Source organism: Sulfurimonas limnophila, from assembly GCF_059705345.1.
The window spans coordinates 2,071,423-2,129,093 of sequence record NZ_AP046127.1; the positions used below are offsets into that span (position 1 = coordinate 2,071,423).

The following is a 57,671-nucleotide window of genomic DNA, read 5'->3' on the forward strand; positions in this document are numbered from 1 at the left end:
GCAACCACTCATTAAAAATATCATACCAATCATAAAAGCAAAAACTACTCTTTTAAACTTCAATTTAATTCCTTTTCATGGTCAAAGCCATACTATCAATTTTTATAATACTATCATTTTAGATTAAACCTTCTGCCCGTTAAGCAGATTATCTATTTTAATAAATTATAATACTAGCATTTCGCGCTCAAGGATAATCATGATAAAAAATGTTAAATTGATACTTAGCTTGACACTTGTAGTTGTTCTTTTTTCAGGTTTTTGGTCAGGAAAAAGCAAAAAAGAGATAAAAGAGGATAACCGCTTAGAGAGAGTTGAACGCATTAAAACAAATAATGAAACACTAGAACTTCTCTATAAATATGCTCCAGAAGCTAAAGCGATGCTCCTTCGTTCTTACGGATATGCAACCTTTAGCAATATTGGCGTGAACCTTGTTGTGCTATCAGCGGAGGGTGGCAAAGGTATGGCTCACTCTAATAGAACTGGGATAAATACATATATGAATATGGGCTCAGGAGGGCTTGGACTTGGACTAGGCGTTAAAGATTTTAGAGCTGTTTTTCTATTTGAAAATAAAAAAGTTTATGATAAATTTGTAAACTCTGGCTGGGAAGCAAATGCACAAGCTGACGTGGCTGCAAAATATGAAAGTAGTGGTGGTTCTCTAAACGCGGCAGAAACAGTCGCTTCTGGCATCAGGCTATACAAGATTACACAAAACGGTCTTGCACTTCAAGCAACAGTGCAAGGTACAAAATATTGGAAAGATAAAGAGCTTAACAAAAACTAATATTTTGTTAAGCTAATTAATCCTACAATTGTTGCATCTTAATGTTAGAGGATTTTTTATGAAAAAAATTTTAGTAAGTATCGCTGCGGTTATAGCTCTTAGTTCTTCAGCAATGGCTGGTGTTAACTCTCAAACTGGTTGTGGTCTAGGTTCAATCATCATTAAAGATGATTCTACTGCGATTATGTTAGCTCTTCAAGCTACAACAAACGGTACTTCTGGAAACCAAACATTTGGTATCACTTCAGGAACTCTTGGTTGTAAAAAAACTCAATTTGTTATGAACGAAAGAGCTGAAGAGTTCGTTGCTTCAAATATGGACCAACTTGCAAAAGAGATTGCACAAGGTTATGGCGAGAGTGTTGATACTTTAGCAGAACTTTTAGAAGTATCTGACAAAGCAACTTTTTCAGCTTCACTTCAAGCAAACTACAACAGCATTTACACAACTCAAAATGCAAAAATGGCTGATGTTTTAGATAACATCTCTACAACTTCTCTCTAGTTGATAACTAAAACGGATGAATTTTCATCCGTTTTTAGTAAGCTCTCCCTTAGGAATTCCCAATTTTAAATCCTCTTCTTTTTTTAATATTTTTTTTACCTCTTATCTTAGAAGCTTCTTCGGAGTTCTATAAACAAAAAGCAGATGAGTTAAAATTAGCTGATACTAGATACTGGAGAATTCTTCTTCATATGGAAGATGGGATAAGCCAAATCGATGATGAGAGTTTTTTTCTCTCAAAAAATGGTAAAACAGACGCAAAAGATGAGCTTCATGCCACAATAGATGCTCTTTTAAATGAAGTTACTTTTGATGACAATGCAACCGCATGTAGATTCCCAGCAAGAGCTTCTTGGATAAAAGAGGAGCTAAGTGGAATTGAATTTCCAAAAGTTACATGTAACGAATATGATAAAGTACTCTCAAGATTAAACCCAAAATCAGTTACGCTTGTTTTTCCTTCCGCTCATATAAACTCTCCAGCTTCGATGTTTGGACACACTTTTTTACGTATAAATTCTCAGTACGACTCCAAACTGCTCTCTTATGCTGTAAATTACGCAGCAGACGCAAATCCAGATAAAGAAAATGGTGTTCTCTTTGCCATAAAAGGTCTTTTTGGCGGATACTATGGTAAATACTCTTTACTTCCATATTATGAAAAACTAAAAGAGTATAGAGATAGCGAACAAAGAGATATTTGGGAATATGACTTAGACTTAACTCAAGATGAAGTTCTTAGAATGGTTAGGCATATCTGGGAGCTCAACGACACACACTCTTACTACTATTTTTTTACTGAAAACTGCTCTTATAATATGCTCTGGTTCGTAGAAGCTGCCAGACCTTCCATTGATTTGAGAAAATATTTTAGCTATCAAGTTATCCCTCTTGAGACAGTTCATGCAGTAGAGAATGAACATATCATCACAAAAAGCTCATATAGACCCTCAAAAAGAACACTGCTTCTTAGGTATGAGCAGTTGCTTGATGAAAAACATATAGCACTCCCAGCTATGCTAGTAAGTTCAAAAATATCGCCTACTTCCATTACCCAAGATTCAAAGATTGAAATAGAGCAAAAAAGATATATACTAGAAGCCTCCATAGAGCTCTTAGAGTATAACTTTAGTAAAAGCAAAATAACTAAAGAGCGCTACTTGGAGCTTTTTCACGCATTATCTAAAGCAAGAGCTTCTCTTGGCTTAGGAGAAAAAATAGAGATAAAAACTCCTGCAAATCCACTTCAAAGCCATCAAGCCATAAGAACAATGGTTGGTGCTGGAGTTAAAGAGGGCAAGAGTGTAGGATATTTAGGAATTCGCCCTGCTTATCATAGCCTAGAGGATAGCAACTACGGATTTTTAAGAGGAACTCAAATTGAGTTTTTAAATGTTGAGCTCTCTTATCCTGAATATAAAGCAGAAGTTGAAGATGCAACAATTTTGTCTATTGTCTCTATTGCACAACGCTCATATTTTTTTGAAAACTTATCTTGGAGAACTAAATTTGGGTGGGACAAAGATTCACTAGACTCTCATGCAAACTTTATAGGTACAGTAGGAGTTGGGCTTAGCTGGGGGAATGAGTTGGGCTATAGCTACATAATGACAGATCCGCTATTTTACATAGATGATGGTTTTAAATACGCCATAGGAACTTCAGCTGGATTTGTTTTTGATAAATATAGCAATATGAGCACTAAGATAGAGCTAACAAAAAGATTCTATGATACTGGGGATAGACAAAATCTTTTTGAACTCTCACAAGGATTTAGAGTTACTCAAAATACGCAACTTAGATTTGATTATAACTACAAGCAAAGAGATGAGAGAGCAAAAGAGAAGCAAGAGAGAAGTTTAAAGTGCTATTTTAACTACTATTTTTAGAGCTGATTTATTTTAGTTCTAAGAGGTAACCCTCAGATATTTTTTTGAAATTATATTTATAATGTCCATCAAGTTCAACTACAACTCTATAAAATTTATCGTGATTTCCAACTCTAATTTCTGTAAAAATAGAATCAATATTTTTTCTAATATAGTTTTTAACCTCTGCATCACTCTTAAAATCTATAACAATTCTATGTGGATCTGCTAATAAAAAGTTTCTTATTGATTCATGTTTTGTTACGAGTTTCAATGTTTTTCCAGAGACAAATATAGATAGATATTCAAGTGTAACATTGTCGTTAGAAACCTTTACACTCGGCTTCAGTTCCGTTTTTGGTTCAACTTTACTCTTGATTGTCTCTTCACTTTTAGTTTCAATTTGTGTTTGTGGGTAGTTTTGCGATATAAAAATAGGTGAATGCCAATCTATGGAGTTATCTAAATCAATACTTTTTCTCTCAATAGAACCGTCAAGATTTTTATACTCTATCGTTACTTTTTGTAAAATTCTAGCTTGATTAGGAATAGAAATTGAGGCTCTTTTGAGCGGTTCTTTAGAGGTGTCTTCATTTGTAGTTAAGACAATATCCTTTTCGCCATCAGATGGAAAAAAAGGATTTTCACGAGCATTTAGTGTTAAAAATAGTAAAGTAGAAATTAATAAAACTTTAATCAAAACAACCCCTAAATATATTTACATGCATTATAGCAAGTTAAATACTATTTTGCAGAAATCTCTTTTAGTTCAAAGTATTCTCTTTGAAGCTCTGCGTTTTCATTTTTTAGTCTCTCTATCTCTGTTTGCAGATGATTCTGATAATCGCTCAAACCCATATAAACCTGTAACGAATTCTCTCCATAAAGAAGCAATCCGATATAGACACCCATGCCTAAAACTAAAAAAAGAAGTAAAGAGAACTTAGAGAATGATATACCAAGATATTTTTGTGAAAAGCTTGGTCTATCTTCATATTTATCAAAAAGTTCTTCTTTATTCATTATTATTCTTAGTTAAAAAGCTCTGAACCTAAATATTCACCGTAAACAACTTCATTCTCAATCTCCAAGAGGCGATTGTATTTAGCTGTTCTCTCTCCACGTGCAGTTGAACCTGTTTTTATCTCACCACAATTAAGAGCAACAGCAAAATCAGCGATAAATGCATCTTCACTCTCACCTGAACGGTGGCTCATAACACATTTATAACCATTTCTTTGAGCAAGGCGAACTGTTTGCATAGTCTCACTTACTGAACCTATTTGGTTTGGTTTTATAAGGATTGAGTTAGCAATGCCTTTTTTAATACCTTCATTTAAGATACTAGCATTAGTTACAAAAAGGTCATCTCCAACAAGCTGAACTCTATCTCCTAGTTTTTCAGTTAGTAGCTTCCAGCCATCCCAGTCATCTTCACTTAAGCCATCTTCAATAGAGACTATTGGGTATTTGTTGCACAAATCTACATAATAATCAACAAGCTGTGCCGATGTAATAGTTCTGTTTTCGCTATCAAGTCTATATCCGCCATCTACTACAAGTTCAGAAGCAGCAACATCAAGCGCTATAGCCATCTGCTCTCCTGCTTTGTATCCAGCTTTTTCTATTGCTTCCATTACGATTTGGATTGGTTCTTCATTTGAACCTAAATCTGGTGCAAAACCACCCTCATCACCAAGTGCAGTATTGTGTTTTTTAGCTTTTAAAATAGCTTTTAGATTGTGGTAAACTTCAGCGCTTGCACTAAGAGCAGACGCGAAGTCTTCAAACCCGATAGGCATAATCATATATTCTTGAAAATCTACCGAGTTATCTGCATGGCTTCCGCCATTGATAATATTTAACATAGGTGTTGGCATAACCATAGCGTTAGCACCACCTAAATAGCGATAAAGAGGGATTCCCAAACTTTTTGCAGCAGCACGTGCTACTGCCATAGAAGCACCAAGAACAGCATTTGCGCCTAAGTTTCCATAGTTATCAGTTCCATCTAGCTCTTTCATAGTCGCGTCAATTACGGCTTGATTAAAAGGAGATAGACCAATAAGAGCATCAGAGATTTGAGAGTTTACATTTTCAACTGCTTTTAAAACACCTTTGCCCATGTACCTGCTTCCGCCATCACGAAGTTCTAGCGCTTCACGTTTTCCAGTACTTGCACCTGAGGGAACGATAGCACTTGCTCTAGTTCCATCACTTAACTCTACTGTTGTTTTTACTGTTGGGTTTCCGCGAGAATCCATTACTTCAATCGCACTTACATTATCAATAAACATCTTTTAACCACCTCTTTTGTATTAAGTATAATATTTTATCATTTTTTTTATAGAGAACCTAAAGATCTGCCTCAGACATCTCTATACTATCCATTGTCATAAGGTCACTCATACCCATAGCAGATTTAATTTTCTCTTCAATTTCACGAGCCAAAGCTGGTTCTTCTTTGAACTTAGCTTTAACATTTTCGCGCCCTTGCCCTAACTTTATATCTTCATAAGAGAACCAAGCACCACTTTTGTCTATGATGTCAAGTTTAACACCATAATCAACGAGTTCACCCTCTTTTGAAATACCTTCGCCGAACATTATATCAAACTCAGCCTGACGGAAAGGAGGAGCAACTTTGTTTTTTATAACTTTTGCTTTAACACGATTACCTATCTGACTCTCACCCTGTTTAAGCGACGCGATACGTCTTACATCAATACGTACAGAAGCATAAAACTTCAGTGCATTTCCACCTGTTGTTGTCTCAGGAGAACCGTATCCCATCATTCCGATTTTCATACGAATCTGGTTGATAAAGATAACAGTACAGTTCATTTTGTGAAGTATCCCTGTTAGTTTGCGAAGAGCTTTTGACATCAGCCTTGCTTGAACACCAACATTTTGATCAGACATTTCACCTTCTATCTCAGACTTTGGAGTAAGTGCTGCAACAGAGTCAATTACTATAAGGTCGATTGCACCGCTTCTTGCTATTGTCTCGACAATATCTAGTGCTTGTTCGCCATAGTCTGGCTGAGATACAAGAAGGTTTTCAACATCTACACCTAAATTTTTTGCATATCCAACATCAAGGGCATGTTCTGCATCAATAAAAGCACAAACTCCACCTGCCTTTTGGCACTCTGCTGTTATTTGAAGTGCTAGGGTAGTTTTGCCTGAACTCTCAGGTCCATATATCTCAACAACTCTGCCTTGTGGTATTCCGCCTATTCCAAGAGCTAAATCAAGCCCTAGTGAGCCTGTACTTATTGACTCAATTGGCACAATCTCTTTGTCTCCAAGTCTCATAAGAGCACCTTTTCCAAATGCCTTATCAATCTGTTTCATAGCCAAGTCTAGTGATTTTTGTTTATTTGCGTCCATGTTAGGCTCACTTTATAGTAAATTTAGACTTATTATATGCCAATTTATTTTTTATACTCAAAAATATTGCAAATTGTCATATAATTTTTTTTATAAATTAATGCGATTTTACCTTTTTTTTTGTTAAAACATTGTTTATAAAGTACAATATAGAGATTAAATACAATTCTTGCATGGGGCTTACATTTTGATTCAAAAAACACAACTTAATCTTTTTTTGCCAAAATATATAATAATTATCTCAATAATTTTGCTAATTTCTGGTTTTCTTTTTATAAACTCCAAAGTTGAAGCTCTAAAGAGTGAAAAATATCAAGACTTAGCTAAAGAAACAAATGAAAAATTAAAAACACTTATTGATGAAAAAAAAGAGGCTCTTCTTTTTGTGACACTGCCTATCGCTAACGATACACTTACGAAAGAGGCTCTTGAGAGTAAAGATATTTCAAAACTAAATCTAGAAGAATTTTCAGAAAATCTAACTAAAAACACTTCGCTAAGCGGAACATGGTTTCAACTTATAACTTCAGATGGCAAAAGTTTTTATAGAAGTTGGACAGCCAAAAGAGGTGACAATCTCTCTATAATTAGAGATGATGTTGCAGAGATGATTAAAAATCCACATGTTATATCTTCAATTAGCGCTGGTCTCTTTGATATAACTTTCAAATCTATGGTGCCAATTTATAAAAATGGCAATTTTATAGGCTCTATCGAAACAATTTCCAACTTTGATTCAATAGATGAAAAAATGAAAAAAATTGGTTATGAGACTATCTTTTTGGCTGATAAAAAATATAAAAATATTCTGCTTGAACCATCAAAAAAAGTTTTTGTTTCAGATTATTATGTAGCAAATTCTAACTACAAAAAAGAGAATTTAGAGCTTATCAAAAGTAAAGGCGTCGAGCACTTTATAGGTGAAATAGCGTTTCGCATAAACCATGATAAAAATAAACTTATATGCACATACCATCTTAAGAATCCAGAAAATATTGAGATTGCGTATTTCATTATTTTTCAAGATTTAAATAAAATTGATTTTAGTCATATCTCTAGGGTAAGGGATGCTTTAGTCTTTTTCTTTATCTCTATTTTTACCTTCTTAGTTCTACTTTCTTATTATCTTAACTTTAAAAAAGAAAAAAGCAATATAGAACAAAAAAATGTAAGCCTTCAAAAAAAGATTAAAATGACGGCTGGTAAACTTGAACATCTTTTTCGTTATGACCATCTAACAAATCTTCCAAATAAACTTTTACTTATTGACAAGCTTGAACGCAGCATAAACATAGCAAATAAAAATAATCAAAAGGTATCAATTTTATTCTTAGACCTAGATAGATTTAAAGAGATAAATGATACTTACAACCATGAAACAGGAGACAAACTTCTAAAAGAGATCTCCAAGAAACTCAAAAATTATATAAAAAGAGAGGACACGATTGGAAGGTTTGGTGGTGATGAATTTATAATAATACTAAACGACTCAAGCGAAGAAGGCACCATTGATATTGTTACAACTATTATGGAAAACATAAATGAGCCTATTGTTATAAATGGTATAAAAATACATACAACCTTTAGTATAGGTATAAGTATTTTTCCTGATGATGGCAATAGCGGAGATATTTTAATCAGAAATGCAGATACTGCTATGTATGAGGCTAAGAGCAACGGTAAAAATAGATACCAATTCTACAATAAGCAGATGACAGAACTAGCGCTAGAGAGGGTTTTGCTTGAGAGCAACCTAAGAAAAGCTATCAAAAATGGAGAGTTTGAAGTCTACTTTCAACCTAAAATAGACGCTAGAGTAGATAAAGTTATAGGGCTTGAAGCACTAATACGCTGGAATCACCCAGAGCTAGGTCTTATTCCTCCTGTTGTGTTTATCCCTTTTGCTGAGGACATTGGACTTATTATTGAAATAGACAAATGGATGATGAGAGAGTCTGCTGCGCAAGTTCTAGCATGGAAAAATGAAAACATACAATGCGGAAAACTCTCTATCAATGTATCAGCAAAACAGTTAGAAGATCCTAACTACATAGAGTATCTGCGCCAAAAAGTTGAAACAATTGGTCTCTCTCCTGCGGATTTGGAAATTGAGATTACGGAGGGGCTTATCATGAAACACAGCTTACATGTGATATCACTACTTAATGGCATTAAAGAATTAGGAATATCTATTTCTGTAGATGATTTTGGAACTGGCTACTCATCTTTATCATACCTAAAACGTCTCCCCATTGATAAACTAAAAATTGATCGCAGTTTTGTAAAAGATTTGCCATTTGACAAAGATGATATTGCAATTGTCAAGACAATTATTGCTCTCGCAAAAAACCTCTCCTTAGATGTAATTGCCGAAGGTGTGGAAACTAAAGAGCAAAGAGATTTTCTTCTACAAGAAGGGTGTCCTAATATACAAGGCTACTTCTACTCCAAACCCTTAAGAGTAGATGCGTGTAGGGAATTTTTGCTCCAACACATGTAGAATTTATGCTTATTTAGTTAAAATCAAATTTATATTTTAATCTCTTAGAGGATGGTTAGATACTTTGAAAAAGACGCTTATTGCTCATTCACCAGATGCTGATGATATCTTTATGTACTATGCTATAAAGTTTGGTTGGGTAGACATGGAAGGCACCCTATTTGACAATATCGCTGAAGATATTCAAACACTAAATGAAAAAGCCCTAAATGGTGTTTATGAGATAGTAGCTATTAGTTTTGCTCTATATCCACATATCAGAGAGGATTATGCCCCGCTTAGAACTGCTGTTAGTTTTGGCGATGGGTATGGACCAAAAGTTATAAAAAGAAAAGGTACAACGCTAAAGCGTAACTTTAAAGTTGCTCTTAGCGGAGAACATACGACAAATGCTATGCTCTTTCGTATCGCTTTTCCAGATGCCAGAATAACTTATATGAATTTTTTAGAGATAGAACAGGCTGTAATAGATGGCAAAGTTGATGCGGGAGTTCTTATTCATGAAAGTATTTTGACTTATAACAGTGAGCTTGAAGTTGAGCGTGAAATGTGGGATATCTGGCAAGAGCTCTCAGGTGGAGGGCTTCCTCTTCCTCTTGGCGGAATGGCGATTAGTCGCTCAATCCCATTAAACAGAGCAATAGCGTATGAAGAGACTCTAACAAAAGCTGTACGAGTAGCAAGAGAACATAAACAAAAACTCTCACAAATGTTACTGGAGAGATCTTTAGTGCGAATTGATGCGCAAACATTAGATAAATATCTCGAACTCTATGCAAATGATGATTCCATCACACTTAGCCCTATCCAGTACAAAGCTATCAACAAACTTTTTGAGATTGGATACAAAAATGGTTTTTATGATGCGCCTCTTTGCGTGGAAGACTTTATGATACCTAGTGAATATAAAGATTTGAGACACTCATAATGGAAGCTAAACTCATCTCTCTTGGAATTGATACTTTTAAGATAGCCCTTATGTTGGCTCTTCCAGGTCTTTTAGTTGGTATGTTTATAGGTTTGGCTGTAAGTATATTTCAAGCAACCACCCAAATAAATGAGATGACACTTAGTTTTATCCCTAAAATAGTCGGCGTTGCCATTGTTATCATCTTAACTATGCCATGGATGCTAAACGTAATGATAGACTTCTCAACAGAAGTATTTAACATGATGCCAGACTTTGTAGAGTAATGAAAAAGCAGAGTATCGACTTCTCTAAATTCTCTTCGATAAAAATCGGTGCCTCTTTTGAAGTCTCTATCTTAGAAGATTGTTCTGCTTCATACAGAGATTACTATTTGATAGGCTCGTGCAACAATCTGCTAATAGGCACAAATCCTCCACCACTTCTAAAGCTATCTAAAAAATATGACTATATCAAGATAGAAGACAACACTCTTAAAATCGGCGCAGCAACTCCCTCTGGCAAAATTGCATCATTTTGTAAAAAGCACGATATTGCAAATTTTGAATTTCTCTCACATCTACCTGGAACATTGGGCGGATTGGTTTTTATGAATGCTGGGCTTAAAGAGTATGAAATTTTCAATAATCTTATATCCATAACCACTTGTGAGGGCAATTTTTTAAAAGATGAGATAAAACATGGATATAGGTTTACAAAGATTACGAGCCCTATCTTAGAGGCTATATTTGAGCTAGAGAGTGGATTTTCAAAAGATAGAGTAGAGCTGTTTAAAAAAATGCGCCAAAACCAACCATCAGCCCCGAGCGCAGGAAGTTGTTTTAAAAATCCACAAGGTGATTATGCTGGAAGATTGATTGAAGCTGTTGGATTAAAAGGGCTAAGAGTTGGTGCAATGGAGTTTAGCAAGGAACATGCAAACTTTTTGGTAAACCATGGGGGTGGCACATTTGATGATGCAATTTATCTTATAAAAGAGGCGCAAAGAAGAGTTCTAAATGAGTTTGGAATTTTGCTTGAGTGTGAAATAGCCATTTTAGATACTAATTATATGAGAGAAGTTAAAACACCAAACTAAAATATTTGGTGTTTAAGAAATTAGTTTCCTTCGTGAATTGACTCGTATGAGCTAATATTTGCTTTTTTCATATACTCGTCAGTTGTTAAATCTATAGTATTTTTAAGAATAGTATCTAATTTAGTCAATAAGCTTTTAATCTCTTTTGACGTTTCAATAGTATCGTGTCTCAAGAATGTTACTGTTAGCTTTTTATTCTCTTCAATAATTGTCAATCTAATTGGACAAAGTGCCATCATTTTTGGGTCTAGGTTTGAAACTTGATTTCCAACATATCCGTTACAGATAAGAAGTGTTTTTACACCCTGTAAATTGTTTTTATTAAAATCTTTTCCGAACTTCTCTGAGTAGCCTTCGTCTTTAAACTGCTTAATTAAATCCATCTCATATAAAATATTCATATGGTTTTCGTCAATTGCTTTTTTAAGCTTTGGATAATAGCTCTCTAATGGCTCATATATCACTTTTGTATAGAACTCACTTGCAAACAAGTTTACAGACAACAATAAAAACAGCGCGGCTGTGATAATCTTCATTTTGATTCCTCTTTTGATAAAATTATCACATTCTATTGATTTAATCTTTTAACAAAGTTTAAATTTTGTTAAAATTTTAATATTCTATATATTCTGTTTACTTATGTGTAAAAATAAAAAAATATTATATTGGAAGAACTCTAATCTTTTTAGACAACTTCTCTTTTAGTGTTGCTTCTATCGCGTAAAGAGTCCCTGTTGCAGAACTTGCACAGCCATTACATGCGCCTAAGTATCTGATATAAACATCAATATACTCATCGCTTGATTTTACATCGATTACTTCCATGTTTCCGCCGTCCATAATTAAAAACTGACGAACATTTTCATCTACAACTGCATCTATCGCTTTGATTTTTTGAACTAGCGTCATAGCTTCAAAGCTTCCGCCACTTCCTGCATCAGCTGCTGCTTTCATCTTCTCTTCATCCATCTCACGACGAGTATCTGCTAAAATATCCACTAAATAGTACTCTCTTTGCTCATGCCCACCTGGTTTGATACAGCTCTTACAAAAACCTCCAGCTTTTGTGTAGTCTGTTATCTGCTCAATTGTTGTTAAATCATTTAGTCTGATAACCTCTTGAAGTGTTCTTAAACTAACACGAGCACACTCACAAACGATAATCTCCTCTTCAAAACTCTCAGCATCAACACCCATGTAAAGCCCTGCTGCTTTTTTTATAACATCATATGCCATAACTGAGCAGTGCATTTTTTGAGGCGGAACAGCTGGGATTTCTGGGCTATCACGAAGAGCGAACTCAACATCAATATTTGTAATTTTTACAGCCTCTTGAACTCTTTTTCCGATACAAAGTTCAGTCATAATATCTGAACTAGCTATCGCAGTTCCACATCCAAAACTCTTAAATTTAGAGTTAACGATAGTATCTGTCTTTGGATCAACTTCCCAGTAAAGGCGCACCGCATCGCCACAACTCTCTGCACCAAAATCTGCAACGATAAGCTTATTGCCATGAGAAGCAGCCTCATCTTCAGTTATCTCACCTTGATGATTTGGGTTATTCATAAGAGTTGTTACTTTATTTGAGTAAGCATCCCATAGAGAAGCCCCTAATAAATCATTTTTTGCCATAATATTTATTTCCTTTAATTTATTTCATAAACTCAAGGAAACCTTCTCCTTGATTTGTACGCTAGCCACTGTGGCACTGAAGCTTGACACATTCGTGTCAGACTGTTTTCGACTATTTAGTTAGTGAAAATGGAGTTCGCACTCTTTTGACTCTCCGCCAGGAGTTGGTCCTACTTTTGCAAATGAGCTAGATATAGCTCTTAAGCGTTCAACTGACTTTTTGAAGTGAGTTATAGTAAAGTCAATCTCGCCATCAGTTGTAAAACGGCTAAGACTTAGTCTGATACCTGTGTGAGCAAGTTCGTTATCTGCTCCTATTGCTAACATTACAGTATTTGCTTGAAGGTCTTCACTGGCACATGCACTTCCAGTTGAAGCACCAATTTGTCCATTGTTTAAATCCCAAAGCATTCCCTCGCCCTCAACACCTTTTATAGATATTAAAATTGTATTTGGTGTTCTATGCTCACGATCTCCGATAACAAAAGTATCGCTAAGTTCTAAAAGAGCATCTTCAAGACGGTCTCTCTTTGCTCTGATTGAATTAATTTTCTCTTCTATATTTGTAGTAGCTAGCTCCATAGCCTTGCCCATTCCTACGATATATGGAACATTTAGTGTTCCTGAACGACGACCTCCCATATGCTCACCGCCATTTAAGAGGGGAGATAACGGTTGTGAGTTTTTAATATATAAAGCTCCAATTCCTTTTGGACCATGAAACTTATGTGCGCTCATTGAGAGAAAATCTACATGAACATCTTGTAAATCAACTGGTATTTTACCAACTGCTTGAACAGCATCAGAGTGAAATAAAACACCTCTTTCTTTACAGATTTCACCAATCTCTTTTATAGGATTTATCATTCCTGTTTCATTTGAAGCCCACATAATTGAGACTAGAGCAGTTTTGTCTGTTATAAAGCTTTTTACTACATGCGCTTCAACTATACCTTGAGAGTTAACTGGCAAATATGTAACTTTTGCACCCTCTTCTTCTAGCGCTTTACAGGCAGCGTAAACAGATGGGTGCTCAACTTCAGTAGTGATGATATGATTTTTATCTCCATTTACAATGTGATCTCTAAAGATAGATTTTAAAACCCAGTTATTTGACTCTGTTGCACATGATGTAAAAACTATGTCATCACTATCACTAGCATTTAGCGCTTTATAGACCTGATCTAATGCTTTGCTAAGTGCAGGATGAGACGCTGTACCAAATTTGTGAAGCGAGTTTGGATTTCCATATATATCGCTAAAAAATGGCATCATCTCTTCAACAACCAATGGGTCCACCATTGTTGTTGCGTTATTATCCAAGTAAACTTTCATGTTTTACCTTATTTATTTAAGTTTTTTAATTAAGACAATTTTTGTCTTCTTTTAGTTTGATATAGTAATAGGTTTGTTATTACGATACGCTTAAATGAAATTATACTTATACATCATTTAAGCTATAATTATAGTTATACAATAAATTAGGAAAATTTCATGTGCAATTTCAATCAACAAAATGACGAAACAAAGAGATTTACTCATCTACTTATAACAAAATATGCCCAAAGTGTCGGGGGAGCAAATTTTCTTTTAGGTTTGATAGAAGCGATAAAAGAGAAAAAGCCAAACGCTTTGATAGACAGTGCATGTAAAGTGGACTCAAAAGAGCTTAAAATTTCATGGAACAAAATAGTTTTCAAAGATAAATTTGATGTTTTAGAAGATGTACTTCGTTCTTACAAAGGCGCTGAGGGTGGGAGTTTCAACATTCTTGACAATGAGAGCCCAAAGAAAAAAAAGAAAATTTTAACTATGCTAAAAACTCTTGCACCTCTTGAGTTTAGAGTGATAGTAAAAGGTATTGAAGGTGGAGAAGCTTTTGATTTTAAGATTTTTGAAATAGCAGCCCAAGATAATGTAACTATAAACCCTATCTTTGTAGCAATGTTTTTTTGCTCAACAGAGTTTTTTAAAAAAGCTCTTAATCACAAAATCTAAAGATTTACTACTCTAAACTCTGAGGGCTTTAAACCCTCAACACTAAATTCCCCAAAACTAACTCTATGAAGTGCTATAACCCTGTTTCCAACCGAGCCAAACATTCTCTTTACTTGGTGGTATCTTCCCTCGCATATCTCAACTCTTACAAATGTTGGAGTGATTATCTCCATCTTAGCTGGCAGTAGAGGTTTTTTCTCACCATTTAAAATAAGCTCTCCACTCGCAAAAACCTCAGCTTCATCGCCTCTTAAATCTTGTGCAAGAGTCACCTCATAGACTTTTATAATTTCGCTCTTAGGGCTTGTTAGCTTATGGTTAAGTGCGCCATCATCAGTAAGTAAAATGGCTCCTGTTGTATCTGAATCTAATCTGCCTATTGTTGATATTTTTGGATTTCGTCTTTGCCATCTAGGCGGAAGAAGTGAGTAGATAAGCACACCTGCATCACTATGTGAACAGACTACATGCTGGGGTTTATTCATAACAATGACTATTCTCGGTGCATCAAGTATTTCGCCATCTACACTTATTTGAGAGTGGTAGACTTTTTTTGTTACGTCAAAAACTCTCTCATTATCAACACAGACACTAAACATTTTTAAAAATTTATTTGCTTCGCTTCGTGTGCAGTATCCAAGACTTGAGAGATGCGCATCAACCCGCTTGTAGCTATTTTGCATATTTTGTCTCTTTTTGAAAAATTATATACAAAAGTATCTTTCAAAATGCAACGCTCACTACTCTTTGTCAAATACTCTAACACAGTTTCTGCCACTGTTTTTTGCTATATAAAGAGCTTCATCTGCCTCTTTGATTATTATATTTATCTCATCCCCTTTTTTACCAAAGCTGACTCCTATAGATACGGTAATACTATGATGTTCGCACTCAAAGATACTATTTTGAATATCTTCTCTTATTTTCTGAGCTTTTTGTACTATGTCATTTTTTGAAATTTTGTCATATATAATCATAAACTCCTCGCCACCATAGCGACAAAGTATGTCAGTATCTCTTGTTAAAGATTTTAAACTCTTAGCTAAGCACTTTAAAATACAGTCCCCCGTTAAATGTCCCATCGTATCGTTTATCTTTTTAAAATTATCAATATCTATAAATACAACTGCAAAGAGTGTGTTCTCTTTTTGAAAAATATCAAATTTTTCTAAAAAATCATTTAGATAGTGACGGTTATACAATCCTGTTAATCCATCTGTAAAGGCGTAATTGATGGCTTTTTGATTAATTTTTTGAAAATCTTCTTTTATAATTAGCAAAAGGCACAAAGCCACTAAAGTAGCGGTTATTATAGAAAAAAGAAACTCTTTGACAAACAAAACATACGCAAAATCACTCCTAAGCAAATCTTCATGAAGTATTAAAGTTCTTATAATTGACAACAATACAAGCACAATCACAACAGTGCCTGTAACTTTTAAAATAAGTTTTTTTCTCTCTTTTGCACTTAGCATCTGCTTAAATCTCTCTTGTATTTAAAGTTGTTCTTGAACTCTTCTCATCTGGTATAAACGAATTTTATTGCTTGTCACATCGTCAAAAACAACGCTTGGATTTGTGCCAAAAAACTTTTTAAAAATAGAGTTCATATGTGAATAATCACTATATAGATACTCCATCTCATTAAATCCGCAATCATCTTCAATATAGGCGAGAACAGTTTTGCAAAACTTTGAAATATAGATAAAATTTTTAGGTGTAAAGCCGATTATTTTCTTAAATTCTCTCTCAATTTTGCTTCTGCTACACCCAAAATCTTCAATAAGAGTTTTTACATTTACCTCAAAATGATACATATCCACAATCCTGTCCATCACATCTTGTATACACATTCGATTACACTCATGTAAAAGTTGCAACCTTATTAAGGCATCGTTTAAATAGTCAAGCTCCTCCTCTATACTACCGTGAGTATATAACTTGCTAAAGTACTCCTCTACTATCTCTTCTTGAATCTCAAAGAAGCACTCATTTAAAACAGTAGCTTCTATATTAAAGAGTTTATAAAATCCTATCGGGGTTAACTCTGCCATAATAAATGGCAACTCTACACTAGAAATCAAATCATCACTATTTAGTCTAAATTTTTTTATCTTGTTATTCTTAACGCTGATGGAGTAGTTTTTTGGAATAGGAAATTTTTTATCCTCTCTATAAACTTTTATATATCCATCAAATCCTCGGTTAAAAATTATAAAGTTGCATCCGTTTGGCAAAAACAGCAATTTATCCATATCTTCTAGTGAAGTTATTACAACATACTGTTTAAGTACACTCTCCAACTCTTTTGCTGAAGGAAAAACATCATATATCATATTTTAATTTATGGTTAATAATATCCCTATTGTCAAATCTTTATCTTGTATTAAATCGTCAAAAGCTCTTATTTTGCGCCAATTTTAATTCTTAAATGTTATAATCGCAAAAATTTATTATTTGTATAAAGGCATATTATGGCTCAAACTATAACTGAAAAAATATTTTCACAGCATGTTGGAAAGGCAGTTTTTGCAGGAGAGATTATCCGATGCAATATAGACATGGTAATTGGAAATGATATAACTACTCCAATCTCTATAAAAGCTTTTGAAGATAGCGGTGCTACAAAACTTGCAAATCCTGATGGATTTTCAATAGTTCTTGACCACTTTATTCCAGCAAAAGATATAGCGAGTGCAAATCAAGCCAGAATCAGCCGTGATTTTGCAAAAAAGTACTCTCTTAAAAACTTTTTTGATGAAAAGGATATGGGAATTGAACACGCGCTTCTTCCAGAAAAAGGGCTTGTTGTCCCTGGTGATGTAATCATAGGAGCAGATAGCCATACATGTACTCATGGTGCGCTTGGGGCGTTCTCTACTGGAATGGGCTCAACTGACTTGGCATTTGCGATGGTAACTGGCGGAAACTGGTTTAAAGTTCCTGAATCTATAAAAGTAAACCTAAGTGGAAAGCCATCAAAATACACGACTGGTAAAGATATTATCCTTGAGATTATTCGTCTAATTGGCGTTGATGGAGCTCTTTATAAAACTTTAGAGTTTACTGGAAGCACGATTGAGCATTTGAGCATGGATGATAGATTTTCTATGTGTAACATGGCGATAGAAGCTGGTGCAAAAAGCGGGATAGTTGCTTATGATGATATTACAAAAGCATTTTTGAGCGATAAAAACTTAGCTAGAGAGCCTCATATCCACTACTCTGATGCGGACGCTTCTTATGTGCAAGTGTTAGATATAGATGTTGCGAACCTCGATCCAGTTATCGCTTATCCATTCTTGCCATCAAATGGGCACAGTGTTGTTCAAGCTCAAAAAGATAATATCAAAATAGACCAAGCGTTCATCGGAAGTTGTACCAACGGCAGATTGAGCGACCTTAAAGTTGCAGCAGAGATACTAGAGGGCAAAAAAGTACATCCTGATGTTCGCCTCATTGTAACACCTGGAACACAGATGATACTAAGAGAAGCTAACAAGCTTGGGTATATTGACATTATCGTAGATGCTGGTGGCGTTGTTAGTAATCCAACATGCGGCGCTTGTCTTGGCGGGTATATGGGTATTTTAGGAGACAATGAAGTTGCTGTTTCAACAACAAATCGCAACTTTGTAGGTCGTATGGGAAGCAGAAGCTCAAAGGTATATCTAGCAAACTCAGCAGTTGCAGCAATATCTGCGATAAAAGGTTACATAACAGACCCAAGATAGTTAAATACTTTAACGTAGTTTGTTATTTTGTGATTGCTTTAAGAGTACCTCTGCTAGAATTCCGAAAACATCAAGTGAGCAAACAAAATGAAAAAATTACTACTTATTCCAGCACTACTTTTAAGCAGTGCTGTTATCGCGCAAGACTACAACTATGAGATTACACCAGTAATTGGAACAATGATTCCTGAGGGAAATTTGGATTTAGATAACCAGTTCCTAACTGGTGCTGAGTTTCAATACAATGGTTTTGATGCTCTAATCAAGCCTGAACTTAGTTTTCTTTATACAAATGATGCTGACTATAAAAACTCTAACATCACAACAGATATCTACCGTGTTGCGTTAAACGGTGTATATGAGTATAAATCAAACTCTCTATTTACTCCTATAGCAAAAGCTGGTATCGGGTATGAGACTCTTGACAAGCACTTTGCAGACAATAAAGACAGCGTATTTTTAGATGCTGGTGTTGGTGCAAAAGTTGCATTAGCAGAAAATGTAGCTCTAAAACTAGAAGCTGTTTATATGTTAAAAGAGAATGACAGAAGATGGGATAGCAATTTAGCTCTTCTTGCTGGATTAAACTTTGCATTTGGACCAAAAGCTCAACCAGTAGCAGCAATCCCAGAACCAGTTGCTGCACCTGCACCTAAACCTGTAGTAGCACCTGTAGTTGCTCCAAAACCAGCTCCAAAACCAGTAGATGGCGACGATGATAAAGATGGCGTACTTAACTCAAAAGATAAGTGCCCAAAAACACCTGCTGGACATAAAGTTGACCAAGATGGTTGTTCAATTCTTGCTGATTTACATATCAACTTTGAAACAGCTTCTTACAAAGTTGACAATGCTTCATTGCCAAAAGTAAAAGAGTTTGCAGACTTCTTAAAAGATATGCCAAACTACAACGCAAAAATCGTTGGACATACTGATAGCGTAGGAAGTGATAAAAGCAACCAAACATTATCAGAAAACAGAGCAAACGCTGTAAAAACTCTTATCGTAAAAGAGGGTATTGCTGCTACTAGAGTAACAACTGATGGCAAAGGAGAGAAATCTCCAATCGCTTCAAATGATACTAAAGAAGGCAAAGCACAAAACAGAAGAATCGAAGCAGAGTTAGTTAAAAAATAATGCTCTTTGATATCCCTTGCATAATTTTTGCAGGTGGCAAATCCAGTCGAATGGGAGAAGACAAGGCTCTTCTTCCTTTTGGCTCTTATGACACTCTAGCAGAGTTTCAACTTCATCATTTAAAAAAAATCTTTAAAAACGTATATATATCTTGCAAAGAAAAATCAAAATTTACCTTTGAAGCCAACTTTATAGAAGATATTAAAACATCATCTCTATATGCCCCAACTGCTGGATTTGTTGCTGCTTTTGGGCATTTAAAATCAGAGAGGTTTTTTGTTATAAGCGTAGACACCCCTTTTATAAATCACTCCATTATAGAAAATTTAATTAGCGCAGATAAAGATAGTTATGATGCGACAATAGCTAAAGCAAACGGATCTATGCAACCAATGTGTGGTATATATCACCGCTCAACGGCGGACAAATTCTCTCAAATGCTAAAAGATGACAATCATAAACTTGGGCTTTTACTAAAAAATTCAGATACTTTTTTTGTAGAGTTTGAAGATGAGAGACCATTTCTAAACCTAAATCACCCTCACGAATATCAAGAAGCACTCGCTCTTTTAAACCTTTGAGTCAAAGAGTTATTTATCAACTATTTGATATAATATTTACTTAACAAAATTATTAAAAAAACGAGAAGATATGAATTTAACTCACTTGGATGAAAAAGATAGACCTAAGATGGTCGATGTCTCAGATAAAAATCAAACAACTAGAATCGCAACTGCTAGTGGTATAATAGAGATGAGTCAAGATGCTTATGATGCTATTGTGACTCAAAAAACAAAAAAAGGTCCAGTTCTTCAAACTGCTGTAATAGCTGCTATTATGGGAAGTAAAAAGACCAGCGATCTTATACCGATGTGTCATCCCCTAAACTTAAGCGGTATAAATTGTGATGTTGAAGAGTTGCCAGAACTTCCAGGTTTTAAACTTAGCGTAACAGCAAAACTAACTGGTCAAACAGGCGTTGAGATGGAAGCGTTAACTGGAACAAGCATCGGTCTTTTAACTATTTACGATATGGTAAAAGCGATAGACAAAGGCATGATTATCCGCAACGTTCAATTAGAGGAAAAATCTGGAGGAAAAAGTGGAGATTTTAAACGATAGAGATGAGAAACTAACTCTTGAATATCCATGTAACTGGGCATATAAACTAATAGCCAGTGAAGCAGAAGCCCTAAAACAGGCTATTAGAGACGTTATTGATGAGAGAGCGCATAAACTAACTCACTCAAAAAACTCTAAAGGCGGAAAATATGTCAGCATGAATTTAGATATGCTTGTTCACAATGAAGATGATAGAAATTTCATCTATGAAGCCTTAAAGGCGCATCAAAATATAAAAATGGTACTTTAAAAGGAGTCTAAAATGAGTTTGAGTGAATTAAAAAATATAGATTTTAGCAAGTTAAATCTTCATGAAACTAAAGAGGCTATACAAAACGAGATAGAGACAAAAACAAAAAATCTCCATGACGCTCTAGCAGAGCTTCTTTTTCAAAAAGAGTTGCTTGAGAAAAACATTCAAAAAAAGCATAGTGAGCTTCAAGAAGCAAAATATGCTATCTTCAACGACATAGAGTCAATGATAGATAAAGATGATGCACTAACTCTATCAAAAGTTCATCAAGCAAAACTCCAGTCAATTGACCTTTTTGATATTTTAAGCGACACTGTTGAGGGCGCAATTATTACAGCGCTCGAAGAGTCGAAAGATTCTGAAGCTAAAAATATGATTGAAGAGATTATAAGAGAGCTTACTTTTGAAACTATCAAAGAGGGAACGCTAAATACAATTAGAGTAAGAAAAATACTCTCAACTATACTTCACTCAAGCATTGATATAGCAGAAGCATCTCCAAATCAATCTGAGGATATTTTGGATGCAACACTAAAAGGAATGAGAGCTGGGCTTTATGAATCAATTGATAGATTTAAAAAGAGACTTGTCTTTATGCCACTTGAAGCGAAGCATATACTTATAGAAGATTATGACACCATTATGGAAGATTTAAATCAAACAGATACTCTCTTTTTACAAGTTGTTCAAACACAAGCAAATGAGAGCAGTTCGAGTATAAGAAAAATTCTCATCGATCTAAATAAAAAGATGCACTATGATCTTCAAGAGCTAATTCATATCTCAAAAGAGACAGCAGAAGTTATGAAAGACAGATTCTCTGAGTTTGCAAAAAAAGCCGTTAAAAAAGCTGACTCTGCTCTAAAATCAGAGAAGGCAAAAGAGGCAAAAAGAATGGGGATTCAAGCGTGGGGAGTTGCAAAAACAGCTCTTAGCAGCGCTATTAAAACCGCTAAGAACAAAATAGAGCCTAAAGAGTAATCTACTCTCTTTGCTCTTTATAACCAACCTTTTGAATTATCTAAAACTGCTCTGTTGGTATCATCGTATGCCAAAATAATCTCTGCGATTATCTCTGTTCCTTTAGCAAAATACTCATCAGGATTTATAGAAAATTCATTTTTATAAAACTCTTTTCTTACAAATTCAACATATGCTTCAATCATACTATTTATCTTAGTACTCTTAGTATCTATGCTACTTGCATAGTTTTTTTCACTCTTAGAGCGAAGTTTTTCTATATTTTGTATAAGCTCACTCTTTAAAGCCATAATCTCACTGATAATTATCGCAAGAGCCTCTTTTTGCTCTTTAGTTATCTCGCCCTTTGCGGCTATTCCAGAGCCCATACCTCTTAGCTGTCCAACATATTCACTAAGTGGAAGCATCTCCTCCATCATTACAAATGATGCTTCTTGCGCAAAAGGAGTCATATGTTCTCCTCCTCTTTTACCAACAGTTTGTGCCAACATTAATATCTGCTCTATCTCTTGAGTGTATCTCTCAAAAGCAACTTCTGGTTTTAGCTTTAACCCCTTACGATTAAGTTCTACTAATTTATTACTAACATCTGTTGCTCTTTGATTTATAACTGGGTCTGATGCAAGTTTTAAAGACTCCATCTTTCCAATGGCTTTTTTCATATCGTTTTTTGTATCTTGCACTAACATTAGCGCAATTAAATTGCCATTTAGATAACTGTTTGTCAATCCCCTTGTTTTTTGCGTTGCAACAACAAGCTCTTTTAAAGAGTTGATATACTGGCTAATCTCTGCTTGTTCACTATTGCTAAACAACTGCTTTGCTTCTGCACTAAACATTACCACTAGAATAAATAAAAAAATACGCACCTTTGCTCCTTTTATTTTAAAAGGACCATTCTAGCTCTATAAAAATTAATTAAAACTTATACAAGAGATAATCTGAGCTTTTTTTTAAATTTATCTTAAATATATTTATTACTTTTTATAATAAGTTAAAAGCCCTTTCATCTCAGAACCCATATTTAAAAGAAGCATATCTGCGATGACTAAAGCGGCCATTGCTTCGCATACAATCGTGCCACGAATTGCCACACATGGGTCATGACGGCCTTTTAGTGAAAAGTTTACCTCTTCATTTTGAGAAGTAAGAGTTTGTTGCTCTTTAAATATTGATGGGGTTGGTTTAAAATATACATTCATCACAATATCTTCGCCGTTACTGATTCCGCCAAGTATTCCGCCTGAATGATTTGTAACAAAACCATCTGCTCTGATTGCATCATTGTTTATAGAACCTTTGAGTGAAGCGCTTAGTATGCCATCCCCAATCTCAACAGCTTTTACCGCATTTATGCCCATCATAGCATCTGCCAAGATAGCATCCATTTTATAGTACAGCGGTTGCCCAAGTCCAACTGGAACACCTTTTATCAGAACTCTTGAAACTCCCCCGACTGAATCATGCTCATTTTTAGCTCTTAAAATCGCCTCTTTTTGTGCCTCTTCTTTGGTAGAGTCAAGTGCATAGATTATGCTTCTTTTTGCTGATTCATAGTCAAACTCGAGAGACTTTATCCCATCAACTTCACAAATCCCGCTTTGCACTTCAATGCCTAACTCTTTGAGCATCAGTTTTGCAACAGCCCCACCAGCAACTCGTGCAGCGGTCTCTCTAGCAGAACTTCGCCCTCCGCCTCGATAATCTCGCAGACCATATTTGTGAAAATATGTAAAATCAGCGTGTCCTGGGCGAAATATATCTTTTATATTTGAGTAGTCTTTGGATTTTTGGTTTGTGTTGTAAATTATCATAGCGATTGGTGTTCCCGTACTTTTGCCTTCAAAAACACCGCTTAGTATCTCAACTTTGTCATCCTCTTTTCTTGCGGTTTCAAACTCACTTTTTCCAGGTTTTCGTCTGTCTAGCTCACTTTGAATAAACTCTTCATCTATATCTAAACCAGCAGGAACACCATCAAGAAGACAGCCAATTGCTACTCCATGAGACTCTCCAAAAGTACTTATCTTAAATTTTAATCCAAAACTATTCACTTTGCCTCTCCCTTTAGTATCTTAACAGCCATCTCAGCTGCTTCTTGTTGCGCTATTTTTTTGCTCTTGCCAATAGCTCTTGCGTACTCTTTGCCCTCAATAATTACCGCAACTTCAAACTCTTTTTTATGGTCAGGTCCACGACTGGCAATTACCTCGTACTGTGGAGTTTCTCCAAATCTAGCTTGTGTTAACTCCTGAAGAGTTGTTTTATAATCTCTAAAGAGAGAGTCTAATGAAATCTCTTTGTAATTTTTCTCGATTATTCCTATGGCTATTGGTTTTACAGTATCGAGCCCTGCTTCAAGATAAATTGCACCAATGATAGCTTCAAAAGCGTTTGATAAAAGTGATGCTTTCTCTCTTCCGCCGTTATTTTCTTCTGCATTTGATAGGTAGATATACTCGCCCAAGTTGATAGATCTAGCAAGTCTCTCAAAGCCATCCTCGTTTACAAGAGCGGCTCTTATCTTTGAGAGAGCACCCTCATCAGAAGATGCAAACTTGAAAAAAAGATACTCTCCTACAATAAGGTCAAGAACTGCATCACCTAAAAATTCAAGTCGCTCATTATCGTAGGGCTGTTTATGACTTTTATGTGTCAGCGCTTCGATAATGAGCTTCTGGTTTTTAAACTTATATCCCAAAATTTCTTCTAAAAACTCTATTTTTTTACTCATTTTATTGCCTCTTTAATTTTTTGAGCTTCATTTTTTGCCAAAATATCACATCTCTCATTTTCAACATGTCCATCATGTCCTCTAACCCATATAGCATTTATCTTATGTCCCTTAGATACGGCTATATAATCTCTCCACAAATCTGGGTTTTTTATATTTTTAAAATCTTTTTTTATCCAGTTGCCAAGCCACTCATTTATCCCTTTGACGACGTAAGAGGAGTCTGAAATCACATCCACAGCACATGGTTCCTTTAGCGCTCTAAGACCCTCAATAACCCCTAAAAGCTCCATTCTGTTATTGGTTGTATGAATATCTCCTCCAGAGATTTCTCTCTCTTTGTCTCCAAAGCGCAAAATCACACCATATCCCCCTGGCCCTGGGTTTCCTAGTGCGCTTCCATCACTGAAAAGAGTTATTTTCTTCACTAAAATCCTTATGATAATCTTTAACCAAAGAGCGCTCTGCTCTTGAGGTGCCAATTGAGTGGCAGTTGCTACAACGATGGAAGGCAAAAGGAAAAACAACTTTACAGTTATTGCAGATGTACTCAAAGCCAAGGGTTGCATTTACGCTTGAATCAAGATTTATCAAAATATCAAGTTCAAAGTGAGAGCTTGAAGTTGCCTCTTTTATATACCCTTTGGCACTATAAAGCTCTTTGAGAAAACCATTTTGCATAATAACATTAAAATCCAAATCTTTTTTCTCTATATTCCACAATATATCTATGAGCAACTCACTCTTTGAAGCATCAAAATTCTCCCAAGCAACTTTAGGGTTTACTCTAAAGAGGTACTCAAATATTAGATATGCAAGAAGATTTGAACTTTTATAAATCTTCAACAGTGACTCTATTTTTTCATCCGCACCAAGCTCTACACTATTTAAAATAAGTAAAATGTTGAGATACGTGCTCTCTATCAAAGTGTCTTTTTTTAACTCTTCAAGAGGCTCTAAAATAGCGATTGCCTCTTTGTAGTTTTTCATCTGCTCATAAACTAAAAGGAGATAGTTTAGGGCCTGAGGAGTTCGTGGATTTGTCTTTAGTATCTCTAAAAATATAACTCTTGCGCGCTCTAAAAATCCAGCTTTAAAGTATGTTTTTCCAAGAAGAAAAAGGGTCTCTCTGTAGTTTGCTTTATCGCCTACTTTTAGAAGCTCCGCATATATCTCTATACTCTTTTCATAGTTTCCGTTTTTTGTATAAGCATTGGCTAGTAAAAACCAAGATTTTTCAGAAAGCTCACCTTTTGTGATAAGAACTTTTAACTCATTTTGAGAAGGGAGTTCATGAAACTGTTTTAAAAAACTATCTAAGTGTTTATAATCCTCTTTTTTCTTAAACTTACTAAACCAGTAAGAGAAAAAAGTTATGATAAAAACAAGAACAAAAAAGATGATTATCCCAAATAAAGGGTCTTTTGACTCTATAAAAAAAGCATCCATCAGTCGTAAACCACTATACCGTAATCATTTTTTAGATTATAAAATGTGCAATCAGGACCTATGTCTAAATCTTTTATCTTTGCAAGTTGTATGATAGAGTTTTTACTGACTTTTATACCAAACTCCATAAAGAATTTTTTTATATTTACAAACTTTACATCTTCTACAAATTTGTACTCAAACTCTTTGTGTAGGCTCATTTTGTCGTAAGAGAACAGATGTTCACTAACATGCAACTGATCAGAAGCGTACTTGATTGGAAGGTGTCCTGAGAGGTCTGTCAAGATATGCTCAACATGCTCATATTTTTGTGGAAGAGTCTTTTTTTGGATGAAAAGATATTTGTTGTTTAGTTTTAGATTTGGTGTATTTTTCCAATATCTGTAAGTTGGGTTTGAGAGCCCCAACTTTGAAGAGACCTCTCTCCAAAGCCAGTAAGAGTTAAGTTTGCTTGGCAGATGTGACACTCTTAGGCTCCTTTGCAGATATTTAATTTTACTTTATTATATACTTTTTTGCCTAAAAGAACTAATAGTTAAAATACCGCAACAACCCATTTTGTTATAAAGTATCCGCCAACCATTAACCAAGCGAACATCAATCCAGCTGTATAGATAGGAGCCAATCCAAGCCCTTTGAATTTTGCAAAAATAGTTCCCATTCCAAGTGCGGTCATCGCCATTGTAAGTAAAAAGGTATCTATTTCGTTGATAATATCTACTATATTTTGAGGCACGATTCCAAGAGAGTTAAACCCAGCCATACCTATAAAGTAAACCGCAAACCATGGAATCACAAGCTTAACAGCACTAGCCTCGCCTCCACTTCTTTTTGCACTAAAGGAGAGGTAAATCCCTAAGATGATGAGCATAGGAGCTATCATAATAACTCTTGTCATCTTAACGATAACTGCTGAGTTTGCCATCTCTGCACTTGCATTTAATATTGAAGCAGGAACTGCAACAACTTGAGCTACCTCATGGATAGTTCCTCCAACATAGATACCAAACTCTTTAGCATCCATATCGAAAAAGCCTACATTGTAGAGTGCTGGATATAAAAACATAGCTATTGTTCCAAAAAGAACAACCATAGAAACCGCAACTGCTGTTTTATGCTCTTCTGCTTTTAGTACAGGCTCTGTTGCTAAAACCGCTGCAGCCCCACATACAGAAGCTCCCGCAGCACTTAACATTGAAGTGTCTCTATCCATTTTAAAGAGCCTTTGTCCTGCCCATGTTCCGAGGACAAAAGTTGTTGAGAGCATAATTAAAGAGACCATGAAGCCCTCAACTCCGACCTCAGCAATTTGCTGAAAAGTGATACGAAAACCATAAAATACGATAGCAAATCTAAGTATCTTTTTACCACTAAATGTGATACCGCTACTCCACGCTTTTGGAGTGTTGTTATGTAGAGTATTTGCATAAAAGATACCGATAACTATACCGATAACAAGAGGTGAAATTCCAAGAGATTTTATAAACGCTATGTCTGAAATCATAGTAGCAGCAGCGGCAAAAATTGCTACAAAGATTACACCGTTTATCGTACCCTTTCTATTTGCTGGAGAAAATGCCATTTTGGCTCCTTATCTTAAAAAAAAGATGAAATTGTAACAAAAAAATTTATAAATAACATCTCTCTTTTTACTATAAAATTTATTTTAACCTCTATCTTATCTCTATCTTTAGAGATGATTTTATCCACTTCTCTTTTGAATCATCTCTTGCTTTTGTCTCTTGCAAAACCACTCTTGATGGCTCTATATTTTTTATTTGGACAAGATAGTTGGAGAGCATTTTTGCTCTCTCTTCTCCTAGCTCTTTTAACTCTTGAGCACTAACGCTTTGCATCTGTGTACATTTTTGAAAAAGAGCCTTTTGGTACTCTGTTGCAAATAACTCTTGTGGATATTTTTTCTCTATCTCGCTCTTTAAAAGCCCTACATTCTGGCTTCCTACGGCTTTTGAACATATAAACTCAACTCCTCTTATACTAACACCTCTATCGCTACTGCTCTGACTTAGTATCAACTCTGTTAATTTTTTTGCCTGAAGAGCCTCTGTATCTATTTTTATATCAAACCCACCTGCAATACCCAAAGAGAGTTTAGGTTTTTCTTGAAGCATCTTTGCAATGGTGTCTAGTTTCTCTCTCTCTGAAGCAAGTAGCGTACTTTGTGAAGCTTCAAACTCTACAAACTCCATCTCATCGCCACTTATCCCCATCGCAGAGGCTAAAAATTTAAAAGGAGAAGCTACTGCTTTTACTATCAAGTTTACGAAAGTTTTTAAAATCATAGCGCCATATTTAAAATCTGGCTTAGATACATCTCCCTCTACTGGCATATTGATATCTATCACGCCCTCTGAATCTTCAAGAAGTGCCACTGCAAATTTAAGCGGGAGTTTTGTAATATTTTCATCCTCTATCTCATCTCCTAACTTGATTTTTTTGATAATTAAACTATTTTTGCCAAGCAGTTGTGAGTCATATATCTTATACTCCAAATCAAGGAAAAGTTTCCCTTCCTCTATCTTATATCCTGCAAATTGTGCGCTATAACCGCTAAAATTGTTGAGGCTTAAGTTTCTAAAATTAAAGTTTAAATCCATATACGATTTGAAATTTGAAGGCTCAACGCTCCCCTTTAATCTTGTAGAACCATACTCATCAACGCCTCCATCAATATCAACATAACTAATCTCACCACCACTGCTTGATATTGCATATACGTTTCCGTTTAAACTGTGAATAGAAGTTTTAAAATCAAGTGGGAGTGAATAATCAGCAAAATTGGCACTCCCGTTTGCCACTTTTAGATTGAGAAGTTTATAGCTAAGTGGAGCTCTATTTGATGGCTCTTGTGGCTTTTTATCCTCTGCTTTTTCACGAAGGAGTTTTGCAAGATTCATAGTTTTATTTTTATCTATTTGTGCATCTATATAAAAAGAGTCAAGTAGTACCTCATCCATCTTTAACTCATTTGTGAGCGTATCAAACTTAAACGAATTGAGATCTGCTTTTATAAAAGAGGCTATCGTGCTATCATCTCTTGTATCGTGTAAAAAGAAATTATTAATCCCCAAGCTTCCATCTAAAGTTGCTCTAAAACTATCTGATTTTTCTCTGTAACTGCTCTTTGCCTTAAGGTTAAGATTGCCATCGCTTATCTTTAAAAATGTGCTCTCTCTAAGGTAGGGGGTCAGCTCTTTTAAAGATATGCCCTTTATCTCAAACTCCCCATTTTGCTCAAGAGGAGTATGTTTGATAGAACCCTTTGAACTTATAAAGCCTTTAGAGTTTACTCTCAAATCAACCCTATAATCAAACCAGCTCTTCTCTTTTGAATCTATATTTTTTGCACTTACATTTATCTTATCAATAGTAGTTTTTAAGCTATCTTCTATGCTTTTGTCGTCATATGAGAGTTTCGCCCCATTTATATCAAATGAACCTAGCCGAATTCTATATGGTGCTTCTGGAATTTTTGTACTCTGTGCACTTTTTTTAGCCTCTTTTGTCTCTACCAATCCATCAATGTTTAAAACACCATTTTTAGCTTTTTTCAGATCGAGACTTAGTCCATCTAAAGAGATATTTTCTACCTCAATCTCTTTTGTTTTTGTATCTACTTTTGCTCTATTTATAGAGAAATTTTTAAACTCTAAGAGTTGCTCATTATTGTCTCTTCTAATTAATCCTAAACTCTTTATATCAAAATTTGCGCTCTCTATCTCTGCTTCTTTATCTCTAAATGAGAGATTTGCATCAAAACCTGCAATGGCGCTACGCAGGGCAATGTTATACTTTTTGAGCTCTTCTTTGGCGATAGAATCTATATATGGACTGTAGTGTTTAATGTCAAAGTTAGTACATTTTGTATAACTCTTTAATGATAACTCTTTATGTATCAAAGAGCCTTCTAGCGTACATTTTGCGCTCTCATTTAGAGTTAAACTTGCATTATAATTCAACGCTTCTCTACCGAGCAACGTAATGTTTTTTATCTCTGCATCAAGAGAGTTTAGTTTTGAGACAACTGAGGGTTTTATGGTGCTGTCTTTAAAAGAGGCGCTTATTTTTTTAAGCCCCAAATTCTCTACAACAACACTCCACTTAGTTACGTTAGACTCTTCTTCTAACTCCTCTTTTACCTCTTGGTTTGAACTCTCGCTACTCTTAAAATAGCCACTCCAATCAATCTCTCCTTTTGAACTGCGCTCCACTTTAGCATTTAACAACTCTAGAGAAATATTTTTTATAGTGGCCATTTGCGTCATCGGCTCTATATTTGCATCTTTGATATTTAGGCTCTTTAGAGTTAAAATATCACTATTTTTATCTTTTGGCTTAACTCTTAAATCACGAACTCCAAGATAGACATTGTCTATATTTGTTGCATTTATATCATCCATATTAAAGCTATATGTTGCCCCCAAAGAGACTGTTCCATCAGCTATCTCAACTTTTGTACTATCTTGAATATATTTCCATAGTGAGTACAACTTAGCATCTTTAATGTCAGCGCTTCCCTCTATGATAAAGGGCTTAAAGCCTACTATATTTGCTCTTAAGTCAACTTCTCCGCCATCTTGCAGATTTGAGTTAAATCTAAACTTTGCACTGCTAGAAGTAAAATCATTTGTATCAATATCTGTTAGCTTAAAGTTTATAGCATCCACTATAAACTCAAATTTTTTGCTCTTTGTAAAATCTTCGTATTTTATGGAGCCTTTTGAGATAGTAAAGTTATCGACTATAACTCTTGGAAGTTCTGTATTTGTCTTAGTTGTGCTGTTTTCATCATCATCACTCTCTTTTGCAATATTTTCAAAATTAAATCTTTTATCTTTATCGTAAAGAAGAGATATTTGAGGATTTTTAAGCTCTATCTCTTTTATATGAATTGCACCGCTTAGAAGTGATAGTAGCTTAATATCAATATATAAAGAGTCAAAAGAGGCAAGATGATTATTCTCATCATCCTTTAGCTCTACGCCCAATAGTTTGAGCTTAAACAGGTATGGATTAAGTGAGATGTTTTTGATACTTATTTGAGAATTTGTTGCACTTGCGACGCTCTTTGGTATCTGCGACTCTAAGATAAGAGGGAGTACCAAAAAGCCCACTACGGTGTAAAGAGCTACAAGTGAGAGTAAAATTTTTCTAAACATTGAGAAACCTTTTAGCTAAGCTGTTAAAGTTTATCAAATTCTATTTTAAACAGAGGTTATTTAGCCTCTCTTAAAACATCTTCTCGTGGATAGGTAAAGGTTGACTCTCTAAGAACCTCTATCTCTTTCTCATGTCCAACTGCATAAGCACGTATAGTTATTGGGATGATTGTATCGTGTCTATCATCATCTGCCAATTTATCGTATGTTCTAAGTACAACAATTTTTTTCTTTTTCACATCAGGTGTAACATCAAAAGACTCTTTTGGTTTTTCAATCTCTAAAGTTCCCTTTACCCCTTGAGGCAAGATTACTTCAAAATAGAAGTTTAGAGTTTTGCTCTGAGTATTTTGCAGTAAAAATTCATACGCATTCTCAACTGCAACTCGTCCATCACTCTCTTTATGAACAGAGTAGAGGCGGTTTTCTTTGTTGATGTTTAAAAGCATATGCTCTTTTTTACTCCCCATGATAACCATTGCAACAGCGATTCCGATAAGAAGCACGATATAAGCGATAATTTTTGGACGGAAATACTTTGTCTTGCCCTTTTTGTCTATTATCTCATATTCACTCGACCAAGTAACAAGAGATGGTTTGCCAAGTTTGCCCATAACAACAGTACACGCATCAACACACTCCAAACAGTTTATACACTCAAGTTGCAAACCTTTACGTATATCTATATGTGTCGGGCAGACAGTTACACAACTCTCACATGCCGTACACTCTGCATGAGGTTCAACATCTTGAAGGTCTTTTTGTTTTGTAAATGCTTTCTCTTTGTCGCTGTTGTATATATGTCCGCCTCTATTTGTATTGTAGAGAGCCATAACAGTGTTTTCATCATATAAAACAGATTGGATTCTTGAGTATGGACATACATAGATACAGTAGTCCTCTTGTAAAAACACAATATCATATATAAGAAAAAGCGCTGATGAGACTAAAGTACCAAGCAAAATCATATGGTCAAATGGGTTCGCCATATACGCAAAGAAGTCTTCAGGCGGTACAAAAAACCATAAAAGATTTGCACTAGCAACAAACGATAAAACAACCCAAAGCAAAATAGCAACTGCTCTTTTTACCTTGTTCCCAGCGATGCTCATATCTGGCTCTTGCTGTTTGTTTTTGATACGTTTTCTAAGTTTTAAGAGTTTTGTCTCAATCACATCGCGGTAGATAACACGAAAAATAGTTTGTGGACATATCCATCCGCAAAACACTCTTCCGCCCATAACCGTCATACCAAAAATACCCAAAAAGAGCATCATTAATAAAAATGGCAAAAGATACAACTCCTGCATATCAAACTGAACAAACCCCAAATGAAGTTTCAGTTTATCAAAACTAAGTAGAAAAAAGTGACTCCCATTTACCTCAATCCAAGGTAAAACTAAAGCTATAACTGTTAGGAAAATAAAGAAATAATATCTATATATTCTCCAAGCCGTAGGTATTTTAAAACCTTTTGTCTCTTCACTCATACACACTCCTAATTTGTTATTTTTACTCTAAAAAATACTTTATGACAAAATCGTGCCAAAATTATAGCAAAAATTACACAAATATTTATTATCTAACATAATAATAATTATAAATTAATCTATATTTTTTATAAAAGTCTCTTTTATGCTCTGTTTTGCTAGAATAAAGAACTATTATTTTACCAAAAAGATTTTGCATGACAACTAAAGAGTATATCTTAAAAACTATCAAAAACAGACCGCTCATTATAGATGGAGCTATGGGAACACAGCTTCAACAGCGAGATGACAAAATCTCAAAAGAGGCTTGGGAGGGCAACGAGGGGTGTAATGAACTCTTAAATGTTACCGCTCCTGAGGTGCTTAGCGAGATTTTTCACGCTTATCTTACATCTGGTGCAGACTTTGTTACAACTAACACCTTTGGCTCATTCTCTTGGGTTTTAGATGAGTACCAAATCGGGCATCGTGCTTATGAGCTAACATGTGCAGGAGCAAAACTTGCAAAAGATGAGTGTAAAAAGTTCTCAACACCAACTCATCCGCGCTTCTGCCTTGGCTCAATCGGCCCTGGGACAAAGCTTCCATCTCTTGGGCATATAACTTATGATGAGATGTACAAGGGCTATACTGAGTTTTGTTTAGCACTTATTGATGGCGGCGTTGATGTTTTTTTACTAGAGACCGCTCAAGACCCACTCCAGATAAAAGCAGCTCTTCATGCGTGCAATGAAGCTTCAAAGCAAAGAGGCGTAGAGATTCCTATCATGGTCTCCGTTACTATCGAACTTAGCGGAACTATGCTTATCGGAACAGATGCGCAAACGATAGCAACCATCCTTGAGCCATTTGATATCTTGAGTCTAGGATTTAACTGCGGAACAGGCCCTGAACAAGTCCTAAAACATGTTAAAACACTAAGTGAGATTTGGCATAAACCAATCAGTGTTCACGCAAACGCTGGACTTCCTCAAAATCGTGGAGGATACACATACTATCCAATGGGACCAGATGAGTTTGCCGCAAAACAGCAGAGCTTTTTAGAGTTTGATGGTGTTAGCTTTTTAGGCGGATGCTGTGGAACAACACCTCAACACATAAGAGCGTTGGTAAATCTTGTTAGTGATATAGCTCCAAAAGCACCAAGCGGAAAACATGAAAACTCTCTGGCATCTCTCTTTTCCACAGTTCCGCTTATGCAAGAGTCTTCAGCTCTGCTTATCGGAGAGCGCTCAAATGCAACAGGTTCAAAAGCGTTTCGTGAGCTTCTCTTAGCAGAGGATTATGAGGGAACTCTAAGCGTGGCACAACAACAAGTAAGAGCAGGAGCGCATGTGCTTGATGTAAGCGTTGGCTTTGCTGGGCGTGATGAGACAAAAGATATGAACAGAGTAATGAGTCTTTACGCTCAAAAGATAGCGCTTCCTCTTATGCCAGACTCAACGCAGACAGTAGCCCTTGAAGAGGCACTAAAGCTAATTGGTGGCAAACCGATTATAAACTCCGTAAATCTTGAAGATGGGATAGAGAAGTTTGATGTAATCTGCTCACTTGCTAAAAAATTTGGTGCTGCTCTTGTTTGTCTAACTATTGATGAGATAGGAATGGCAAAGAGCGTTGAGAGAAAGCTTGAAGTTGCGGAGCGCATCTATGATTTGGCAGTAAACAAGCATGGCATAAGAGCTGAAAATCTAGTCTTTGACCTTCTCACATTTACTCTTGGAAGTGGCGATGAAGAGTATCTTGATGCTGGTATAAACACGATTGAAGCCATAAGAGAGTTAAGACGCAGACACCCAGAAGTAGGCGCTACTCTCGGGCTCTCAAACATCTCTTTTGGGCTTGATAAAGATGCAAGACCATATCTAAACTCCATGTTTTTACACCACTGTATGGAGGCTGGGTTAACAAGTGTTATTATAAACGTAGCGCATATTATTCCTATAAACAAAATCAGCAAAGAAGATCAAGAGATTTGTGACAACCTTATCTTTAACCGCAAACCAAATGCAGCCGCACTCTTTGAATTTATAGAACACTTCAGCACAAAAGAGGCGGTTGACAACAACGCGGTAGATGAAGCATATTTAGCCATGAGTGATGAAGAAAAAATCGCAAAACTGTTAATGGACGGCGACAAAGATAGAATGATTCCACTTGTTGAAGAGGCACGTCATAAGATAGCTCCTGAGAAAATCGTCAATGAGATACTAATTGATGCCATGAAAGTTGTAGGCGAACTCTTTGGCTCTGGGCAGATGCAACTCCCTTTTGTTCTGCAAAGTGCAGAGACTATGAAAAAAACAGTTGACTATTTAAACCCATACTTGCCAAAAATTGATAAAAGCGTAGATACCACTTTAGCCCTTGGAACAGTAAAAGGCGATGTGCATGACGTTGGCAAAAATCTTGTAGACATTATCCTCTCAAACAACGGCTTTAAAGTTAAAAACCTTGGTATAAAAGTAGATATTGGCGAATTTATACAGAGCATAAAAGAGTCAAATGCCACAGCTCTTGGAATGAGCGGACTGCTTGTTAAATCGACTCAAGTTATGAAAGAAAACCTCCAAACGCTACAAAACGAGGGGATTAAAATACCTGTCTTGCTTGGTGGAGCTGCACTAACTCGCTCCTTTATAGATGATTTTTGCCGTCCTATTTATGATGGGCCTATCTTTTACTGCAAAGATGCATTTGACGGCGTAACCGCTATGAGCCGTATCGAAGCTGGAAACTTTGATACAAATCTTCATCCAAAAGATGAGCAAGAAAAAATTATAAAGATAAAAGAAGAAGTTATCATCCCTCCATTTAATGAGCTTAAGATGCCTTCTCGAGATCTTAAAGTGCCTACTCCTCCTTTTTGGGGCAGACGTGAGCTTAAACTTACACCTCAACAGATAGAGATGGCATTTGAGTGGATAAACCATAAACTGCTTTTTAAATCACGTTGGGGATACAGCTCAAAAGGACTAAGTGATGAAGCTTATGAAAAACAGCTAAATGATGTAGTTTGGCCAGCCTATGAGAAGTTAAAAAAGCGTTTTATTGAGGAAAAACTCTTTGAACCTACCATTATATATGGATATTGGCCTTGCAGAAGCGATGACAACACTCTGCTTATTTTTGATGAGAGCAGAGGTTACAACTCACAAGATGAGATAAATCGCCAAACTCTTGATAGCGTTAGAAATGAAGCGATAGAGAGGTTTACTTTTCCACGTCAATCACGACAACCTCACAGAGCTTTGAGTGATTTCTTCCATAGCGACAGAGATGATGTGGTCGCCTTTACATGTGTAAGTGCTGGAGCAAAACTAAGCGATGCAGAGCGTGAGATTTACGACAGAGGCGAATACACAGAGTACTATCAATTTCATGGTCTTGGAGTTGAACTAGCCGAAGCCTTGGCAGAGATAGTACATAAACAGATAAGACTGGACTTAAATATCTCTGATGGAGAGGGGAGCAAACTTAGCGATGTTCAGATGAACAGATATCAAGGCTCAAGATACTCGTTTGGTTACGCAGCTTGTCCAGATTTAGAGCTTAACCGTCCACTCTTTAACCTCTTAAAACCTGAAGAGTTTGGGATTGAGTTAAGTGAGACATTTCAAATCCACCCAGAGCAATCAACCTCCGCACTTGTGGTTTATCATCCAAATGCAACTTACTACAACGTATAGCTTTTTGTAATACTCCTTAAACTTTGTCACTAGTTGACAAAGTTAACGCTTTTTTATCACTACTTAATACTATAATGTACCAAATAATCTAAAGGATAAAAAGATGAAAAAATTGCAATTTCTTGCTGTTGTGCTAGTTGTAGGTGTAAGTTCACTATTTGGTGGAGTATATAAAGTTGACCCTTCTCATACAAATGTTACTTTTGCAGTAAAGCATATGATGATAAGTACAGTAAATGGAGAGTTTGAAAAATTTGACGGAAATTTTGAACTGGATGATAAAAACAAACTTATCGCTCTAAGCGGAGAGATGGAAGTTGAATCTATAAATACAAATATCGCAAAAAGAGATGCTCACCTAAAATCTGATGAGATTTTTGATGCAAAACAGTTTCCAAAAGTCACATTTGTTCTTGATAAAGTAAAAGGCGACAAAGCTTATGGAAAACTAACTATCAAAGGCATCACAAAAGATGTAGTTCTTGATTATGAGTTTGGCGGTACAGTAACAGATCCATGGGGAAAACAAAGAGCTGGACTTAGCTTAAGTGGTAAAATCGATAGAAGAGATTATAACATCACATGGAATCAAGCTCTTGAAGCTGGTGGCGTTGTTGTAAGTGAAATTATCAAACTAAATGTAGAAGTGCAAGGTATCTTAAAAGGTGATGATGAGTTTTAACTCTCGTCCTCTTGGCTGGGAGATTGCTCCTAGCCTCTTCTTCTGTAGCTCAAAGCCTCTAAAATATGCCTCTTCTCAATCATAACACTATCATCTAAATCAGCAATAGTTCTAGATACTCTTTGAACTTTTTTTATTGCTCTAAAAGAGAGAGAAAACTGCATTATTGCTCTTTGCAAAACAGCCTCCGCCTCCTCATCTAGCGTACAATATTTATCAACCTCTGCATCATTTAACTTTGCATTAAATGTTCTTTGTCCTCTTGATTTCACTATTTTATGAACCTCGATAACTCTTTGGTGCATCTCTTTTGAACTTATCGTTGCTTTATCCTCTAAAGAGACATGTTGCATAACAACACAGAGATCTATCCTGTCTAAAAATGGTTCTGAGAGTCTATTTTTGTATCTTTGAATCTCAAGTTCATTACAACGACACTCTTTATCTTTATGAAGTAAATTTCCGCACGGGCATGGGTTCATAGCACTTACAAATAAAAAATCACTTGGGTACTCTATCTTAGTATTTACTCTTGAAATTCGTATCTTATTATCTTGCAGCGGCTCACGCAATGCTTCTAAAACACTCTTGGAGAAGTGTGGCAACTCATCAAAAAACAAAATCCCACGATGTGCCAATCCAACTTCTCCAATTTTTGCCGTGTAACTACCTCCGCCAAATACACTAGCCGTGGTAGACGAGTGATGAGGGGCTCGAAAGCTTCTAAGAGGTCTAAAAAGCGGTTCTTTAGCCTCAAGCGCATCTAGCTTTGCAAGTTCTAAAACCTCATCACTGCTAAGAGGAGGCAGTATATATCTAAGCCTCCCAGCTATCATGCTTTTTCCACACCCAGGGCTTCCCTCCAAGAGTATATTATGAAATCCAGCAGCACTTATAAGTGCTGCTCTCTTTGCCACTTCTTGTCCTTTTACATCTAAAAAGTCTTCAACATACTCTTCATCAAAATAGTATAGTTCATCATCCACGCTTACGCTTGGATACTCTATTTTTTTATATATAATGTTTGGCATAGCGTTAGCACTATTTTTTAGAAGTTCTATAGCCTCATTTAGACTCTTCACACCATAAAAATCTATATTTGGTATATTTGAGAGCTTCGTTAAACTAGCATATGGAACTATCGCTTTTTTAATAACCTTTTGATTTGCCAATGAGAGCAAAAGCGGGTATAGCTGAAGATTCTCTTTTACAACACCATCAAGCCCAAGTTCTCCAAAAACAAACCACTCACTTAAATCATCCTCAATACAATCAAGTGCGATTAATAGCGCCATGCTAAGATCAAACTGGCTTCCCTCTTTTTTCACATCACTCGGAGCCAGATTTATAGTTATACGTTTTGGAGGAAATGTAAACTCATTACTAAGTAGTGCAGATTTTACACGCTCTTTTGCTTCATTTATTGACGCACTCGCCATCCCGACAACACTAAAAGATGGCAATCCTTTTGTAAGTGTGGATTCAACATAAACAACCTTAGCTTCGATGCCCTCGTATGTGGCACATGCAACCATTTTCATAGTATCAACCTATATTAAGTTGATACTATTGTACTATTTAAATTTTTAGTTGTGATAAAGTATGACAAATTGTCATAAATGAAGTTAATTTTTTGAGAGTTTTTTCTCTTTTTGAGCTCTTTTGTACTCTTTTTCAAACTTTTTTCTGCGGGAGTATGAGAGTTTATCTATAAATAAAACTCCCTCAAGGTGGTCTATCTCATGCTGAATTGCGATACTTAGCAAGCCCTCTGCTTCAATTGTTTTTGTGTTTCCTTCTCTATCTTGATAGTTAACACAAACTCTCTCAAATCTATTTATATCTTCATAAAAACTAGGCACACTCAAACAGCCCTCTTGATATACAGTATCTCCCTCTTTCATGGTTATTAAAGGATTTATCATCTCTATGAGGGAGTCACGTGACTGCTCATCATTATCATCTGGAATATTTAAAAGTAAAACCCGCTTTGCATGTCCAACTTGAATTGCAGCCAAACCTATCCCTTTTGACTCTATCATCGATTGATACATAGCATCAAGAAGCCCATGCAGCTCTTTATCAAACTTCTCTACAACTTTTGATTTTTCTTTTAATCTCTTATCTGGATATTCTACTATTGTTAATTTCATTTTTACTAAAATTCTCTTATTTATTTCTCAATAAAACTGCATAATCTAATTTAGGATTTTCATACGCTTTTTCTACTGCATCCATAGAGCTAACAATTATCTCTTCTACTGAGCTATTTTCTGTTACATCTGTAATGCCTATAGAAATTTTAAGTTGGATTTCTAAATCTGCTAAAAAGAAATTACTATTTGATACAAGTTCACATAGTCTCTCACTTGCCTTTTTTGCGCTCTCTATGTCAGTGTGTTTTAAAAGCATAACAAATACGCCATTACCGTAATGTGTAACTATATCACTTCGTCTTGAAGTCTTAAGAAGAAGTCTAGCTACTGTTTTTATCATAAGCGCTATAGCTTTATCATTTGCGACACTTGCTTTTAAATCACGAGCGAGCTCAATCATAATAAGTGAGCTTTTATGTTTAAATTTTCTTATTAAACCTATCTCTTGCTCAATTTTACTCATTAAGTAGCGCTTATTATAAACGCCATATTGATTGTCAAAGATAGTCTCGTTTTCAACATTTTTTATAATTTTTGCAGTATCGTCATACATTGTTTTAATACTGCCGCTCTGTTTTTTTAGTATCTCATTTAATTTTACTATATCTGAACCAAGAGAGGCTGCTATACTTTTAGCTTCTTGTTTATCCGAATCTTCTTCTAACTCTTGTTTTCTTTTTTCAAGTATCTTAGTCATAAGAGCCATGTTTTTATATAAGTTAGCAGTAATACTAAGAATATTTTTGATATAAGAGAAGCCTTGCTTTAAGCTCTGCTCAATCATGATAGAGCTCTCTGCGTCATTGTTCTCTTCAAGTTCTAAAATAGAAACGATATGAGAGCGCATATTTTGACTTTTATCTTCTAAGAGTCTGTCAAAATATAGTGCAAAATTATTTGGAGTAGGTGGCAGTCCGTCTTTTAAAAGAGTTCTTAAAACTTCTTTTGAATATGTTTCAAGTTCACCTTCTGGTTCAGCACTCACAACTTTATCTGTAACTGCTGCAGATGGTTTTGTGGCTACATTATCACTACGTAACTTAGCTCTTAAAGTCCCTGACATACCGACTCCTTTTTTTGTTGACTACTCTTTACTCTTCTTTAGCAAAACTTCATCTATCATGCCATACTCTTTTGACTCCTCAGCACTCATAAAGTTGTCTCTGTCTGTATCTTTTTCTACTTTTTTGATACTTTGCCCGCTGTTTTTTGCCAAAATAGCATTTAATTCCTCTTTCATACGAAGAATTTCTTTTGCTTGTATTGCTATATCAGTAGCTTGACCTTGAGCACCGCCAAGAGGTTGATGAATCATAATTCTAGCATGAGGAAGAGCGTAACGCTTCCCTTTGGCTCCACTTGAGAGTAAAAATGCTCCCATTGATGCAGCTTGACCAACACATATCGTAGCAACATCTGGACGAATATAGTTCATAGTATCATAAATAGCCATCCCAGCAGTAACTACACCGCCTGGAGAGTTTATGTAGAAGTAGATATCCTTTTCTGGGTCTTCAGCCTCTAAAAAAAGCATTTGTGCTACTATTGATGAAGCAACAGCGTCGTTTACCTCTCCGCTTAGCATAATGATTCTATCTTTTAAAAGACGAGAGTAGATATCATAAGAACGCTCACCACGAGCCGTTTTTTCAACTACATAAGGAATATAACTCATCTAATTAAGCCTCTTTTATCTTTGAGTTAAGAATCTGCGTAAGCACCTTATCCTCAACCATTGACATCTGAATTGCAGGTAAATAACCAGCATTTTTATACTTATCGTAAGCTAATCTTGGGTCTTGCCCCATTTGCATCGCTTCATAATAAATTGTCTGCATTACTTCATTTTCATCTACTCTAACTTTTTGTGCAGTTGCAAGTGCATCTATGATAAATGTAGCTTTTACACTTTTTTGAGCATCATCACGGAATGTTTCACGAAGTTCTTGAAGTTTATCAGCATTTTCACGAAGTTCTTTAATCTCATCTTCGCTCATTGTGCTTGCTTTTTTATTTAGTGAAACATCTATCTCTTGTTCAACCACAAACTCTGGCAAGTCAAAGTTGATTTTTGTAACAAACATCTCTAAAAGTGCAGGTTTTAAATCTTCATTGTAAAGTTTAGCAAGCGCTTCATTTTCTAGTTGAATTTTAAGTTGAGTTCTTAAATTTTCTAAACTCTTATCATCTTGACCAGCAAGCATTTTTGCAGCAAAAGCTTCATCAATTTCTACTTTTACTTTCTCTTGAATGTTATGAAGCTTTACTTTAAACTCAGAATCTTTTCCTGCTAATTTATCAGAACCATAATTTTCTGGGAATGTTACTTTTATAACTTTTTCTTCGCCAATTTTCATGCCAGCAACTTGCTCTTCAAAACCAGGAATAAATTGATTAGATCCAAGAACTAGTGCGAACTCTTTTGCAGCACCACCTTCAAAAAGTTCTCCATCAATTGAACCTTCAAAGTCGATTATTGCGCTATCGCCATTTTGTGCTGCTCTTTTGTTCTTTAAATCAACAAATTTACCTTGTGAATCAGCTAGTTTTTCTAATCTTGTCTCAACTTCTTTATCACTTATAACAGGCTTCTCAAACGGAGTAACCATGTCAGCATAGTTATCAAGATTGATTTCTGGTCTCATAGCAACTTTAACAGTTACTTCAATTTTATCATCGCTTTTATCAAATCTTGTGATATTTGGCTCCCCGATTAATGAGCTCATTGCTACTTTTAACTCATCAAGTCCCTTATTTAAAACTTCACGAAGCGCTTCAGCTTCTGCATCTTGAATTAAACGCTCACCATACTGTTTTTTTACAACAGCTACAGGAACTTTACCCTTGCGAAAGCCTTGAACAGAAGCAGTTTTTGTTAAATTTTTAGCAATTTTTTCTATATTTGCGTCTATTATTGTTCTTGGGATTTCTGCTTCAATTTGAGCATTTGCACTATTAGTTTTGTTTGTTTTGATTTTCATCAATTTCCTTTTTATTTGATTTTATTATTTTACTAAAAGCCAAAAAGATAGCTCTCTTTAGCCACACTAGCCTATATGGCACTAAAAATTTTAAGCTCTAGACATCAAAATCTAACCTTAAATTTCATTACAATTTTGGCAATATTACCTTAAATCTGCTTTTATCTATCTTTAGGTCTGGCTTTTACAAATCTTAGGCTTAAAATTAAGCAGAAGAATCCATGCAACAGCCACATCTATCATCACATCAGCAAAATTAAACACAGCAAAATCAAATCCGCAGTGCCAGTAAACCATATCCACAACCCCGCCATGAATAAATCTGTCATATATATTTGAAAATGCTCCGCCAAGCATCAATCCAGCCGCAAAGGCATAACATGAATTATTTAAAAAGAGTATGTAGCCAAAAACTCCAAAAACCAAAACAAGTTGAATATATTTTAGTGACTCTTCCAAAAAGGCAAACATTGAAAAAGCAACACCTTTGTTGTAGACCAATATCAAATCTATACAATCACTATAATATCTATAACCATCCACAAAAAGTGACTTTATATTTTGATCAATTATAAAAATACCCACTATCGTAAGTATTAGTATTGTTATATTGCGAAGTGTTTTATTAGGCATTTAGGGCTTTTTGAAAAAACTCTACCATTTCATCCATGTATAGATTCATTTTTTTAGCATCTTTACATTCAAGCAAAACTCTTAACTTATTTTCAGTTCCTGAGTAGCGAACAAGATGATGAATTCCGTTTTCATCGAGCTCTTTTAATTTTTTTTCAAGTCCATCTATCTCATTTAGAGCTTTTTTTACCTTGACTTTTATATTTACAAGTTTTTGAGGATATAGTGCAAATGGGCGAAGCGCTTTTGAAGCTTTTTCCCCACGCTTCAGCAATAGCGCCAACACTTGTAAAGCAGAGACTAAACCATCTCCTGTTTTTGCATAATCACTTATTATTACATGTCCGCTTTGCTCACCGCCAAAGTTGATTCCCTCTTTTTTCATCATCTCTAAAACATTTTTATCGCCAACATCTGAGCGAAAAAGCTTTAACCCCTTCTCAGACATAAAATCATCCAATCCTCTGTTGCTCATAACAGTTGAGACAATTCCATCACCTTTTAGTGTCCCTCTCTCACTCATAAAAGAGCCAAGAGCACCAAGAAGCTGGTCTCCGTCTACTACAACACCATTCTCATCTACTATAACAACTCTATCGGCATCTCCATCAAGAGCGATACCTAAATCTGCTCTATACTTTACAACACTATCACAAACATCTTTTGTATGAAGCGCCCCACAGCCATCATTTATATTAAAACCATCGGGCTTATTGTGTAAAACAATAACGTCAGCACCGAGTTCTTCCAAAACTGTTGGACCAACTATATAACCTGCACCATTTGCCGCATCTAACACTATGCGCATACCTCTAAGAGACAAATCTCTTGGAAATGAGTTTTTTAGCTGAACTATATAGCGTCCAACAACATCATCAATTCTTTTTGCTTTACCTATATATTTACCTTGAGTTTGAGCTTCTAAAATCATATCTTTATCAAGATATATCTTCTCAATCTCTTCTTCAACACTATGTGAGAGTTTATCTCCACGCCCATCAAAAAATTTAATCCCATTATCTTCAAAAGAGTTATGAGATGCACTTATCATTATCCCAGCATCACAGCGCATATTTTCAGTTATAAATGCGATAGCGGGAGTAGGCATAGGACCGATTTGAATTACATCATACCCTATGGCAGTTAGTCCACTTACTATCGCATTTTCTATCATATAACCGCTTCTGCGTGTATCTTTGCCAACCAAAATTTTATTTGTTGTAGAGTGTGCTTTAAAGTATATCCCCGCAGCCATCGCTACTCGCATAGCAAGTTCTGCACTCAAAAATGTACCTGCCTCTCCCCTAACTCCATCCGTTCCAAATAATTTCATGATATTTTCCAAATTTTAAAGTGCTGTATTTTAACACATTTAAGCAATAATGTCGAAATAGTTGGATTCTAGCTTGGCTTTAACTTAATTTTAATTATTTTTAAGCTAATATTCTGCACTAAATTTTTATGAGAAGGACTCATGCATGGCAAATCACAAGTCATCAGTTAAGAGAATTCGCCAAACTATCGTTCGTGCAGAGCGTAATCGTTTTTACAGAACTCGTCTTAAAAACATTGTAAAAGATGTTCGTTCTGCGGTTGAAGCAGGTAACAAAGAAGAAGCAACGTCAGCAATTGGCGTAGCAAACAAACAAATTCAAAAATTTGTAAGCAAAGGTATCTTGAAAAAAGAGACTGCTGCAAGAAAAATTAGCCGTCTGCACAGAGCTGTAAACGCTATATAAGGTTAACAACTAAATGTTAGCCGATAAACTTACCCCGTTTATCAATCGTTATAATGAACTTGGCGAAATGCTGAGTTCACCCGACATAACTTCCGACATCAAAAGAATGACCACCCTCTCAAAAGAGAGATCCTCCCTTGAAAAAATCGTTGAAAAAGCACAAGATTACAAATCTGTAATTGCTCAAATCAATGACACAAAAGAGATGCTTTATGATGCAGAAATGGCAGAGATGGCAAAAGAGGAACTCAAAGAACTTGAGATACAAATCCCTATTTTAGAAAACGATATAAAACTTCTTCTTCTTCCAAAAGACCCAAATGACGATAGAAATATCATCGTTGAGCTTCGTGCTGGTGCTGGTGGAGATGAAGCAGCTATATTTGTTGGAAATCTTTTTGAAGCGTACACTCGTTATGCTGATTTAAAAGATTGGAAAGTTGAGATTTTGAGTTCTTCACCTTCTGATGCAGGTGGATATAAAGAGATTATTGCTCTTATTCGAGGGGAACAAGTTTATAGCAGATTGAAATATGAAGGCGGAACTCATAGAGTTCAGCGTGTTCCAGCAACTGAATCACAAGGACGTGTGCACACCTCAGCAATTACTGTTGCAGTTATGCCTGAAGTTGATGACGTTGAGATACAGATAAATGAAAATGATTTAAAGATTGACGTTATGCGTTCATCTGGCTGTGGCGGACAAAGTGTCAACACTACAGACTCTGCCGTTAGGATTACCCACTTGCCAACGGGTTTGGTAGTGACAAATCAAGACCAAAAGTCACAACATAAAAACAAAGAAAAAGCTATGAAAGTCTTAAAAGCAAGACTTTATGATTTAGAGATGCAAGAAGCTATCGCAAAAGATAGCGCAAACCGCTCAGCTCAAGTTGGAACTGGCGATAGAAGTGGACGTATTAGAACATATAACTATCCACAAAACCGTATGAGTGATCATAGAATTACACTAACACTATATAGATTGGCAGAAATTATGCAAGGCGGACTCATGGATGAGATTATTGAACCGCTAATAGCTGACCACCAATCAAAAATAGTTGAAGCAGCTGGACTCTAAAGAGAGTCTATCTCTGAGCTAAAGACGCTTCTTACTCTACCTCTAAATGTAATCGTTCTATCATTTACCCCAAGATATAGGGTCTCGCCGCTAGTTGGATAGACTTCTATATCATTACCAACCATTTTTTCGCTATACGCTCTGTAAAAACACGCAGCCATACCAGTCCCACAAGCCAAAGTCTCATCTTCAACGCCACGCTCATAAGTTCTGACTCTTAAGTTTTTACCTTCTATAAAAGCTATATTTACATTTGCATTATATTTATCTCTAAGCTCTCTTGCTTCAGCAATATCGAACTTTGTTATATCTTTTGTAAAATGAACTAAATGTGGAACTCCAGTATCAAGAAGCCACCATGATTTGCCATTTTCTAAAATCTCTTTATCTATAATCTTTGGAGGAGTTAGTTCGCTCAAAACCATATCTCCATCAACCACAGCTTCTATAACCCCAGCACCTGTTAAAAATTTCATTACATTTTGTGCCAACTCATTTGCATAAGCATAGTGTGCACAAGCTCTTGAACCATTTCCACACATATTGGCTTCACTTCCATCAGAGTTGTAAAATTGCCACTCAAAATCAATCTTTGATTTATCTCCTCCAATCTCATTTTCACTCTTAGGAAGAAGCACGATGAGCCCATCTGCTCCTATGCCGTTTTGTCTATGGCATAGTTTTTTTGCAAGAACACTTCTATCTTTTTTAACAAATGTATGAAAAATTACAAAATCATTTCCGTTTGCACTATATTTTGTTACTCTCATTTTTTCTCCAGATATTTAGCTTTTATCTTCTCTACAAACTCTTCGCACTCACGTTGAAGATGTTTCAAATCCCCTGAGTTATCAATCACCCAAGTTGCTCTTTTTTTCTTCTCTTCTATATCCATTTGGGACTCTATGCGTCTGAGTGACTCTTCTCTGGAGAAACCGTTTCTTTTTATAAATCTCTCTAGTTGAAGCTCTTTTGGAACATATACAACAACACTCTCTTTTATATCATAAGCACCACTCTCAAAAAAAAGCGGAATATCTATGAGATATGGAAACATAAAACTATCCTGCTTTATACTTCTTTGCTCTATCTCCGCTCTTATTTTAGGGTGTAAAAAACTCTCTAGCTTCTTTTTTGCTGCGCTATCGGAGAAAATCAGAGTTCCAAGTTTAGAACGATTTACACTCGCACCATCAACAAACTCATCCCCAAAATTTTCCCTAACCCACTCACAAGAAGCATCAAGTATATCATGCGAAATTGCATCAGCATCTATAACTCTCATGCCATTTAGTGACAAAAGAGAAGCAACAGTACTCTTTCCAGTAGCAATTCCTCCACTTAGAGCTATAGCATACTTAAATGCCATTAGTTTTTAATGATTCCCAAGTACTCTTTACGGATGTAATTCCCCATAGCAAAAGACGCTACATGTATATCACAGTTATAGTAACTAAGGCCATCAATCATATCTGCACGTTGCAAAATCACATCTGCTGTTGGATGATACTCTTTAGAAGCCAAAAGAGCTGTTTTACCATTACCTATGTTGTATGGCATTATGATTTTAAAATACTTTCCAAGCGTCTTCATCAAACTCTTATTAGCTTCAACGTTATCCAAAGATGGATGAGCAGTTACAAACTGTCCATCTTTTCTAAGAACTCTATTTATATGTGACAGATATGCCTCATCACTACCCATCTCTGAGATAATAACATCAAAACTAGCATCGCCCAAAGAACTTATCTCGTTCAATGAGCAACCACTTGTTTTTAAGTTTGACTCTTTATGTCTTACTACTTCTGCACTAAGCAACTCAACTTTATCGCTTATAACTAAAATATCTTTTGCCTCTTTTGACGTACACAAAGGCACGTGCACCATCATTTCATTGTAAATAAAATCTCTCATTTTTATAATTTCCTAAGTTGTTTTGCGCGATTTTAACATATTAGAATTAAAATATCTAACTTAATTTTAGCGTCACGACTTTTATCTATGCTTAAAATAAGCTATCAGTAAGTCATATAATGATAATATTATCACAATTTTCAAAATCAAAGGGACTCTCATGGCTATATCAAGAAGAGGTGTTTTAGCGCTAGGCACTTTAGCGGTTGCATCTTCAGCTCTTAATGCAAGCACAAAAAATTCAACCCAAAAAACAGACAAAAAAACTAACTCCAAAACAGACTACAAAGCGGCACTGCCAGATACCAAAAATCCAAGAGTTGTGGTAGTTGGTGGCGGATGGTCTGGACTCTCAATCGCAAAATATACAAAAGTTTTCGCACCAAATGCTGATGTTGTTTTAGTTGAGCAAAGACATGAGTTTATCTCTTGCCCTGTTAGTAATTTATGGGTTGTTGATAAAGTGAAACTTGAGTATCTAACTCATGACTACCTACAAGCAGCGCGAAAAAACAACTATACATACTTCCATGCGACAGCTGTTGATTTAGACAAAGAAAACCAGATACTAAAAACTAGTGAAGGAGATATCAAGTACGATTATTTAGTATTTGCTCCAGGTATTGAGTATGACTACTCTCGTTGGACAAAAGATATAGCTTTTGAAAATAGATTAAGACAAGAGTACCCAGCTGGATTTATCCCTGGCTCAGAGCACATGACACTAAAAAATAAAGTCATAAACTTCAAAGGCGGTAATTTTATACTAACTGTTCCTGCTGGAAATTATAGATGTCTTCCTGCGCCGTATGAGAGAGCATGTGTTATAGCTGACTACTTTAAACAAAAAAAACTAAATGCAAAAGTAATTATACTCGATGCAAATAACACCATAACCATAAAAGAAAAAGGCTTCCAATCAGCATTTGATGAGCTTTATGCAGACTATATAGAGTATGTTCCAAACGGCGTAATTACAAAGATAGATTTAGATAACAAAGTTGTTCATACAGAGTTTGATGAGTATGAGTTTGAAGATGCTGCATTTTATCCTCAAGTAAGAGGTGCGAAGATTTTAGAGAGAGTAGGTCTTGCAAAAGATGCTAAAAATAAAATGGAAGCTTACATCAACGAACTCACGTACGAGGCAATTGATGCTAAAAATGTATATATTACTGGCGATTCTCGCCCAATGGGATTTTCAAAATCAGGTAACACTTCTAACTCAGAAGGAAAATATGTAGCCTCTTTAATAGCACAAAAGATAAATAAAACAAAAAAAATAAAGTGGGAATCACCAACTACTACATGTTTCTCTGCTATTTCAATAGCTCCAGAAAAAGCGATTTATATCTATACACAATACGCTTACGATAAAGATATTGTATTTAGCTTTGCAGATACAATAAGCGGTGAAGATTGGAAAAAAGATGGTCTTCAACATGCTACATCACTCTATAATTGGGCTGATGCAATGTATGACGATATGTTCAACTAACAAATACATTCATAAGCAGAAGAGATGTTTTTCATTTCTTTTGCTTATTTTCTTTCGATAAACAAATCTCTGATATAATCCGCACTCTAAAATCAAAATATACAAAATGGAGTTAAAATGAATTTTGACAAAATCAGAAAAAACTGTAGAATCATTAGAATTGTTGCTGGTTTAGCGCTTATCGCTACTGGATTTATAACTGGCAATGCATGGTTCTACTTAGGTGCTCTGCCTTTAGCTGCTGGGATAGCCAACTTCTGCCCATTATGCATCATCACTAAAAAATGCTCTATAAAGTAAATTAACTCTGGCTTTAACTCTCATTAGATATAATTTCCCACTTTAAATATGGGAGCCATACATGAGCCAAATAAGCTACAAAGATGCTGGCGTCGACATAGACGCTGGTAATAGTTTCGTAGAAAACATCAAACCTTTAGTAAAATCAACAAAAATTCCAGGTGTTCTAGGTGGCATTGGCTCTTTTGCTGGAGCATTTGAGCTCCCACAAGGCTTCAAAGAGCCTGTGATGTTAGCTGCTACTGATGGTGTTGGAACAAAATTAAAACTAGCTATCGACTCTGGCATACACAACACAGTAGGCATCGACCTTGTTGCTATGTGTGTAAACGATCTTCTTTGTAACTTTGGTACTCCCTCTTTTTTCTTAGACTACTATGCAACAGGAAAGCTTGATGTAAAAACTGCAACAAACGTTGTAGCAGGGATTGCTGAGGGATGTATTCGTGCAGAATGTGCACTTATTGGAGGGGAGACTGCTGAGATGCCAGGAATGTACTCACATGATGATTATGATTTGGCAGGTTTTGCAGTTGGAGTTGCAGAAAAGGGCGAGATGGACAGAGTCTCTATGGTTAGGGCAGGACATAAACTAATAGCACTTCCAAGTTCAGGACTACACTCAAACGGCTTCTCTCTCGCTAGAAAAGTTCTTTTTGAGAAGATGAACTTAAACTTTAACGATGACTTCAACGGCAAACCTCTAATTCAAACACTTCTTGAGCCTACAAAAATCTATGTAAAAACATTTAAAGCTTTAAAAGAGCATATCGTAGCTCTTGCACATATTACTGGGGGTGGTATAGTAGAGAACCTCCCACGTGTTTTGCCTGATGGCTTAATGGCTGAGATAAAAAAAGATACTATAAAAGTACTTCCAATTTTTGAGCTAATCGCACAACATGTAGATAGCGAAGAGATGTTTAGAGCCTTCAATATGGGTGTTGGAATGATTTTAGTTGTAAAAGAGGAAGATGTTTCTTATGTTCTATCTAAAACAGATGGTTATCTAATAGGAGAAATCAAAGAGGGGAAAAGAGAAGCTAAACTTATCTAGTTTCTCTTTGCAACTCTCGAAAAAGGGACATCTATCCCTGCCGCTAAAGAGGACGGGTTCTCTTTAGCGTATAAATTATTTAAATGGTTTATTTAAATCTTTAATGATATCGCCAGGGATTGACGCTATTCCAGCAAATTGTCCCATTCCTAAGAGTGGGTAGTTCATCGCTATGTAGTACTCAGCTTTAAGCATAGTAGCTTTTCCGCCACTTACAACAATCGGCCAAGGTAGTAAACCAGCATTTTGGCGACCTATTTTAGAAACAAATCTTTTTGTACCACGACCTATCTCATATCCTACAAGAGTTGTATCATCAGATATCTTAAGCTCGTAAACAAGGGCTTTACCTTTTTGAAACTCTTTTAGTTTTGCTATCAAATCAGCATTAGTTCCTTCTCCCAAAACTTCTACATCTTGATAGTAAGGCATCCCTAAAGTAAAGTGATAATCAGCAAGGTCTTCAAACTCCATCTTGTCTTTTGATGGCGTTAAATTTGGAAATACTTTTGCAAGTTTTGCACCAATCGCACTAAAAGTTGCGTGGTTATAATCATTTTGCATATAAGCTTTTCCAAAATATACTGGATTTGTTAAAGAGATAGTTTTTGACTCATCATCAATATAAAGCTTCATTACAGCTATATTTGCACGATTTGGTTTTGCCGCTTCTTTTTTAAGTGAAGGACATGTAAAAATAACTACGTTACCACCCTTAACACTCTCGAATGTAGCTACTACTTCAAAACCGCCATCAGTCAGCTTGACTTTAGCATCATCAGCGCTCATGTAAGCACCTTGAAGATATGTGCTCACATCGCCTTTTGGTTCATCGCCACTAGCCTTTAACTCTGCGCCTTTATGAGCGCATCCAACAAATGTTACAACAGCAATACCTGCTAGAAAATTTAATAACTTTCTCATATCTCTTTTGCTCCTAGGCTAATCATGATACTTCTGATTTTTGCATCCATATCTTTGATAAATTTAATCTGTGCAGGGTCTGTAATGTGACCAAACGTAATCCAATTCTCAACACTTGGCATACCTACATGAAGAACATCTTTGTCTTTTTCAACATACATATACATTGAACATGGAGCAGATGCACCTAGTTCTGGGCGTTGCCAAACGTTAAACACTGTGTACGAAAATGTAAAGTGACAAAGTGAGTAAACCCAGTAAGCGTCATATCTGTCATTTTCTAAATCATTATCAGCCCAAAACTCTGCAAAGTCTCTCTTACCAGCAATAATGTACTCTTCTTTTTCAAATGCTTTTTCAAATTTATCCATAAAGTCAAATTTTGCATCTAAAATGTCTCCGCTTCTATCAAAAGGAACTTCAAACTCCATCATTGTTTTGTCGTTAAGTTTCTCTATCTCAACATACTCAACTTCTCCACCCATTCCGTTGTCAGTTGCTTCACTTAAAGCATCTATATATGCTGTAAACTGCTTTCTTACTTCAGGGTCTTTTACCTTTGTAATGTCAAGCATAGCTTCAGGAGTCAAAGTACCAACATAAGTTTTTGTTTCACTTTTTTTCTTGTAAATTAGGTAATTAAGTGGGGCAAAACCACCAAGTGCAGGCTCTTTCATAAGAAGTTCGCGCATATTTTCTTCATTTGATATCGTGATAAAACCAAGATTATCAAGATTTTCAACATAATCAGCTTTATACTGAGGATTTGGTTTGCCATCTTTTAACAATTTAGTACCATAGAAAAGTCTATAATAGTACTCAATCCCAGGGTGCACATCTTTAGGAGTAAATCCTGCATCCTCTAAGTCAACTTCTAAAATTGCGTTGAACGCATTGTTTCTCTCTTTAGCATCACCCTCTGAAACATTTAGTCTGATAGCTTGATAGCCAAACGCCATACTTGAAGTCAACGCCAATAAAAGTAGTGCTTTTATCATTCTGTTTAACATTTGATTCCTTTTTTTTGCATAAGTTTATTTGTGATAATAGTATCACAAAAGTACTAATTATTATATCATACAAATCTGTAATTTATCTGAAAGTGAGTTTTGATTTTTGTTTAAAAGTAAAGTGCCACCGAAGTGGTAGGCACTTTTAAAAGTAGAGAGTAGTTTTTAGAACGCGTAGTTAAGTTGAACGCTGTAGCTTGTTTCAGAGTGTTTAGACTCAGTTGTTCCACCATTAAAGTTTGCGAATGTCTCTTTGTTTTCTAGTCCATAAACAGCCGCTAAGTCTAATGACAATGTCTCATTAAATGCATAAGTTCCACCGATAGTTATGTGAGACTCTTGGGTACCAGGGAAACCTATTTGGTTAAATGTGTTTGTAACTGTGCCAGGTAAACCACCAAGAGCCATATTTTGATCTAAATACAACCCTTTTCCTGCATTATCTTGTACTGCAGATTCTGCATACTGATAACCAGCTCTTAGAGCCCATCCATCAGTTGCGTACTCGTAACCAACAGCAAATACATCTTGATCTTCCCAACCAAAATCACTATAAACTTTAGCATCTTCCCAGTTGATATGTCTCCAATCAAAAGCGATAGTATGCTCAGCCATTTTATAACTTGCTCCAAGACCATACTCTGAAGGAGTCTCCATCTTAGTCAAACCAGCATTTCCTGGAACAGCAGGTCCCATGCCATCTAAAGCGCTAGTCAACACATTATCGATGTCAAATTCAATCTCTGACTTATAAACAGCACCAAGAGTAATACCTTCTGTTGTGTAAGAGAGACCTAAGTTATAGCCAATTGCGATATCTTGAGATACACCAGCGCCTACATCCGAAACACCATTATTATAATTAATATCTAAAGAACTGTACTGAACGATTGGTGTCACACCAACGCTAAAGCCATTGCTTGTGTATGCCAAAGGAACACCAAACTGCATAAGTTGTAATGCTGTAACCATGTTCATTGCGGTTGGGTCATTTCTATAATCAACACCTAGTCCACCAGTACCCCACATACCGATACCCCAGTAGAAGTTATCATTTACTTTACTCGCCAAAGAGACCGAAGGGATTACGAAAAAGTCTGAATCACTTTCGCTCTCTACTGTTCCGCCACTAAGAGCATCTGTTTCAATAGTAGGCATAAAAACAGTTCCGCCAAATGATACTTCATTATTGCTTTTTATAGTAGTAATCAACGCAGGGTTTGCCAGAGCAGATTCTGCACCATGACCTACACCTACACCAACGCCGCCCATACCACGAGCCTTAGCTCCAAGTCCTATCATCACTGAACCGTTTGTTGCGAATGCAGAAGTTGCACCTAAAGCTAATGCAGCTACTACTGCAAGTTTAATTGTTCTTTTCATTTTCTCTCCTACGAGTATTTTTTAGAATACAAGCATTATAGGCGAGTAATTTTTAACCGAATCTTAAATGAAAAGTAAACAATAAGGCATAAAACTTAAATATATAGCTAGAAATATAGATATTATAAGTTTTATATATGAATCTAATCAATATCTTCTATAAAAAAGCTATATTTAGCTCTTTATATAACTTTTTTCTATATTTAGATGTATATAATCTAATAAACTCTATTTTTATGACCTTTGTCAAATAAAGTGATAAAATTATCATAATGTGTAATTAAGTAACAATTTTTACTATTTTCTGCACCCATAAACTAAAACTATCTAAATAAAACTCTCTCATTAATATCTATAATTGCGTTGCCATTATAGATCTTTGTACTGCCTGCATCAAAGATTGTATATCCAGAGCCATCATCTATAAGCTTGCATGTTGGATGTCCTGCCTCTATGTTCTGCGATTTGCTCTTTTGTTCTACCTTGCTCACAACAATTTTTTGCTCTTGTAAATCAACTGTGCCTTGACTTATGCCACCATAAAGATGTCCATCGCTCTCTTGCAAAAATGCCTTTGCCTCTTTTGCTTCAATAGCATCACTTATCTTCTGTTTTTCTATCTCTAGCTTTACCACACTTACATCTTTTGCTTCAAAGAGCTCTTGTGTCATGCTAAGGTATCCATTTTGCAGCTCTTTACCTACAATTTCTATACTATTTTGACTTACACCGCCAAAATGTCGAACTCGCAAACACTCGCTAGGAACTATATAAGCACGACTATCACTAATCACTATCTCTTTTTTATATTTTCCATACAAGGTATCTAAGCTTTTACTATCTACACTATTAGATACATGTATAAGCTCTGCGGCTCCTAAATATCCTACAACAGTTGCTATGCTAAATAATATCTTCACTTAAAAATATCCTCATCACTTAACCATAGTATCCATGAGTATTTTTTTATGTTGCTATTGTCAAAAAGAGCATCATCTTTGATATTGTAGTACTCATAAAGAACTGATATTTTTCCTCCAGTTGCTGCTTTTATATATGGCTCTGGGATAATTATCTTATATGATGTCACTCCTGGTCCATAGCCTCGCTCATCAATATCATCAAGTGCGAGTACTCCATAAAGCTCTTTATCGCTAGATGGTACTTTTATACGCACATGTCTTGCTCCAAACCCAAGAGCGCGATGATGCCCCTTTATAAGCTTTTCACCACCTATATTTAAAGAGTGATAATGTGCGCTACTATTAAATGGAGCTTTAAACTCACCTTGAAGCTTAAAGCTTCCATCATCAGCACTTATAACAGTAGCGCTATCTTCAACAACACCATTTGATATGTTTTTTGTATATGTAGTAGTACTGCACCCACTAAAGAAAAGAAGCGCAATTAACGCAAGAAAGGTATATTTCATAAAAAACCCTATATTTAAGATAGAGGATTATATCTTTATATGTTAAATATAGGATTTTTATATTATAAGTTAAAAATAAGTAAGTAAGCTCAGGTAGAAATTACATTTGTTGTCAAAGTTAGCGTAAAGTTAGAAATTGAAGTTAATTAATAAAAAGATTGAAATTAAGAAGTTGAAGTTAGAAATGATCAACTAGGCAGCGACCTACGTTTCCAATCCTGCAAGGATCAGTATTATCAGCGATGAGAGGCTTAGCTTCTGGGTTCGGAATGGGACCAGGCGTTTCCCTCTCTCTATAGCCACCTAGACAGACCATATATAAAAACACAGCAAAGGAAGTAATTCCTTTACTTACGCTAACGCTATGTTTAACTCAGCGTTAAGCTCACGCCAAGTAAACCTGGCTTAAGTATGTCCTCATATATAATCTGTAAAGATTAGAGTGAGATTTTCATTGTTAAAGTCAACATTAATTACTAAATAACTACATCAGGTACCTATACACTAAGTAAGGTAGTGAACGAATTGTGTTCTATTTAAAGAACTTTAAAAAAAGACAAACGTACTATTAGTACTGGTCAGCTAAACAGATTACTCTGCGTACACATCCAGCCTATCAAGCTTGTAGTCTTCAAGCGTACTTCAGGGAACGTTCATCTTGGAGTTGGCTTCCCGCTTAGATGCTTTCAGCGGTTATCTCATCCATGCGTAGCTACCCAGCGATGCTCTTGGCAGAACAACTGGTGCACCAGTGGCATGTCCAACCCGGTCCTCTCGTACTAGGGTCAGCTCTCCTCAACGTTCCTACGCCCACGGAAGATAGGGACCGAACTGTCTCACGACGTTCTGAACCCAGCTCGCGTACCGCTTTAAATGGCGAACAGCCATACCCTTGGGACCTGCTTCAGCCCCAGGATGCGATGAGCCGACATCGAGGTGCCAAACCTCCCCGTCGATGTGAGCTCTTGGGGGAGATCAGCCTGTTATCCCCGGCGTACCTTTTATCCTTTGAGCGATGGCCCTTCCACACAGAACCACCGGATCACTATGACCGTCTTTCGACTCTGTTTGAGTTGTATCTCTTACAGTCAGTCCGGCTTGTGCCATTATACTCTACGAGGGATTTCCAACCCCTCTGAGCCGAACTTTGTAAGCCTCCGTTACTTTTTAGGAGGCGACCGCCCCAGTCAAACTACCCACCAGACATTGTCCTCGCACGAGATAATCGTACGGAGTTAGCTATCAGAATATTCAGGGGTGGTATCTCAAGGATGCCTCCGATACAACTAGCGTCATATCATCAATGGCTCCCACCTATCCTGCACATGAATATCCCAATAGCAATGTCAAGCTATAGTAAAGGTGCACGGGGTCTTTCCGTCTTTCCGCGGGTAGGAGGAATTTTCACCTCCACTACAATTTCACTGGATCCCTGGTTGAGACAGCTCCCATCTCGTTACGCCATTCATGCAGGTCGGTATTTAACCGACAAGGAATTTCGCTACCTTAGGACCGTTATAGTTACGGCCGCCGTTTACTTGTGCTTCATTTCAATGCTTCGCAGAGCTAACAAATCCATTTAACATTCAAGCACCGGGCAGGCGTCACACCCTATACATCCTCTTACGAGTTAGCAGAGTGCTGTGTTTTTGGTAAACAGTCGGGAGGGACACTTTGCTGCGACCCGTCAATGCTTTATGGAGCAAGTCCATTAACAAATAGGGCACACCTTATACCGAAGATACGGTGCTAGTTTGCAGAGTTCCTTAACCAGGGTTCATCCACGCGCCTTAGAATACTCATCTCACCCACCTGTGTCGGTTTACGGTACGGGCAACTGTTGTTCTCGTTTAGAGGCTTTTCTCGGCACGACAGTATCATTGATTCAAAGCGCTCTCCGAAGAGATTGCTCTGCCTGTAAGATCTCGGTCTAATGTAAGGCGGATTTGCCTACCTTACAACCTACGTCCTTCGACCCACTATTCCATCAGTGAGCTCAATTAACTCTATGCGTCCCCCCATCACTCAAGCGAACAACAGTCGGTATCGGAATATTAACCGATTTGCCATCGTCTACCCCTCTCGGACTCGACTTAGGTCCCGACTAACCCTACGATGACGAGCATCGCGTAGGAAACCTTGGGTTTACGGCGAAGGGAATTCTCATCCCTTTTATCGCTACTCATGCCTGCATGCTCACTTCCAGCCGCTCCACCACTCCTTGCCGGTATGGCTTCTACGCTGACTGGAACGCTCTCCTACCACGTGAATAAATTCACATCTAGAGCTTCGGTGCTTGTCTTAGCCCCGTTATATTTTCGGCGCAGAATCGCTAGACCAGTGAGCTGTTACGCTTTCTTTAAAAGATGGCTGCTTCTAAGCCAACCTCCTGGTTGTCACAGCAACTCCACATC

General features: G+C 36.1%; 56 protein-coding genes and 2 rRNA genes (2 of these 58 only partly in view). 21 read left to right on the forward strand and 37 right to left on the reverse strand.

All coding sequences use genetic code 11. From position 1 onward, the window contains the following. Window positions 1–63: the beginning of a DUF3313 family protein gene (locus tag AC6H33_RS10560; RefSeq protein ID WP_497604852.1), read on the reverse strand. It extends 594 nt beyond the left edge of the window; 63 of the gene's 657 nt are visible here — the first part of the coding sequence; it begins with the start codon at window positions 61–63; its stop codon lies beyond the left edge, outside the window. 136 nt (window positions 64–199) lie between these two features. On the opposite strand from AC6H33_RS10560, the gene AC6H33_RS10565 reads away from it, so the two are divergent. The 3 genes from AC6H33_RS10565 (at window position 200) to AC6H33_RS10575 (ending at window position 3,187) form a co-directional block, all read left to right on the forward strand. After that, window positions 200–793, forward strand: a complete 594-nt coding sequence (locus AC6H33_RS10565; RefSeq protein ID WP_497604853.1) for a lipid-binding SYLF domain-containing protein — start codon at window positions 200–202, stop codon at window positions 791–793. Window positions 794–851: 58 nt separating this feature from the next. Further along, a complete protein-coding gene (locus AC6H33_RS10570) occupies window positions 852–1,298 on the forward strand; it encodes a DUF3015 family protein (protein WP_497604854.1) in 447 nt (148 codons plus the stop codon). 191 nt (window positions 1,299–1,489) lie between these two features. Continuing rightward, the gene (locus AC6H33_RS10575; protein ID WP_497604855.1) at window positions 1,490–3,187 is read left to right on the forward strand and encodes an Lnb N-terminal periplasmic domain-containing protein; all 1,698 of its coding nucleotides are present in this window, start codon (window positions 1,490–1,492) and stop codon (window positions 3,185–3,187) included. A 7-nt stretch (window positions 3,188–3,194) separates the two neighbouring features. Here AC6H33_RS10575 and AC6H33_RS10580 read toward each other — a convergent pair whose 3' ends face one another. From AC6H33_RS10580 to recA, 4 genes are read right to left on the reverse strand one after another with little or no spacing between them, the layout of a single operon-like run. Beyond that, entirely contained in the window at window positions 3,195–3,866 is a 672-nt protein-coding gene (locus AC6H33_RS10580) for an AMIN domain-containing protein (protein ID WP_497604856.1), read from the reverse strand. Between the two features lie 44 nt (window positions 3,867–3,910). Continuing rightward, on the reverse strand, window positions 3,911–4,189 hold the full coding sequence (locus AC6H33_RS10585; RefSeq protein WP_497604857.1) for a hypothetical protein: 279 nt from the start codon (window positions 4,187–4,189) through the stop codon (window positions 3,911–3,913). Between the two features lie 8 nt (window positions 4,190–4,197). Continuing rightward, window positions 4,198–5,463, reverse strand: coding sequence for a phosphopyruvate hydratase (gene eno / locus AC6H33_RS10590; protein WP_497604858.1), 1,266 nt, complete (start codon window positions 5,461–5,463; stop codon window positions 4,198–4,200). 58 nt (window positions 5,464–5,521) lie between these two features. Next, window positions 5,522–6,559: a recombinase RecA gene (recA, locus tag AC6H33_RS10595; protein ID WP_497604859.1), complete on the reverse strand. Its 1,038-nt coding sequence runs from the start codon at window positions 6,557–6,559 to the stop codon at window positions 5,522–5,524. A 187-nt stretch (window positions 6,560–6,746) separates the two neighbouring features. On the opposite strand from recA, the gene AC6H33_RS10600 reads away from it, so the two are divergent. The 4 genes from AC6H33_RS10600 to AC6H33_RS10615 all read left to right on the forward strand — a co-directional run bounded on the left by AC6H33_RS10600 (window position 6,747) and on the right by AC6H33_RS10615 (window position 11,065). Continuing rightward, window positions 6,747–9,059, forward strand: a complete 2,313-nt coding sequence (locus tag AC6H33_RS10600; protein ID WP_497604860.1) for a bifunctional diguanylate cyclase/phosphodiesterase — start codon at window positions 6,747–6,749, stop codon at window positions 9,057–9,059. 112 nt (window positions 9,060–9,171) lie between these two features. After that, window positions 9,172–9,987, forward strand: a complete 816-nt coding sequence (locus AC6H33_RS10605; protein ID WP_497605997.1) for a menaquinone biosynthesis family protein — start codon at window positions 9,172–9,174, stop codon at window positions 9,985–9,987. Next, a complete protein-coding gene (fliQ, locus tag AC6H33_RS10610; protein ID WP_497604861.1) occupies window positions 9,987–10,253 on the forward strand; it encodes a flagellar biosynthesis protein FliQ in 267 nt (88 codons plus the stop codon). Before AC6H33_RS10605 ends, fliQ begins: the two co-directional genes overlap by 1 nt. Next, the gene (locus AC6H33_RS10615; protein ID WP_497604862.1) at window positions 10,253–11,065 is read left to right on the forward strand and encodes a UDP-N-acetylmuramate dehydrogenase; all 813 of its coding nucleotides are present in this window, start codon (window positions 10,253–10,255) and stop codon (window positions 11,063–11,065) included. Before fliQ ends, AC6H33_RS10615 begins: the two co-directional genes overlap by 1 nt. 20 nt (window positions 11,066–11,085) lie before the next feature. Here AC6H33_RS10615 and AC6H33_RS10620 read toward each other — a convergent pair whose 3' ends face one another. The 3 genes from AC6H33_RS10620 to AC6H33_RS10630 form a co-directional block, all read right to left on the reverse strand. Next, entirely contained in the window at window positions 11,086–11,601 is a 516-nt protein-coding gene (locus AC6H33_RS10620) for a DUF302 domain-containing protein (RefSeq protein ID WP_497604863.1), read from the reverse strand. A gap of 124 nt (window positions 11,602–11,725) precedes the next feature. Then, window positions 11,726–12,700 (reverse strand): iron-sulfur cluster assembly scaffold protein, encoded by a 975-nt coding sequence (locus AC6H33_RS10625; RefSeq protein ID WP_497604864.1) that lies wholly within the window; start codon window positions 12,698–12,700, stop codon window positions 11,726–11,728. A 120-nt stretch (window positions 12,701–12,820) separates the two neighbouring features. Then, the gene (locus AC6H33_RS10630; RefSeq protein WP_497604865.1) at window positions 12,821–14,035 is read right to left on the reverse strand and encodes a NifS family cysteine desulfurase; all 1,215 of its coding nucleotides are present in this window, start codon (window positions 14,033–14,035) and stop codon (window positions 12,821–12,823) included. A 159-nt stretch (window positions 14,036–14,194) separates the two neighbouring features. On the opposite strand from AC6H33_RS10630, the gene AC6H33_RS10635 reads away from it, so the two are divergent. Next, entirely contained in the window at window positions 14,195–14,698 is a 504-nt protein-coding gene (locus AC6H33_RS10635) for a hypothetical protein (protein WP_497604866.1), read from the forward strand. Here AC6H33_RS10635 and AC6H33_RS10640 read toward each other — a convergent pair. The 3 genes from AC6H33_RS10640 to AC6H33_RS10650 are packed head-to-tail and all read right to left on the reverse strand — an operon-like array spanning window position 14,695 to window position 17,034. Continuing rightward, window positions 14,695–15,381, reverse strand: coding sequence for a pseudouridine synthase (locus AC6H33_RS10640; protein ID WP_497604867.1), 687 nt, complete (start codon window positions 15,379–15,381; stop codon window positions 14,695–14,697). The two genes, AC6H33_RS10635 and AC6H33_RS10640, sit on opposite strands and share 4 nt — an antisense overlap. A gap of 57 nt (window positions 15,382–15,438) precedes the next feature. Beyond that, on the reverse strand, window positions 15,439–16,173 hold the full coding sequence (locus AC6H33_RS10645) for a GGDEF domain-containing protein (protein WP_497604868.1): 735 nt from the start codon (window positions 16,171–16,173) through the stop codon (window positions 15,439–15,441). A 21-nt stretch (window positions 16,174–16,194) separates the two neighbouring features. Continuing rightward, window positions 16,195–17,034 (reverse strand): AraC family transcriptional regulator, encoded by an 840-nt coding sequence (locus tag AC6H33_RS10650; RefSeq protein ID WP_497604869.1) that lies wholly within the window; start codon window positions 17,032–17,034, stop codon window positions 16,195–16,197. Between the two features lie 138 nt (window positions 17,035–17,172). Between AC6H33_RS10650 and AC6H33_RS10655 the strand changes: the two genes are divergently transcribed. The 6 genes from AC6H33_RS10655 (at window position 17,173) to AC6H33_RS10680 (ending at window position 21,925) form a co-directional block, all read left to right on the forward strand. Beyond that, the gene (locus AC6H33_RS10655; protein ID WP_497604870.1) at window positions 17,173–18,432 is read left to right on the forward strand and encodes a 3-isopropylmalate dehydratase large subunit; all 1,260 of its coding nucleotides are present in this window, start codon (window positions 17,173–17,175) and stop codon (window positions 18,430–18,432) included. Window positions 18,433–18,519: 87 nt separating this feature from the next. Further along, entirely contained in the window at window positions 18,520–19,569 is a 1,050-nt protein-coding gene (locus tag AC6H33_RS10660) for an OmpA family protein (RefSeq protein ID WP_497604871.1), read from the forward strand. A gap of 50 nt (window positions 19,570–19,619) precedes the next feature. Beyond that, on the forward strand, window positions 19,620–20,150 hold the full coding sequence (gene mobA / locus AC6H33_RS10665; protein ID WP_497604872.1) for a molybdenum cofactor guanylyltransferase MobA: 531 nt from the start codon (window positions 19,620–19,622) through the stop codon (window positions 20,148–20,150). A 70-nt stretch (window positions 20,151–20,220) separates the two neighbouring features. Then, window positions 20,221–20,691: a cyclic pyranopterin monophosphate synthase MoaC gene (moaC, locus tag AC6H33_RS10670; RefSeq protein ID WP_497604873.1), complete on the forward strand. Its 471-nt coding sequence runs from the start codon at window positions 20,221–20,223 to the stop codon at window positions 20,689–20,691. Further along, window positions 20,672–20,941, forward strand: a complete 270-nt coding sequence (locus tag AC6H33_RS10675) for an HP0495 family protein (RefSeq protein WP_497604874.1) — start codon at window positions 20,672–20,674, stop codon at window positions 20,939–20,941. The genes moaC and AC6H33_RS10675 overlap by 20 nt, the downstream gene beginning before the upstream one ends. Window positions 20,942–20,953: 12 nt before the next feature. Next, window positions 20,954–21,925: a DUF6781 family protein gene (locus AC6H33_RS10680; RefSeq protein WP_497604875.1), complete on the forward strand. Its 972-nt coding sequence runs from the start codon at window positions 20,954–20,956 to the stop codon at window positions 21,923–21,925. Window positions 21,926–21,942: 17 nt separating this feature from the next. Here AC6H33_RS10680 and AC6H33_RS10685 read toward each other — a convergent pair whose 3' ends face one another. From AC6H33_RS10685 to ccoG, 9 genes are all read right to left on the reverse strand, one after another. After that, window positions 21,943–22,794 carry a nitrate- and nitrite sensing domain-containing protein gene (locus AC6H33_RS10685; RefSeq protein WP_497604876.1) on the reverse strand — a complete coding sequence of 284 codons (852 nt, stop codon included), beginning with the start codon at window positions 22,792–22,794 and terminating at the stop codon, window positions 21,943–21,945. A 108-nt stretch (window positions 22,795–22,902) separates the two neighbouring features. Continuing rightward, on the reverse strand, window positions 22,903–23,979 hold the full coding sequence (aroC, locus tag AC6H33_RS10690) for a chorismate synthase (protein WP_497604877.1): 1,077 nt from the start codon (window positions 23,977–23,979) through the stop codon (window positions 22,903–22,905). Next, a complete protein-coding gene (gene rnc / locus AC6H33_RS10695) occupies window positions 23,976–24,659 on the reverse strand; it encodes a ribonuclease III (protein WP_497604878.1) in 684 nt (227 codons plus the stop codon). Before rnc ends, aroC begins: the two co-directional genes overlap by 4 nt. After that, window positions 24,656–25,087, reverse strand: a complete 432-nt coding sequence (gene rnhA, locus AC6H33_RS10700) for a ribonuclease HI (RefSeq protein WP_497604879.1) — start codon at window positions 25,085–25,087, stop codon at window positions 24,656–24,658. The genes rnc and rnhA overlap by 4 nt, the downstream gene beginning before the upstream one ends. Continuing rightward, window positions 25,062–26,108 (reverse strand): tetratricopeptide repeat protein, encoded by a 1,047-nt coding sequence (locus AC6H33_RS10705; protein WP_497604880.1) that lies wholly within the window; start codon window positions 26,106–26,108, stop codon window positions 25,062–25,064. The genes rnhA and AC6H33_RS10705 overlap by 26 nt, the downstream gene beginning before the upstream one ends. Then, window positions 26,108–26,575 carry a hypothetical protein gene (locus AC6H33_RS10710; protein ID WP_497604881.1) on the reverse strand — a complete coding sequence of 156 codons (468 nt, stop codon included), beginning with the start codon at window positions 26,573–26,575 and terminating at the stop codon, window positions 26,108–26,110. Before AC6H33_RS10710 ends, AC6H33_RS10705 begins: the two co-directional genes overlap by 1 nt. A gap of 68 nt (window positions 26,576–26,643) precedes the next feature. Further along, window positions 26,644–27,690, reverse strand: a complete 1,047-nt coding sequence (locus tag AC6H33_RS10715) for a YeiH family protein (RefSeq protein WP_497604882.1) — start codon at window positions 27,688–27,690, stop codon at window positions 26,644–26,646. A gap of 91 nt (window positions 27,691–27,781) precedes the next feature. After that, window positions 27,782–31,288 carry a DUF748 domain-containing protein gene (locus AC6H33_RS10720; RefSeq protein ID WP_497604883.1) on the reverse strand — a complete coding sequence of 1,169 codons (3,507 nt, stop codon included), beginning with the start codon at window positions 31,286–31,288 and terminating at the stop codon, window positions 27,782–27,784. Window positions 31,289–31,344: 56 nt separating this feature from the next. After that, complete coding sequence (gene ccoG, locus AC6H33_RS10725) at window positions 31,345–32,778, reverse strand: cytochrome c oxidase accessory protein CcoG (RefSeq protein ID WP_497604884.1); 1,434 nt, start codon at window positions 32,776–32,778, stop codon at window positions 31,345–31,347. A 197-nt stretch (window positions 32,779–32,975) separates the two neighbouring features. On the opposite strand from ccoG, the gene metH reads away from it, so the two are divergent. Both metH and AC6H33_RS10735 read left to right on the forward strand, forming a co-directional pair. Next, window positions 32,976–36,467, forward strand: a complete 3,492-nt coding sequence (metH, locus tag AC6H33_RS10730) for a methionine synthase (RefSeq protein WP_497604885.1) — start codon at window positions 32,976–32,978, stop codon at window positions 36,465–36,467. Between the two features lie 103 nt (window positions 36,468–36,570). Next, window positions 36,571–37,149 carry a YceI family protein gene (locus AC6H33_RS10735; protein ID WP_497604886.1) on the forward strand — a complete coding sequence of 193 codons (579 nt, stop codon included), beginning with the start codon at window positions 36,571–36,573 and terminating at the stop codon, window positions 37,147–37,149. 29 nt (window positions 37,150–37,178) lie between these two features. Here AC6H33_RS10735 and AC6H33_RS10740 read toward each other — a convergent pair whose 3' ends face one another. The 7 genes from AC6H33_RS10740 to glmM form a co-directional block, all read right to left on the reverse strand. Further along, window positions 37,179–38,690, reverse strand: coding sequence for a YifB family Mg chelatase-like AAA ATPase (locus AC6H33_RS10740; RefSeq protein WP_497604887.1), 1,512 nt, complete (start codon window positions 38,688–38,690; stop codon window positions 37,179–37,181). An 84-nt stretch (window positions 38,691–38,774) separates the two neighbouring features. After that, window positions 38,775–39,302: a peptide deformylase gene (def, locus tag AC6H33_RS10745; protein WP_497604888.1), complete on the reverse strand. Its 528-nt coding sequence runs from the start codon at window positions 39,300–39,302 to the stop codon at window positions 38,775–38,777. 16 nt (window positions 39,303–39,318) lie between these two features. Then, window positions 39,319–40,368, reverse strand: a complete 1,050-nt coding sequence (locus AC6H33_RS10750; RefSeq protein ID WP_497604889.1) for a GGDEF domain-containing protein — start codon at window positions 40,366–40,368, stop codon at window positions 39,319–39,321. A 21-nt stretch (window positions 40,369–40,389) separates the two neighbouring features. Beyond that, window positions 40,390–40,980 carry an ATP-dependent Clp endopeptidase proteolytic subunit ClpP gene (gene clpP, locus AC6H33_RS10755; protein ID WP_497604890.1) on the reverse strand — a complete coding sequence of 197 codons (591 nt, stop codon included), beginning with the start codon at window positions 40,978–40,980 and terminating at the stop codon, window positions 40,390–40,392. 4 nt (window positions 40,981–40,984) lie between these two features. Next, window positions 40,985–42,286: a trigger factor gene (gene tig, locus AC6H33_RS10760; RefSeq protein ID WP_497604891.1), complete on the reverse strand. Its 1,302-nt coding sequence runs from the start codon at window positions 42,284–42,286 to the stop codon at window positions 40,985–40,987. A 171-nt stretch (window positions 42,287–42,457) separates the two neighbouring features. After that, entirely contained in the window at window positions 42,458–42,919 is a 462-nt protein-coding gene (gene lspA / locus AC6H33_RS10765; RefSeq protein WP_497604892.1) for a signal peptidase II, read from the reverse strand. After that, window positions 42,912–44,252, reverse strand: coding sequence for a phosphoglucosamine mutase (glmM, locus tag AC6H33_RS10770; protein WP_497604893.1), 1,341 nt, complete (start codon window positions 44,250–44,252; stop codon window positions 42,912–42,914). Before glmM ends, lspA begins: the two co-directional genes overlap by 8 nt. Before the next feature lie 145 nt (window positions 44,253–44,397). On the opposite strand from glmM, the gene rpsT reads away from it, so the two are divergent. Further along, window positions 44,398–44,658 carry a 30S ribosomal protein S20 gene (gene rpsT, locus AC6H33_RS10775; protein ID WP_497604894.1) on the forward strand — a complete coding sequence of 87 codons (261 nt, stop codon included), beginning with the start codon at window positions 44,398–44,400 and terminating at the stop codon, window positions 44,656–44,658. Between the two features lie 13 nt (window positions 44,659–44,671). Further along, complete coding sequence (prfA, locus tag AC6H33_RS10780; RefSeq protein ID WP_497604895.1) at window positions 44,672–45,739, forward strand: peptide chain release factor 1; 1,068 nt, start codon at window positions 44,672–44,674, stop codon at window positions 45,737–45,739. On the opposite strand, the gene dapF is transcribed toward prfA, so the two are convergent. From dapF to AC6H33_RS10795, 3 genes are read right to left on the reverse strand one after another with little or no spacing between them, the layout of a single operon-like run. After that, complete coding sequence (gene dapF / locus AC6H33_RS10785; protein ID WP_497604896.1) at window positions 45,736–46,509, reverse strand: diaminopimelate epimerase; 774 nt, start codon at window positions 46,507–46,509, stop codon at window positions 45,736–45,738. The genes prfA and dapF overlap by 4 nt on opposite strands. Then, window positions 46,506–47,108, reverse strand: coding sequence for a dephospho-CoA kinase (gene coaE / locus AC6H33_RS10790; protein ID WP_497604897.1), 603 nt, complete (start codon window positions 47,106–47,108; stop codon window positions 46,506–46,508). Before coaE ends, dapF begins: the two co-directional genes overlap by 4 nt. Then, complete coding sequence (locus tag AC6H33_RS10795; RefSeq protein ID WP_497604898.1) at window positions 47,108–47,653, reverse strand: spermine/spermidine synthase domain-containing protein; 546 nt, start codon at window positions 47,651–47,653, stop codon at window positions 47,108–47,110. The genes coaE and AC6H33_RS10795 overlap by 1 nt, the downstream gene beginning before the upstream one ends. A 160-nt stretch (window positions 47,654–47,813) precedes the next feature. Between AC6H33_RS10795 and AC6H33_RS10800 the strand changes: the two genes are divergently transcribed. From AC6H33_RS10800 to purM, 3 genes are all read left to right on the forward strand, one after another. Next, window positions 47,814–49,151 (forward strand): FAD-dependent oxidoreductase, encoded by a 1,338-nt coding sequence (locus AC6H33_RS10800; RefSeq protein ID WP_497604899.1) that lies wholly within the window; start codon window positions 47,814–47,816, stop codon window positions 49,149–49,151. A gap of 117 nt (window positions 49,152–49,268) precedes the next feature. After that, window positions 49,269–49,451: a YgaP family membrane protein gene (locus AC6H33_RS10805; RefSeq protein ID WP_497604900.1), complete on the forward strand. Its 183-nt coding sequence runs from the start codon at window positions 49,269–49,271 to the stop codon at window positions 49,449–49,451. A gap of 61 nt (window positions 49,452–49,512) precedes the next feature. Continuing rightward, the gene (gene purM, locus AC6H33_RS10810) at window positions 49,513–50,508 is read left to right on the forward strand and encodes a phosphoribosylformylglycinamidine cyclo-ligase (protein ID WP_497604901.1); all 996 of its coding nucleotides are present in this window, start codon (window positions 49,513–49,515) and stop codon (window positions 50,506–50,508) included. Between the two features lie 75 nt (window positions 50,509–50,583). On the opposite strand, the gene AC6H33_RS10815 is transcribed toward purM, so the two are convergent. The 7 genes from AC6H33_RS10815 to AC6H33_RS10845 form a co-directional block, all read right to left on the reverse strand. Continuing rightward, window positions 50,584–51,432: a hypothetical protein gene (locus tag AC6H33_RS10815; protein ID WP_497604902.1), complete on the reverse strand. Its 849-nt coding sequence runs from the start codon at window positions 51,430–51,432 to the stop codon at window positions 50,584–50,586. Further along, window positions 51,429–52,442, reverse strand: a complete 1,014-nt coding sequence (locus AC6H33_RS10820; protein WP_497604903.1) for a hypothetical protein — start codon at window positions 52,440–52,442, stop codon at window positions 51,429–51,431. The genes AC6H33_RS10815 and AC6H33_RS10820 overlap by 4 nt, the downstream gene beginning before the upstream one ends. A gap of 165 nt (window positions 52,443–52,607) precedes the next feature. Next, window positions 52,608–53,825, reverse strand: a complete 1,218-nt coding sequence (locus AC6H33_RS10825) for an OmpP1/FadL family transporter (RefSeq protein ID WP_497604904.1) — start codon at window positions 53,823–53,825, stop codon at window positions 52,608–52,610. 323 nt (window positions 53,826–54,148) lie between these two features. Next, window positions 54,149–54,745 carry a hypothetical protein gene (locus AC6H33_RS10830; protein ID WP_497604905.1) on the reverse strand — a complete coding sequence of 199 codons (597 nt, stop codon included), beginning with the start codon at window positions 54,743–54,745 and terminating at the stop codon, window positions 54,149–54,151. After that, entirely contained in the window at window positions 54,742–55,257 is a 516-nt protein-coding gene (locus AC6H33_RS10835; protein WP_497604906.1) for a hypothetical protein, read from the reverse strand. Before AC6H33_RS10835 ends, AC6H33_RS10830 begins: the two co-directional genes overlap by 4 nt. Before the next feature lie 191 nt (window positions 55,258–55,448). Next, window positions 55,449–55,564 (reverse strand): 5S ribosomal RNA (rrf, locus tag AC6H33_RS10840). Window positions 55,565–55,804: 240 nt separating this feature from the next. Continuing rightward, window positions 55,805–57,671: ribosomal RNA gene (locus AC6H33_RS10845) — 23S ribosomal RNA — on the reverse strand; it runs 1,021 nt beyond the window's last position.

What these genes read in the sequence shown, in the direction of transcription:
- def (WP_497604888.1), bottom strand. Translation starts at nt 39,302, where the DNA reads ATGAAATTAACAATAGTAGAATATCCAGATAAGAGATTAAAAGAAAAA.
- AC6H33_RS10645 (WP_497604868.1), bottom strand. Translation starts at nt 16,173, where the DNA reads ATGCTAAGTGCAAAAGAGAGAAAAAAACTTATTTTAAAAGTTACAGGC.
- AC6H33_RS10835 (WP_497604906.1), bottom strand. Translation starts at nt 55,257, where the DNA reads ATGAAATATACCTTTCTTGCGTTAATTGCGCTTCTTTTCTTTAGTGGG.
- AC6H33_RS10705 (WP_497604880.1), bottom strand. Translation starts at nt 26,108, where the DNA reads ATGGATGCTTTTTTTATAGAGTCAAAAGACCCTTTATTTGGGATAATC.
- AC6H33_RS10815 (WP_497604902.1), bottom strand. Translation starts at nt 51,432, where the DNA reads ATGAGAAAGTTATTAAATTTTCTAGCAGGTATTGCTGTTGTAACATTT.
- AC6H33_RS10615 (WP_497604862.1), top strand. Translation starts at nt 10,253, where the DNA reads ATGAAAAAGCAGAGTATCGACTTCTCTAAATTCTCTTCGATAAAAATC.
- rnc (WP_497604878.1), bottom strand. Translation starts at nt 24,659, where the DNA reads ATGAGTAAAAAAATAGAGTTTTTAGAAGAAATTTTGGGATATAAGTTT.
- moaC (WP_497604873.1), top strand. Translation starts at nt 20,221, where the DNA reads ATGAATTTAACTCACTTGGATGAAAAAGATAGACCTAAGATGGTCGAT.
- AC6H33_RS10565 (WP_497604853.1), top strand. Translation starts at nt 200, where the DNA reads ATGATAAAAAATGTTAAATTGATACTTAGCTTGACACTTGTAGTTGTT.
- AC6H33_RS10630 (WP_497604865.1), bottom strand. Translation starts at nt 14,035, where the DNA reads ATGAAAGTTTACTTGGATAATAACGCAACAACAATGGTGGACCCATTG.
- clpP (WP_497604890.1), bottom strand. Translation starts at nt 40,980, where the DNA reads ATGAGTTATATTCCTTATGTAGTTGAAAAAACGGCTCGTGGTGAGCGT.
- AC6H33_RS10825 (WP_497604904.1), bottom strand. Translation starts at nt 53,825, where the DNA reads ATGAAAAGAACAATTAAACTTGCAGTAGTAGCTGCATTAGCTTTAGGT.
- rpsT (WP_497604894.1), top strand. Translation starts at nt 44,398, where the DNA reads ATGGCAAATCACAAGTCATCAGTTAAGAGAATTCGCCAAACTATCGTT.
- fliQ (WP_497604861.1), top strand. Translation starts at nt 9,987, where the DNA reads ATGGAAGCTAAACTCATCTCTCTTGGAATTGATACTTTTAAGATAGCC.
- AC6H33_RS10800 (WP_497604899.1), top strand. Translation starts at nt 47,814, where the DNA reads ATGGCTATATCAAGAAGAGGTGTTTTAGCGCTAGGCACTTTAGCGGTT.
- AC6H33_RS10635 (WP_497604866.1), top strand. Translation starts at nt 14,195, where the DNA reads ATGTGCAATTTCAATCAACAAAATGACGAAACAAAGAGATTTACTCAT.
- eno (WP_497604858.1), bottom strand. Translation starts at nt 5,463, where the DNA reads ATGTTTATTGATAATGTAAGTGCGATTGAAGTAATGGATTCTCGCGGA.
- AC6H33_RS10750 (WP_497604889.1), bottom strand. Translation starts at nt 40,368, where the DNA reads ATGTCAGGGACTTTAAGAGCTAAGTTACGTAGTGATAATGTAGCCACA.
- tig (WP_497604891.1), bottom strand. Translation starts at nt 42,286, where the DNA reads ATGAAAATCAAAACAAACAAAACTAATAGTGCAAATGCTCAAATTGAA.
- AC6H33_RS10680 (WP_497604875.1), top strand. Translation starts at nt 20,954, where the DNA reads ATGAGTTTGAGTGAATTAAAAAATATAGATTTTAGCAAGTTAAATCTT.
- dapF (WP_497604896.1), bottom strand. Translation starts at nt 46,509, where the DNA reads ATGAGAGTAACAAAATATAGTGCAAACGGAAATGATTTTGTAATTTTT.
- AC6H33_RS10720 (WP_497604883.1), bottom strand. Translation starts at nt 31,288, where the DNA reads ATGTTTAGAAAAATTTTACTCTCACTTGTAGCTCTTTACACCGTAGTG.
- AC6H33_RS10735 (WP_497604886.1), top strand. Translation starts at nt 36,571, where the DNA reads ATGAAAAAATTGCAATTTCTTGCTGTTGTGCTAGTTGTAGGTGTAAGT.
- AC6H33_RS10655 (WP_497604870.1), top strand. Translation starts at nt 17,173, where the DNA reads ATGGCTCAAACTATAACTGAAAAAATATTTTCACAGCATGTTGGAAAG.
- AC6H33_RS10575 (WP_497604855.1), top strand. Translation starts at nt 1,490, where the DNA reads ATGGAAGATGGGATAAGCCAAATCGATGATGAGAGTTTTTTTCTCTCA.
- mobA (WP_497604872.1), top strand. Translation starts at nt 19,620, where the DNA reads ATGGGAGAAGACAAGGCTCTTCTTCCTTTTGGCTCTTATGACACTCTA.
- AC6H33_RS10805 (WP_497604900.1), top strand. Translation starts at nt 49,269, where the DNA reads ATGAATTTTGACAAAATCAGAAAAAACTGTAGAATCATTAGAATTGTT.
- AC6H33_RS10820 (WP_497604903.1), bottom strand. Translation starts at nt 52,442, where the DNA reads ATGTTAAACAGAATGATAAAAGCACTACTTTTATTGGCGTTGACTTCA.
- purM (WP_497604901.1), top strand. Translation starts at nt 49,513, where the DNA reads ATGAGCCAAATAAGCTACAAAGATGCTGGCGTCGACATAGACGCTGGT.
- AC6H33_RS10740 (WP_497604887.1), bottom strand. Translation starts at nt 38,690, where the DNA reads ATGAAAATGGTTGCATGTGCCACATACGAGGGCATCGAAGCTAAGGTT.
- AC6H33_RS10620 (WP_497604863.1), bottom strand. Translation starts at nt 11,601, where the DNA reads ATGAAGATTATCACAGCCGCGCTGTTTTTATTGTTGTCTGTAAACTTG.
- AC6H33_RS10715 (WP_497604882.1), bottom strand. Translation starts at nt 27,690, where the DNA reads ATGGCATTTTCTCCAGCAAATAGAAAGGGTACGATAAACGGTGTAATC.
- AC6H33_RS10585 (WP_497604857.1), bottom strand. Translation starts at nt 4,189, where the DNA reads ATGAATAAAGAAGAACTTTTTGATAAATATGAAGATAGACCAAGCTTT.
- AC6H33_RS10570 (WP_497604854.1), top strand. Translation starts at nt 852, where the DNA reads ATGAAAAAAATTTTAGTAAGTATCGCTGCGGTTATAGCTCTTAGTTCT.
- recA (WP_497604859.1), bottom strand. Translation starts at nt 6,559, where the DNA reads ATGGACGCAAATAAACAAAAATCACTAGACTTGGCTATGAAACAGATT.
- glmM (WP_497604893.1), bottom strand. Translation starts at nt 44,252, where the DNA reads ATGAAATTATTTGGAACGGATGGAGTTAGGGGAGAGGCAGGTACATTT.
- coaE (WP_497604897.1), bottom strand. Translation starts at nt 47,108, where the DNA reads ATGGCATTTAAGTATGCTATAGCTCTAAGTGGAGGAATTGCTACTGGA.
- ccoG (WP_497604884.1), bottom strand. Translation starts at nt 32,778, where the DNA reads ATGAGTGAAGAGACAAAAGGTTTTAAAATACCTACGGCTTGGAGAATA.
- lspA (WP_497604892.1), bottom strand. Translation starts at nt 42,919, where the DNA reads ATGCCTAATAAAACACTTCGCAATATAACAATACTAATACTTACGATA.
- AC6H33_RS10660 (WP_497604871.1), top strand. Translation starts at nt 18,520, where the DNA reads ATGAAAAAATTACTACTTATTCCAGCACTACTTTTAAGCAGTGCTGTT.
- prfA (WP_497604895.1), top strand. Translation starts at nt 44,672, where the DNA reads ATGTTAGCCGATAAACTTACCCCGTTTATCAATCGTTATAATGAACTT.
- AC6H33_RS10795 (WP_497604898.1), bottom strand. Translation starts at nt 47,653, where the DNA reads ATGAGAGATTTTATTTACAATGAAATGATGGTGCACGTGCCTTTGTGT.
- AC6H33_RS10650 (WP_497604869.1), bottom strand. Translation starts at nt 17,034, where the DNA reads ATGATATATGATGTTTTTCCTTCAGCAAAAGAGTTGGAGAGTGTACTT.
- metH (WP_497604885.1), top strand. Translation starts at nt 32,976, where the DNA reads ATGACAACTAAAGAGTATATCTTAAAAACTATCAAAAACAGACCGCTC.
- AC6H33_RS10625 (WP_497604864.1), bottom strand. Translation starts at nt 12,700, where the DNA reads ATGGCAAAAAATGATTTATTAGGGGCTTCTCTATGGGATGCTTACTCA.
- AC6H33_RS10640 (WP_497604867.1), bottom strand. Translation starts at nt 15,381, where the DNA reads ATGCAAAATAGCTACAAGCGGGTTGATGCGCATCTCTCAAGTCTTGGA.
- AC6H33_RS10605 (WP_497605997.1), top strand. Translation starts at nt 9,172, where the DNA reads ATGTACTATGCTATAAAGTTTGGTTGGGTAGACATGGAAGGCACCCTA.